Origin of the sequence: Streptomyces sp. CB02058 (genome assembly GCF_001905505.1) — a bacterium.
In the GTDB taxonomy this organism is placed as follows: Bacteria; Actinomycetota; Actinomycetes; order Streptomycetales; family Streptomycetaceae; genus Streptomyces.
Genome location: NZ_LIPG01000002.1, coordinates 1,256,866 through 1,314,181, shown reverse-complemented (window position 1 = coordinate 1,314,181; position 57,316 = coordinate 1,256,866). Strand labels below are relative to the sequence as shown.

The 57,316-nt window shown below is 70.8% G+C and carries 49 protein-coding genes and 1 pseudogene (2 of these 50 running past the window's edge); 13 read left to right on the top strand and 37 right to left on the bottom strand.

Annotated features, from left to right (window positions below):
• The 4 genes from AMK10_RS13115 to AMK10_RS13100 form a co-directional block, all read right to left on the bottom strand.
• Positions 1-1,485, bottom strand: the 5' portion of a protein-coding gene (locus AMK10_RS13115) for a TROVE domain-containing protein (RefSeq protein WP_073747850.1). The gene continues 96 nt to the left of window position 1, outside the view; the window shows 1,485 of its 1,581 coding nt (coding positions 1-1,485); the start codon lies at positions 1,483-1,485; its stop codon lies beyond the left edge, outside the window.
• Positions 1,486-1,817: 332 nt separating this feature from the next.
• Positions 1,818-3,281, bottom strand: coding sequence for an alkaline phosphatase PhoX (locus tag AMK10_RS13110; RefSeq protein WP_073747849.1), 1,464 nt, complete (start codon positions 3,279-3,281; stop codon positions 1,818-1,820).
• A 200-nt stretch (positions 3,282-3,481) separates the two neighbouring features.
• A complete protein-coding gene (locus tag AMK10_RS13105) occupies positions 3,482-4,963 on the bottom strand; it encodes a hypothetical protein (RefSeq protein ID WP_073747848.1) in 1,482 nt (493 codons plus the stop codon).
• A 174-nt stretch (positions 4,964-5,137) separates the two neighbouring features.
• On the bottom strand, positions 5,138-5,779 hold the full coding sequence (locus AMK10_RS13100) for a DUF4232 domain-containing protein (RefSeq protein WP_073747847.1): 642 nt from the start codon (positions 5,777-5,779) through the stop codon (positions 5,138-5,140).
• A gap of 142 nt (positions 5,780-5,921) precedes the next feature.
• Here AMK10_RS13100 and dapA point away from each other — a divergent pair, with 142 nt between their 5' ends.
• Positions 5,922-6,809: a 4-hydroxy-tetrahydrodipicolinate synthase gene (gene dapA / locus AMK10_RS13095; protein ID WP_073747846.1), complete on the top strand. Its 888-nt coding sequence runs from the start codon at positions 5,922-5,924 to the stop codon at positions 6,807-6,809.
• Here the strand turns inward: dapA and dapD are convergent.
• Together dapD and AMK10_RS13085 are read right to left on the bottom strand one after the other, a co-directional pair.
• On the bottom strand, positions 6,806-7,804 hold the full coding sequence (gene dapD / locus AMK10_RS13090) for a 2,3,4,5-tetrahydropyridine-2,6-dicarboxylate N-succinyltransferase (protein ID WP_073747845.1): 999 nt from the start codon (positions 7,802-7,804) through the stop codon (positions 6,806-6,808). The two genes, dapA and dapD, sit on opposite strands and share 4 nt — an antisense overlap.
• A 9-nt stretch (positions 7,805-7,813) precedes the next feature.
• Positions 7,814-9,021: pseudogene (locus AMK10_RS13085) on the bottom strand (MFS transporter).
• Between the two features lie 83 nt (positions 9,022-9,104).
• Between AMK10_RS13085 and AMK10_RS13080 the strand changes: the two are divergent.
• On the top strand, positions 9,105-9,983 hold the full coding sequence (locus AMK10_RS13080) for a winged helix-turn-helix transcriptional regulator (protein WP_073747844.1): 879 nt from the start codon (positions 9,105-9,107) through the stop codon (positions 9,981-9,983).
• Positions 9,984-10,087: 104 nt separating this feature from the next.
• On the opposite strand, the gene AMK10_RS13075 is transcribed toward AMK10_RS13080, so the two are convergent.
• Both AMK10_RS13075 and AMK10_RS13070 read right to left on the bottom strand, forming a co-directional pair.
• On the bottom strand, positions 10,088-10,633 hold the full coding sequence (locus AMK10_RS13075; RefSeq protein WP_073747843.1) for a TetR/AcrR family transcriptional regulator: 546 nt from the start codon (positions 10,631-10,633) through the stop codon (positions 10,088-10,090).
• A complete protein-coding gene (locus AMK10_RS13070) occupies positions 10,633-10,953 on the bottom strand; it encodes a DMT family transporter (RefSeq protein WP_073747842.1) in 321 nt (106 codons plus the stop codon). The genes AMK10_RS13075 and AMK10_RS13070 overlap by 1 nt, the downstream gene beginning before the upstream one ends.
• A 160-nt stretch (positions 10,954-11,113) precedes the next feature.
• Between AMK10_RS13070 and AMK10_RS13065 the strand changes: the two genes are divergently transcribed.
• On the top strand, positions 11,114-12,247 hold the full coding sequence (locus AMK10_RS13065; RefSeq protein WP_241839525.1) for a hypothetical protein: 1,134 nt from the start codon (positions 11,114-11,116) through the stop codon (positions 12,245-12,247).
• Between the two features lie 61 nt (positions 12,248-12,308).
• Here the strand turns inward: AMK10_RS13065 and AMK10_RS13060 are convergent, their stop codons facing one another.
• The 10 genes from AMK10_RS13060 to AMK10_RS13015 form a co-directional block, all read right to left on the bottom strand.
• A complete protein-coding gene (locus AMK10_RS13060; RefSeq protein WP_073747841.1) occupies positions 12,309-12,674 on the bottom strand; it encodes a VOC family protein in 366 nt (121 codons plus the stop codon).
• Between the two features lie 129 nt (positions 12,675-12,803).
• Complete coding sequence (locus AMK10_RS13055) at positions 12,804-13,142, bottom strand: metal-sulfur cluster assembly factor (protein ID WP_073747840.1); 339 nt, start codon at positions 13,140-13,142, stop codon at positions 12,804-12,806.
• Positions 13,139-13,594 (bottom strand): Fe-S cluster assembly sulfur transfer protein SufU, encoded by a 456-nt coding sequence (sufU, locus tag AMK10_RS13050; RefSeq protein WP_073747839.1) that lies wholly within the window; start codon positions 13,592-13,594, stop codon positions 13,139-13,141. The genes AMK10_RS13055 and sufU overlap by 4 nt, the downstream gene beginning before the upstream one ends.
• 26 nt (positions 13,595-13,620) lie before the next feature.
• The gene (locus AMK10_RS13045) at positions 13,621-14,889 is read right to left on the bottom strand and encodes a cysteine desulfurase (RefSeq protein ID WP_073747838.1); all 1,269 of its coding nucleotides are present in this window, start codon (positions 14,887-14,889) and stop codon (positions 13,621-13,623) included.
• Positions 14,886-15,650, bottom strand: a complete 765-nt coding sequence (gene sufC, locus AMK10_RS13040) for a Fe-S cluster assembly ATPase SufC (RefSeq protein WP_073747837.1) — start codon at positions 15,648-15,650, stop codon at positions 14,886-14,888. The genes AMK10_RS13045 and sufC overlap by 4 nt, the downstream gene beginning before the upstream one ends.
• 7 nt (positions 15,651-15,657) lie before the next feature.
• The gene (locus AMK10_RS13035; RefSeq protein WP_014156911.1) at positions 15,658-15,975 is read right to left on the bottom strand and encodes a bifunctional 3-phenylpropionate/cinnamic acid dioxygenase ferredoxin subunit; all 318 of its coding nucleotides are present in this window, start codon (positions 15,973-15,975) and stop codon (positions 15,658-15,660) included.
• Between the two features lies 1 nt (position 15,976).
• Positions 15,977-17,158 (bottom strand): Fe-S cluster assembly protein SufD, encoded by a 1,182-nt coding sequence (sufD, locus tag AMK10_RS13030; protein WP_073747836.1) that lies wholly within the window; start codon positions 17,156-17,158, stop codon positions 15,977-15,979.
• A 59-nt stretch (positions 17,159-17,217) separates the two neighbouring features.
• Entirely contained in the window at positions 17,218-18,639 is a 1,422-nt protein-coding gene (sufB, locus tag AMK10_RS13025; RefSeq protein ID WP_073747835.1) for a Fe-S cluster assembly protein SufB, read from the bottom strand.
• Positions 18,636-19,385, bottom strand: a complete 750-nt coding sequence (locus AMK10_RS13020) for a helix-turn-helix transcriptional regulator (protein WP_073747834.1) — start codon at positions 19,383-19,385, stop codon at positions 18,636-18,638. The genes sufB and AMK10_RS13020 overlap by 4 nt, the downstream gene beginning before the upstream one ends.
• A 220-nt stretch (positions 19,386-19,605) precedes the next feature.
• Positions 19,606-23,127, bottom strand: coding sequence for a S8 family serine peptidase (locus AMK10_RS13015; RefSeq protein WP_241839524.1), 3,522 nt, complete (start codon positions 23,125-23,127; stop codon positions 19,606-19,608).
• A 367-nt stretch (positions 23,128-23,494) separates the two neighbouring features.
• Between AMK10_RS13015 and AMK10_RS13010 the strand changes: the two genes are divergently transcribed.
• From AMK10_RS13010 to AMK10_RS13000, 3 genes are all read left to right on the top strand, one after another.
• Positions 23,495-24,421, top strand: a complete 927-nt coding sequence (locus AMK10_RS13010) for an ABC transporter ATP-binding protein (RefSeq protein WP_073747833.1) — start codon at positions 23,495-23,497, stop codon at positions 24,419-24,421.
• Positions 24,418-25,185 carry an ABC transporter permease gene (locus AMK10_RS13005; protein ID WP_073747832.1) on the top strand — a complete coding sequence of 256 codons (768 nt, stop codon included), beginning with the start codon at positions 24,418-24,420 and terminating at the stop codon, positions 25,183-25,185. Before AMK10_RS13010 ends, AMK10_RS13005 begins: the two co-directional genes overlap by 4 nt.
• 122 nt (positions 25,186-25,307) lie before the next feature.
• The gene (locus AMK10_RS13000) at positions 25,308-26,288 is read left to right on the top strand and encodes a COX15/CtaA family protein (protein WP_073747831.1); all 981 of its coding nucleotides are present in this window, start codon (positions 25,308-25,310) and stop codon (positions 26,286-26,288) included.
• Between the two features lie 81 nt (positions 26,289-26,369).
• Here AMK10_RS13000 and AMK10_RS12995 read toward each other — a convergent pair whose 3' ends face one another.
• Positions 26,370-26,738, bottom strand: coding sequence for a hypothetical protein (locus tag AMK10_RS12995; RefSeq protein ID WP_073747830.1), 369 nt, complete (start codon positions 26,736-26,738; stop codon positions 26,370-26,372).
• A 98-nt stretch (positions 26,739-26,836) separates the two neighbouring features.
• Positions 26,837-27,790: a heme o synthase gene (locus AMK10_RS12990; protein WP_073747829.1), complete on the bottom strand. Its 954-nt coding sequence runs from the start codon at positions 27,788-27,790 to the stop codon at positions 26,837-26,839.
• A gap of 286 nt (positions 27,791-28,076) precedes the next feature.
• On the opposite strand from AMK10_RS12990, the gene tkt reads away from it, so the two are divergent.
• The 5 genes from tkt to pgl are packed head-to-tail and all read left to right on the top strand — an operon-like array spanning position 28,077 to position 34,662.
• A complete protein-coding gene (gene tkt / locus AMK10_RS12985) occupies positions 28,077-30,164 on the top strand; it encodes a transketolase (protein WP_073747828.1) in 2,088 nt (695 codons plus the stop codon).
• A 34-nt stretch (positions 30,165-30,198) separates the two neighbouring features.
• Positions 30,199-31,317 carry a transaldolase gene (tal, locus tag AMK10_RS12980; protein ID WP_073747827.1) on the top strand — a complete coding sequence of 373 codons (1,119 nt, stop codon included), beginning with the start codon at positions 30,199-30,201 and terminating at the stop codon, positions 31,315-31,317.
• A 5-nt stretch (positions 31,318-31,322) separates the two neighbouring features.
• Positions 31,323-32,855, top strand: coding sequence for a glucose-6-phosphate dehydrogenase (gene zwf, locus AMK10_RS12975; protein WP_073747826.1), 1,533 nt, complete (start codon positions 31,323-31,325; stop codon positions 32,853-32,855).
• A complete protein-coding gene (opcA, locus tag AMK10_RS12970; protein ID WP_073747825.1) occupies positions 32,852-33,883 on the top strand; it encodes a glucose-6-phosphate dehydrogenase assembly protein OpcA in 1,032 nt (343 codons plus the stop codon). The genes zwf and opcA overlap by 4 nt, the downstream gene beginning before the upstream one ends.
• The gene (gene pgl / locus AMK10_RS12965) at positions 33,880-34,662 is read left to right on the top strand and encodes a 6-phosphogluconolactonase (RefSeq protein WP_073747824.1); all 783 of its coding nucleotides are present in this window, start codon (positions 33,880-33,882) and stop codon (positions 34,660-34,662) included. The genes opcA and pgl overlap by 4 nt, the downstream gene beginning before the upstream one ends.
• 130 nt (positions 34,663-34,792) lie before the next feature.
• Here pgl and AMK10_RS12960 read toward each other — a convergent pair whose 3' ends face one another.
• The 14 genes from AMK10_RS12960 to uvrA form a co-directional block, all read right to left on the bottom strand.
• Entirely contained in the window at positions 34,793-36,301 is a 1,509-nt protein-coding gene (locus tag AMK10_RS12960; protein ID WP_073747823.1) for a PH domain-containing protein, read from the bottom strand.
• Positions 36,298-36,801 carry a PH domain-containing protein gene (locus AMK10_RS12955; protein ID WP_073747822.1) on the bottom strand — a complete coding sequence of 168 codons (504 nt, stop codon included), beginning with the start codon at positions 36,799-36,801 and terminating at the stop codon, positions 36,298-36,300. Before AMK10_RS12955 ends, AMK10_RS12960 begins: the two co-directional genes overlap by 4 nt.
• A 3-nt stretch (positions 36,802-36,804) precedes the next feature.
• Complete coding sequence (gene pgi, locus AMK10_RS12950; RefSeq protein WP_073747821.1) at positions 36,805-38,457, bottom strand: glucose-6-phosphate isomerase; 1,653 nt, start codon at positions 38,455-38,457, stop codon at positions 36,805-36,807.
• A gap of 156 nt (positions 38,458-38,613) precedes the next feature.
• Positions 38,614-38,949 carry an RNA polymerase-binding protein RbpA gene (locus AMK10_RS12945; protein WP_073747820.1) on the bottom strand — a complete coding sequence of 112 codons (336 nt, stop codon included), beginning with the start codon at positions 38,947-38,949 and terminating at the stop codon, positions 38,614-38,616.
• Between the two features lie 109 nt (positions 38,950-39,058).
• Complete coding sequence (gene secG, locus AMK10_RS12940; RefSeq protein ID WP_014156893.1) at positions 39,059-39,295, bottom strand: preprotein translocase subunit SecG; 237 nt, start codon at positions 39,293-39,295, stop codon at positions 39,059-39,061.
• Positions 39,296-39,433: 138 nt separating this feature from the next.
• Positions 39,434-40,210, bottom strand: coding sequence for a triose-phosphate isomerase (tpiA, locus tag AMK10_RS12935; protein WP_073747819.1), 777 nt, complete (start codon positions 40,208-40,210; stop codon positions 39,434-39,436).
• A gap of 6 nt (positions 40,211-40,216) precedes the next feature.
• Positions 40,217-41,428, bottom strand: a complete 1,212-nt coding sequence (locus tag AMK10_RS12930; protein WP_073747818.1) for a phosphoglycerate kinase — start codon at positions 41,426-41,428, stop codon at positions 40,217-40,219.
• 113 nt (positions 41,429-41,541) lie between these two features.
• The gene (gene gap / locus AMK10_RS12925; RefSeq protein ID WP_073747817.1) at positions 41,542-42,552 is read right to left on the bottom strand and encodes a type I glyceraldehyde-3-phosphate dehydrogenase; all 1,011 of its coding nucleotides are present in this window, start codon (positions 42,550-42,552) and stop codon (positions 41,542-41,544) included.
• Between the two features lie 558 nt (positions 42,553-43,110).
• Positions 43,111-44,100, bottom strand: a complete 990-nt coding sequence (whiA, locus tag AMK10_RS12920) for a DNA-binding protein WhiA (RefSeq protein ID WP_073747816.1) — start codon at positions 44,098-44,100, stop codon at positions 43,111-43,113.
• Positions 44,091-45,122 (bottom strand): gluconeogenesis factor YvcK family protein, encoded by a 1,032-nt coding sequence (locus AMK10_RS12915; RefSeq protein ID WP_073747815.1) that lies wholly within the window; start codon positions 45,120-45,122, stop codon positions 44,091-44,093. The genes whiA and AMK10_RS12915 overlap by 10 nt, the downstream gene beginning before the upstream one ends.
• Complete coding sequence (gene rapZ / locus AMK10_RS12910; RefSeq protein ID WP_073747814.1) at positions 45,119-46,084, bottom strand: RNase adapter RapZ; 966 nt, start codon at positions 46,082-46,084, stop codon at positions 45,119-45,121. Before rapZ ends, AMK10_RS12915 begins: the two co-directional genes overlap by 4 nt.
• Positions 46,081-48,204 (bottom strand): excinuclease ABC subunit UvrC, encoded by a 2,124-nt coding sequence (gene uvrC, locus AMK10_RS12905; RefSeq protein WP_073747813.1) that lies wholly within the window; start codon positions 48,202-48,204, stop codon positions 46,081-46,083. Before uvrC ends, rapZ begins: the two co-directional genes overlap by 4 nt.
• Before the next feature lie 80 nt (positions 48,205-48,284).
• Entirely contained in the window at positions 48,285-48,713 is a 429-nt protein-coding gene (locus AMK10_RS12900) for a Rieske (2Fe-2S) protein (protein WP_073747812.1), read from the bottom strand.
• Positions 48,714-49,134: 421 nt separating this feature from the next.
• The gene (gene uvrA / locus AMK10_RS12895) at positions 49,135-52,155 is read right to left on the bottom strand and encodes an excinuclease ABC subunit UvrA (RefSeq protein WP_073747811.1); all 3,021 of its coding nucleotides are present in this window, start codon (positions 52,153-52,155) and stop codon (positions 49,135-49,137) included.
• Between the two features lie 175 nt (positions 52,156-52,330).
• Between uvrA and AMK10_RS12890 the strand changes: the two genes are divergently transcribed.
• Both AMK10_RS12890 and AMK10_RS12885 read left to right on the top strand, forming a co-directional pair.
• Positions 52,331-53,020, top strand: coding sequence for a maleylpyruvate isomerase family mycothiol-dependent enzyme (locus tag AMK10_RS12890; RefSeq protein WP_073747810.1), 690 nt, complete (start codon positions 52,331-52,333; stop codon positions 53,018-53,020).
• A gap of 10 nt (positions 53,021-53,030) precedes the next feature.
• Complete coding sequence (locus AMK10_RS12885; RefSeq protein ID WP_073747809.1) at positions 53,031-53,687, top strand: MBL fold metallo-hydrolase; 657 nt, start codon at positions 53,031-53,033, stop codon at positions 53,685-53,687.
• 68 nt (positions 53,688-53,755) lie between these two features.
• Here the strand turns inward: AMK10_RS12885 and AMK10_RS12880 are convergent, their stop codons facing one another.
• The 3 genes from AMK10_RS12880 to AMK10_RS12870 all read right to left on the bottom strand — a co-directional run.
• Positions 53,756-54,763, bottom strand: a complete 1,008-nt coding sequence (locus AMK10_RS12880; protein ID WP_073747808.1) for a TerC family protein — start codon at positions 54,761-54,763, stop codon at positions 53,756-53,758.
• A 267-nt stretch (positions 54,764-55,030) separates the two neighbouring features.
• Complete coding sequence (locus AMK10_RS12875; protein WP_073747807.1) at positions 55,031-56,977, bottom strand: TerD family protein; 1,947 nt, start codon at positions 56,975-56,977, stop codon at positions 55,031-55,033.
• 121 nt (positions 56,978-57,098) lie between these two features.
• Positions 57,099-57,316, bottom strand: partial view of a TerD family protein gene (locus AMK10_RS12870; RefSeq protein ID WP_073747806.1) — the 3' end only. Its footprint extends 361 nt past the window's final position; 218 of the gene's 579 nt are visible here — the last part of the coding sequence; its start codon lies off the right edge, out of view; the stop codon is at positions 57,099-57,101.

The window sequence follows — 57,316 nt, the reverse complement described above, 5'->3', positions numbered from 1 at the left end:
CTCGCTTCCCGACGGGGCGTGCCCGACCCGGTATCCGGCGAGGTTCCAGGTGTAGACGGGCACGGTGAGCGGGATGCCCTCGGTGGCGTCCCCGTAGTGGGTGAACGACGCCTGCTCGTCGGTGACGATGAGCACCCGGTCATGCGTGCGGTAGTGCTTGCGTACGGCCCGCACCGTGTCGGTGCCGCCCAGGTCGCCGAAGCGCTCCAGGATCTTCAGCACGGACTCGCCCCTGCGGAACGCCACGGCCGCGCTGGTCGTGCCGAACTCCACCAGGTCGGCGTCGGCCGCCCGCAACGCCAGGGCCGTACCGAAGACGGCCGCCGCGTCGGCCCGGTTCAGCAGGGAGCGGTCGGAGAGCGGCGACCACATGGAGCCGGAGCGGTCGACGAGGATCAGGGTGCGCCCCGGCAGCGCCGGAACGTTCCCCAGCGAGTGGCCGAGCGCCTGCTCCAGCGGGTAGGCCCACCGCAGCGACGGCGCGTGCCGGTACGCCGCGAGATAGCGGAAGGGGAACTGCCGCGAGGCCGCCACCGCCGCCGGGTCGCTGATCCGCGCAGCCACCTGCGCCGCGACCTCGTCCGAGACCCCCGCCTCGTCGAAGTTCCGCAGGTTGCGGACGAGCGCCATCGCGCCCATGGACGGGATCACGGCCTCCCAGGCCGCGGCGTCCATCGGCCCCTGGAGCCAGCCCGCCAGCGCCTCCCAGGTCATGCCCGCGGCGGCCAGCCGGTCCGCGCCGCCGGGCCCGGTGACCACGGCGCGCCGCTCGGCGACCGGCACCGCCATGAGCTCGCGGTGGGCGGTCAGGACGGGGTTCGACTCGGGCACCACCGCGTTCTCGGGGTGGTGCCCGCGGTCCAGGGCGTAGCGGAAGAGATCTCCCTGCCAGGGCTTGGCGGGGTCCGGCGCGGCGTGCACCAGGTTGAGGACGTCGCCGAAGCGGTAGCCCTTGGACGCGGTGTCGTACTTCAGCAGCGCCTTGCCGCTGTAGAGCCTGCGCACCGCGTCGGCGATGCCCCGCTTGACCGGCTTGGGCACGGCCCGGCCGTAGCGCGAGGTCCAGTAGCCGAGCATCTCACCGGGCTCGTCGGGGCGCAGCAGCACCGAGTCCACGACCTGGCGGTTGGACGGGCCGTCCACCACGCCGGCGTCGAGCCGTGCCTTCACGTACTCGGCGGCGCCGACGACCGACGCCGTGCGCATCCCCGCCTCGCGGCGCAGCCAGCCCAGCAGTCCCGCCGTCCACTCCGGGTCCTGGACGGCGAGGGTCCGCACGAGTACGGCGAACCGGGTGTCGCGCTCCTCGCCGCCCTCGTAAAAGGTCTCCTGCGACACGAAGTTCGCGACCGCGAGCAGAAAAAGTTCGGAGCGGGCGTCCCGGAGATGCCCGGCGGCGCCCTGGTGATTACGCGCGGTGTGCCCGGTCGACTTCACGGGCGAGGTCACGCGGGGACGCGTGGAACGGGTGTTGAAGCGTGCCATGTGAATTCCCCCGAATTCATGGGGGAGAGCACGGCAGAGGGGTGCCCGAGATCGGAATCGGAGACGGAATTGTCGATGCTCTACCTGACTGAGCTACCGGCCTGGGCCGGGCGGGACTCGAACCCGCGACCGTCGAATTACGAAGTATCCGTCGCCTGCGCACCGGGCACCCCGGCGCTCGTGCCTCCCGAGGTCAGGACGGCTGCGGCGTGATTTCGGGAAAGGAAGTAGCCGCTGCCTTCGCACCGGGAGGTGCATGGCCTGACTCTACGAGGACAACTGCGCGGCGTGCGAGGGAATTTCCCTCCCGAGCCGCGCGGCCACCCCGCTCGCTACTTGGCGGGCTGGCGCTTCCACGGGCCCGTGATGGCGAGCATGATGCCCGGCGTCTGGATGTTGGCGAACAGCGTCTTTCCGTCCGGCGAGAAGGTGACCCCGGTCATTTCGCTGTAGGAGGGGTCCTCCGCCGTTCCGTCGTTCAGCTCGTTGCGCGCGATCGGGTACGTACGGCCGCTGTCGGTCGCCCCGAAGAGGTGCTGGAGTCCGTTGCCGTCCTCGGAGATGACGATGCCGCCGTAGGGCGAGACGGTGATGTTGTCCGGGCCGTCGAGGGCGCCGTCGACGGACGGGTCGGGGTTGACGCCGAGGAGGACCTTCAGGGTGATCGTGCGGCGCTTGGGGTCGTAGAACCAGACCTGGCCGTCGTGCGCCACGGGGCTCTCGGAGCGAGCGAAGGAGGAGACGAAGTAGGCGCCGCCGTCGCCCCACCACATGCCTTCGAGCTTGCGGGCGCGGGTGATCTGGCCGTCCGTGAACTGCTTGCGCACGGAGACGGTCTTCGCGTCACGGTCGGGCACGTCCACCCAGTCCACGCCGTAGACGGTGCCGATCTCGGTGGCGCGGGACAGGTCGTCGACGAACGCGCCCTTCTTGTCGAAGCACTTGGTGGCCTGGAGGACACCGGCGTCGTCGGCGAGGGTGCGCAGCTTGCCGCGGCCGTGCCTGAAGCCCTTCGGCGGGACCCAGCGGTAGAGCAGGCCGTTGGGGCCGGACGCGTCCTCGGTCAGATAGGCGTGACCCTGCTTGGGGTCGATGACGACGGCCTCGTGGGCGTAGCGGCCGAAGGCCTTGATGGGCCGGGGGTCGCGGTTGGCCCGCTTGTCGTAGGGGTCGACCTCGAAGACGTAGCCGTGGTCCTTGAGGAGGCCGTTCTTGCCGGCCTTGTCCTCGGTCTCCTCGCAGGTGAGCCAGGTGCCCCAAGGGGTGCTGCCGCCCGCGCAGTTGGTGGAGGTGCCCGCGATGCCGACCCATTCGGCGGTGCGGCCGTCGCGACGGGTCTCCACGACGGTGCAGCCGCCGGCCGCGACCGGGTCGTAGACGAGGCCGTCGGTGAGCGGGACGGGGTACGCCCAGCCGGCCCGGGTGCCGCTCAGCTCGTGGTTGTTGACGAGCAGGGTGACACCGCGGGGGCCCTCGAAGGCGGCGGTGCCGTCGTGGTTGGAGGGGGTCGGCTCGCCGGTCTCCAGCTTGGTGACACCGCTGTGGGTGAGGACGCGGTACGAGAAGCCGGCGGGCAGCGCGAGGATGCCGTCGGGGTCGGGGATCAGCGGGCCGTAGCCCAGCTCCTTGCCGTGCCCCTTGCCGTCATGACCATCGTGGCCGTCGTGCCCGTGCCGGGCGTCCTCGGCGGCGAGGGCACCGGGGGCGGTGGCCAGAGCGCCGACGGCACCGGTGAGGGCGATGCCGGCCCCGGTGAGGGCGGACTGTCTGGTGAATTCCCTGCGCGTGACTGACATCGCGGACTCCTGGTGGTGCGTGGCCGGGTGGTTGGCGTGATCACGCTCCCTCCCCCGCACCAACACCAGTTGAACGACGTACGACGCCGAGCGGGCCCGCAGGTCAAGCCATCCGGCGTTCGGGGACAAATGCTGCCGCCGGACGCGGTTCCGGCCAGGCGCGGAAGGCCGCGCCTGGCCGGAAAGTCCCCCTGTCGCGCTCAGCCCTTCGTGCGCGAGCGGGCCTTGAAGGCGGCCTTGCGGGCCTCCTTGGCGATCTTCCGGTCGCGGTGCAGCCGGCCGACCGCCTCCAGGACGTCGGCGGTCGCGGGGTGGTCGACCCGCCAGGCCTCGTCGAAGAATCCGCTGTGCTGGCCGGAGAGCCCCTCGACCAGCTCCTGGAGTTCGTCCAGGTCGCCGTCGGCGTCCAGCTGCGCGGCGATCGTGTCGACGGCGAGCCAGAAGATCATCGACTCCGGCGGCGCGGGCACGTCCGCCGCGCCGCGCTCGGCCAGCCAGACCCGTGCCAGGCCGCCGAGTTCGGGGTCGCCGAGCACCGCGCGTACGGCGGGTTCGGCCTCGGGCCCGACCAGGGCGAGCGCCTGCTGGCAGTGGAGCCTGCGCAGCGGGGCTCGCTCGTCGGCGCCGCGTGCCGCGCCCAGGAGTTCGGCGGCGGCGGGCTCGGCCCCCGCGGCTCCGCGCTGTGCGAGCCACAGGCCGACCTCGGAGCGGGCCGCTTCCTCGGGGTAGTGCGCGATGCCGTCGAGGAGCGCGTCGGCGCCCTTGTCCGCGAGGTCGCCGACGGCGGGTGCGTCCACTCCCGCCTCCAGCATCCGCTCCCGGATGCCGTAGAGGCCCAGCGGCGTCAGCTTGACCATGCCGTAGCGGGTGACGTCCTCGTCGTCGGCGGGCGGCGTGGCCTCCTCGCCCTCCTCGGTCAGCAGCGCCTCGTCCACCGGCTGGTAGGCGACGATCCCGATGGGTTCGAGGACCCGGAACTGGTCGTCCAGCCGCATCATGGCCTCCGACACCTGCTCCAGTACGTCGTCGGTGGGCTCGCCCATGTCCTCGGGCACCACCATGGACGCGGCGAGGGCCGGCAGCGGCACCGGGGCGTCGGCGGGGCCCGCCTCCGAGACGGTCAGCAGATAAAGGTTGCCGAGCACCCCGTCGAGGAACTCGGCCTCGGCCTCCGGGTCCCAGTCCAGCGCCTCGAAGTCGACGCTGCCGTCCTCGCCGATGAGGTCGGCGAAGTCGTCGAAGGCCGGGGCGGTGGCGTCCGCGTGCACGGCGTCGAGGCCGTCGAGCCAGATCGCGAGGACGTCCTGAGGGGACCCGGAGGTCAGCAGGGCGAGGTTCTCACCGGCCGTGGCGGTGCCCTCGGCGTCGTCGCCCGCGGTCTCGTCGAGGCCGTCCTCGTCCTGCGGGTCCTCGACGTCCACGAGCCCCGTGTCGACCGCGAGGCGCCAGGCCTCACTCGCCAGCGCCGCGCCGTCCTCGTCGTCGGTGAGCCCCAGGTGCTCGGCCGCGGCCGGGAGTTGGGCCTCGACGAGCTCGCCGCCGGCGCCCACCCGCGTCGTGGGCCCCGCCCAGCGGGCGAGACGTACGGCGCGGACGAGCAGCGGAGCGGCCAGCGCGTCCCGTGCCAGCTCGGCCTCGGAGTGCAGCCGCACCGGCGGCAGGGAGGGGCGCTCTGCGGACATCAGGGGGTTCTCCTCGGGGCGTGCGCGGGCTGTTGTGCGGGGCCGGACCGGTGGCGTACAAGTCCTCGGCCGCGGCCCCAGCGTAGACGCATTTCGTCCCCTGCCGCCCGGTTCTCCCGCCGGCCGGCGGCGGGGCCGGGCCTGGCAGATCGCCGGTGCCACAGCCGCCGCCGGTCACCCGGTCGTGCTCGTGCTCCAGGCCGTCGTGTTGAGCTCGTCCATCAGCCGTACGTCGTGGCCCTCCAGGGGGAAGACCCGCGCCCCCGTGTCCGGGGCGGCGGCGATCTCCAGGGCGTCGCCCTCGATCAGGTCTCCGCCCTCCTTGGTGGAGACCCAGGCCAGCGTCGACCGGACCTGCGCGCCGGGCTCCAGCATGATCTCTTCCGGCCCCGGGTCGTTGCCGAACATCGATCCGCCCGCGTTCACGGGGACGGGAATGCGCTCACCGTCGTCGCCCAGCGCCCGGACGGACGGGTAGCCGTCGACGCGGTACGGCTTCTTCCCGCAGTTGGTGAGCGTGAGGGTGACGGCACGGTGGAACATCGCCGTCTCCACGGGCCCCATGTCGACGACCACTCCGGAGGCGGGGCAGCCCTCGGCCGACGGCGCGGGGGTGGGCGCGCCCTGGGCGGGCGCGTCGGCCGCGGACCCGGGGTCCGGGAGGGTCCCGACGTCGATCGACAGCGTGGGGACGGCCGGGCTCGGTGACGGGCCCGGCTCCCCCTCGCCCGCGGGGACGAGGAAGCCGGCGCAGCCGGACAGCGCCAGGGCGGCCGCCGCGAGCACGGCGGCCGAGATCGATGTCCGTACGCGCATGCCGTGTGCCCCACCCCTGGAACGGTCCGTCGCAATTCCGTTCGATCATGCCAGACCGTTCCGCCATCGTTCAGCTTCTCTTGCCCGTCACCCCAAGCAGAACTAAGTGGACCCGTGCCCACCGGGCGCCGAGACTGCGGAGATGACATCCCACACGGCCAGACCCTTCGGCCGCGCCCTCTGCGCCATGATCACGCCGTTCACCGCCTCGGGTGACCTGGACCTGGACGCGGCCCGCCGCCATGCCTCCGCTCTCGTCGCGGACGGCTGCGACGGCCTCGTGCTCAGCGGCACCACGGGCGAGTCGCCGACCACGACGGACGAGGAGAAGACGGCGCTGCTGCGGGCCGTGCGGGAGGCGGTCGGCGGGGCGGTGCCGCTCGTCGCGGGCGTCGGCAGTTCCGACACCCGGCACACGGTCCGGCTGGCGCGGGAGGCCGAGGCGGCGGGCGCCGACGGGCTGCTGGTGGTGACCCCGTACTACAGCCGCCCCCCGCAGGCCGCCGTGGAGGCGCACTTCCTCCGGGTCGCGGAGGCCACCGGAATTCCACTGATGCTCTACGACATCCCCGGCCGCACCGGCACGAGGATCGAACCGGCCACACTGCTGCGACTGGCGGAGCATCCGCGCGTCGTGGCGGTCAAGGACTGCTCGTACGACCTGCTCGCGGCGACGAAGGTGATGGCGCGGACCTCGCTGGCCTACTACTCGGGCTGCGAGGAGCTGAACCTCCCGCTGTACGCCCTGGGCGGGGCGGGCTATGTCAGTACGGTCGCCAATGTGGCCCCGGGCCCGATGCGGGCCGTCCTGGACGCGTTCGACTCCGGTGACACCGCGGAGGCCGCCCGCCTGAACGCGCTCACCATCGGCCTGGTCGAGGCGATGATGTCCTCCGGCCTGCCCGGCACGGTCACCGTGAAGGCGCTGCTCGACGCGGGCCCGGTCCGCGAACCGCTGCAGCCCGCCGGCCGCGAGGCGACCGACGGGCTGCGTGGGCTGTACGAGGAACTCCTCGCCGCTGCCTCTTAGTTGTGGCTGTGCAGGATGTCGTTGAGCCCGTCCCAGACCGCGTTGTTCGGGCGGGCCTCGACGGCGCCGGTGACCGAGTTGCGGCGGAAGAGGATGTTCGACGCGCCGGAGAGATCCCGCGCCTTGACGACCTGTCCGTCGGGCATGGTGACCCGGGTGCCCGCCGTGACGTAGAGCCCGGCCTCGACGACGCACTCGTCGCCGAGCGCGATGCCGATGCCGGCCTCGGCGCCGATGAGGCAGCGCTGCCCGATGACGATGCGCTCCTTGCCGCCGCCGGAGAGCGTGCCCATGGTGGACGCGCCGCCGCCGATGTCGGAGCCGTCGCCGACGACGACGCCCGCGGAGATGCGGCCCTCGACCATGGAGGTGCCGAGGGTGCCCGCGTTGAAGTTGACGAAGCCCTCGTGCATCACGGTGGTGCCGGAGGCCAGGTGCGCCCCGAGCCGGACGCGGTCGGCGTCGGCGATGCGCACACCCTTGGGGGCGACGTAGTCGGTCATCCGGGGGAACTTGTCCACCGAGGTGACCTGGAGGTGCAGGCCCTCGGCGCGGGCGTTGAGCCGGACCTTCTCCAGGTCGTCGACGGCCACCGGACCGAGCGAGGTCCAGGCGACGTTGGCGAGGAGGCCGAAGAGCCCGTCGAGGTTCTGTCCGTGCGGCTGGACGAGGCGGTGCGAGAGCAGGTGCAGCCGCAGGTAGGCGTCGTGCGCGTCGAGCGGCTTGTCGTCCAGCGAGGAGATGACCGTGGACACGGCGACGATCTCCACCCCGCGGCGGGCGTCCACACCGATGGCGCGGGCGGCGCCCTCGCCGAGACGGTTCACCGCGTCCTCGGAGCTGAGGCGCTGGGTACCGGCCGGGCCGGGCTCGGGGGCGAGCTCCGGGGCGGGGAACCAGGTGTCGAGAACGGTGCCGTCACCGGCGATGGTGGCGAGGCCGGCGGCGACGGCGCCGGTGGTACGGGCGGAACCCTGGGAAGTCGTGTCGGTCATGACCAAAACCTAACCGCCCGGGCCCCGCGCGGGCGAACCGGTCTCAGCGTCCGGGAGGGTTCACCCGGCCGCCTCACCGCGAGGACCGCCAGCCCGGCGCCGCACGCCAGGACCGCGCAGAGGGGCCAGAGCAGCGCGGGCGCCGCGGAGTACACCGCGCCGCCCAGCGGCGGGGCGAGGACCTGGCCGCTGATGGAGGCGCCCGCGTACAGGCTCTGGAACCTGCCCTGCGCGTGGGCGGGTGCCTCGTCGGCGACGTAGGCGGTGGCCGTGGTCTTGTAGAGGATCTCGCCCAGGGTCAGCGACACCATCATCGAGACGGCGAACACCGCGCCCGCCCCGGGTATCAGCACCGCGTAGCCGAGCCCCACCAGGAGCAGTCCGGTCCCGACGACGGTCAGGGGTGCCCTGCGGCGCAGCAGGTGAGCGGCCGGGAGTTCGAGCAGGAGGATGACGCCCCCGTTGACCGCGATCAGCCAGCCGTAGAACTGGGTGCCGTAGCCGTGGTCGGCGAGGAAGACGGGCAGGGTGGAGTACTGCTGGCGGTAGACGAGGTCGACGCAGACGATCGCGGCGAGCAGGACCAGCACGGCGGGCCTGGCCCGGAGTTCGCGCCGGAGGCCGGGTGCGCCCGGGTCGTGGGAGGGCACGGTGTGGGTGGTGCCGCGGGCCGGCAGGATCGCGGCGGCGTAGGCGGCGAAGAGCAGGGTGCCGAGGCCGTCGGCGAGGAAGAGCCAGTCGTACGAGAAGCGGGCGGCGACCAGTGCGCCGAGCGGTGGCCCGACGGTGAAGCCGCCGTTGGACGCGAAGCGGGTGAGGGCGAAGCTCTGGCGGCGCCCTCCCTCGGGGACCGAGACCGCGACGAGTGCGGCGTTGGCGGCACGCACGACCCCCGAGGCGTACTGGGCGAGCGGCAGCACGGCGTACAGGGCGGGCAGCGGGAGCAGGGGGAGCGTCACGAGGGCGGCCCCGCTGACACAGGCGCCGGTCAGCAGCATCCGCCGGTGGCCGTAGCGGTCGCCGAACCAGCCGCCGGTGAAGTTCCCCGCGACGAGTCCGATGCCGCCGATGCCGCTGATCACGCCCGCCTGGGCGACGGACAGGCCGCGCGGCCCGGTGAGATAGACGAAGAGGTAGACGAAGGTGAAGCTGACCACGGCGTTGAGGAAGGCGCCGAACGCCAGCAGCCGCACCGTCTTCGGCACGCCGCGCAGCATGTTCCCCCCAGGAGTGAGTTCCTTTTGGGAACGGACTATGGCAGCCTAAAATTCGCGGGTCAACAGAGAAGGAGGCGGACACCGTGCCGCAGCGCACCAGCCTGGCCGACGCCGACTGCGCGATCGCCCAGGCCCTCGACGTCGTGGGCGACTGGTGGACCCTGCTGATCGTGCGGGACACGGCACGCGGGGTGCACCGCTTCGACGCGCTCCAGCAGGAACTGGGTGTGTCCCGCAAGGTGCTCACCGAGCGCCTCCGCATGCTGACGGACTCGGGCGTGCTGTCACGGCACCCGTACCAGGAACGCCCCGTCCGCCACGAGTACCGACTCACGCCGCGCGGTCGCGCGCTGCTGCCGGTGCTGATCGCCCTCCAGGACTGGGGCGACGCCTGGGTACTGGGAGAAGGGGAGACGATGGCGACGACCGCGGAGGACTCCAGGGAGGCCGCACGGGTGCACGCCCTGGTGGGCACCAGGCTGCCGGAGCTGGAACTCCTCGACCACGAAGGCGGATCGCGCGACCCGGTCGCCGGCACCCCGCACACCGTCCTGTACTGCTTCCCCGGCGCATACGCCCGCCGCGACGCCTATCCGCCGGGGTGGGCCTCGATCCCGGGCGCGAGCGGCTGCACCCTCGAATCGTGCACCTACCGCGACCAGTTGGCGGAGTTCACGGCCGCGGGCGCGACCGTGCACGGGGTGTCCACCCAACGCCCCGACGAGCAGCGGGATTTCGCCGAGAAGGAAGGGCTGCGCTTCCCGCTGCTCTCCGACGCCGGGCTGGCACTGACGGCGGCTCTGCGGCTCCCGACGTTCCGCGCGGGCGGTGTCACCCGGCTGAAGCGGCTGACCCTGGTGGTGGACCGGGACCGGACCGTCGTCGAGGCGCTGTATCCGGTCACGGACATCGAGGCGAGCGTGCGGGCCGCGCTGGAGGCCGTACGCCGCGACGCCTCCTGACCCGGCAGGAACCGGCCCGGCCCGGGGACCTGCACGGGCCCGGCAGCGACCCCACAGCCCGGCCCTGACGCCGCGCGGCCCTCGCGCCGCCCCGGCCCCCGGACTCAGCGGCCGCCGTCCGCGACCCTGGCCAGCATCCGCCGGGCGTACTCCGCGTCGAAGTCGCTGCCGGTGAGCAGCGCCTGGAGGGTGATCCCGTCGATCAGAGCGGCGAGCGCCCGCGCGGTCCCCGGGTCGGAGCGCGGGGCGATCAGCTCGGCCAGAGCGTCGGCCCACTCGGCGGCGACCGGCCGCAGGGCGGGACGGCGCAGGGCCGCGAGGTACAGCTCGTACTCCAGCTCCATCGGCCCGCGCCCGCCCGCGAACCACTCCTCCAGCATCCGGGTCAGCGCATCGGCGAGCGGGACCGCGGGGTCGGAGAGATACGGGCTCTCCCTCACCACCTCGGCGAAGTTCTCGTTGCACCGGCGCAGCGCGGCGACCAGCAGTTCGTCGAGCGAGGCGAAGTGATACGTCGTCGAGCCGAGCGGCACATCGGCCTCGGCCGCCACCGTGCGGTGGCTGAGCCCGGCGATGCCCTTGGCGCCGACGACCCGGATCGCCGCCTCGATGATGCGCTCACGCCGCTCGGGGTCGTACCGCCGGACCATCAGTGGGCTCCCCCCAGGTTGAGGACCACGACGCCCGCGACGATCAGCGCGATGCCGGCCAGCTTCGCGAGCCCCGCGGACTCCCCCATCCACACGATCCCGATCGCGGCGACGGCCGCGGTGCCCACCCCGGCCCAGATCGCGTAGGCGGTGCCGATCGAGAGCGTCTTGAGGGTCTGGGCGAGCAGCGCGAAGGCCAGCACGTATCCCACGAGGGTGACGAGCGAGGGCCACAGCCGGGTGAAGCCCTCGCTGTACTTCATGGCCGTCGTCGCGGTCACCTCGGCCGCTATGGCGGCGGCCAGCAGTCCGTATCCCATACGTACAAGCGTACACAACGTTGTGTACGACCGTACACAAAAGCCTGGAACCGCATCCGGACCGGTCAGGGCAGGGTTCGGGGCCACCGGGGGACGCTACGGTGTCCGGACCGGCGCAGGACCGGTACGACCATCGGACGACATGAACAGCGGAGTGGCAGTGACGGACGCAGGGTGGGGCGGGGGCGCCTACGGGGGCGCACCGTACGGGGGCAGTCCTTACGGGGGGCCGCCGGGATGGGGCGGCTGGGTTCCGGCACCCAAGCCGGGGGTGATACCCCTCGCCCCGCTGAGGCTGGCCGACCTGCTGGGCGGGGCGTTCACGACGATGGGCAGGTACTGGAAGCAGCTGATCGGCATGGCCGCCGCGCTCTACGGGGGCGCCGCGCTTCTCATGGTGGCGGCGGTCGCCGTCGCGTACTCCGCCGTGGCCGACCATCTGGAGCGGGTGGCCTCGCTCAGCTACGAGGAGGAGGCCGCCTCCTCCGACGTCGTGCCGCTCGTGGTGTCGGGCGCCGCGCTGCTGCTGCTCGGCATCGTCACGATGGCGATCGTCTCCGGCCTGATGTACGCGGCGGTCCCCGCCGTGCTGCAGGAGGCGGTCCTCGGCAGGCCCGTCTCCTTCGGCACGGTGTGGCGCAGGGCGTGGTCCCGGGTGACCCCCGTGATCGGCACGCTGGTCCTGACGGCGCTGATCGCGGTCGTGCCCATCGTGCTCCTGATGGTGACCTTCTTCGCGGTGATCATCAGCGCCATCACCCTGGACGGCGGTGGCGGCACCGCCGTCGCCATGGGACTGGGCGTGCTCGGCGTGCTGCTGACCGCACCGCTGGCGGCCTGGCTCTGGATAAAGTTCTGCCTGGCTCCGACGGTCGTGGTCTTCGAGGGCCAGGGTCCCATCGCCGCGCTGCGCCGCTCCTCCCAGCTGGTGCGCGGCGACTGGTGGCGGATCTTCGGCATCACGCTGCTGGCCGGGGCGATGGCCGCGGCGGGCGGCTACATCATCCAGATGCCGTTCTCGATCCTCGGCATGTTCCCCGGCATGATCGGCACCTCGTCGATGGGCGACGACCCGAGCACCGCGGCGGTGGTGGTCGCGGTCAGCGGCTATCTGGTGGCCATCCTGCTCGGGCAGCTGGTGAGCCAGGTGATCTCGACGACGTTCCCGCAGCTGGTGATCGGCCTGCTCTACGTGGACCGGCGGATCCGCACGGAGAACCTGGGCCCGGTGCTGGCCGAGGCAGCCGCCGTACCCCCGGCGGACGCTCCTCCGTACGGCGGCGCGCACCAGTGACCTCTGCCGGCGCCCCGGGCGTCCGAGCGGCGCGCCCGCCGCTCGGGCACCGGCGGCCCCGTCAGCCCAGCAGGGACCTCTTCGGGCGCAGCACGCAGAACTCGTTGCCCTCGGGGTCCTCCAGCACCACCCAGGTGACGTCCTCGCCCTGACCGACGTCCGCCCGCCGCGCACCGAGCCCGACGATCCGTTCGACCTCGGTGTGCAGGTCGTCGGGGCTGAGGTCGATGTGCAGCCGGTTCTTGACCGCCTTCGTCTCCGGCACGGGGACGAAGCACAGGCCCGGCAGCCTGTCGGCGGCGGCCCCGATGGTCACCTCGTGCTCGTCCTCGTAGACGATCCTCCAGTCGAGCACCTGACACCAGAAGCGGGCGAGGGCAGACATGTCGTGGGCGTCCACGACCACGGTGTACAGACTGACGGCCATGGCCGTCAGTCTGCGAGGTGCCGGGACCGTCGTCCAGACACCACGACGTACGGGAAGGCCCCCGGCAGGATGCCGGGGGCCTTCCCGTACGTCGTGGACCGGAGCACCCCGGGGACCGGGGGCCGTGGATCAGACGTTGAAGCCGAGCGCGCGAAGCTGCTCGCGGCCGTCGTCGGTGATCTTGTCGGGGCCCCACGGGGGCATCCAGACCCAGTTGATCCGCAGCTCGTTCACGATGCCGTCGGTCGCGGACTTCGCCTGGTCCTCGATGACGTCGGTCAGCGGACAGGCCGCGGACGTCAGCGTCATGTCGAGCGTCGCGATGTTCGCGTCGTCGATGTGGATGCCGTAGATCAGGCCCAGGTTGACGACGTCGATGCCCAGCTCGGGGTCGACCACGTCGTACAGCGCCTCGCGGACCTCCTCCTCGGAGGCCGGCTTGACCGTCAGAGTCTCGTTCTCGCTCATGCCGTCTTCCCTTCGGACAGCGCCTTCGCCGTCGCGTCCTTCCACGCCATCCAGCTCAGCAGCGCGCACTTGACCCGGGCCGGATACTTGGAGACGCCGGCGAACGCGACCGCGTCCTCCAGCACCTCCTCCATCGCGTCGTCCGGCTCCAGCTGGCCCTTGGACTGCATCAGCTCCAGGAAGGTCTCCTGGATCTTCTGCGCGTCACCCAGCTCCTTGCCCACGAGCAGCTCGTTGAGTACGGAGGCGCTCGCCTGGCTGATGGAGCAGCCCTGGCCCTCATAACTGACGTCGGCGATGGTCTCGCCGTCGTATTTCACGCGGAGTGTGATCTCGTCGCCGCACGTCGGGTTGACGTGGTGCACCTCGGCGTCGCCGTCCCGCAGGCCACGCCCGTGGGGGTGCTTGTAGTGGTCCAGGATCACTTCCTGGTACATGGAATCAAGCTTCACCAGTCAACCCTCAGCCGCTCTGCCATCTAACCGAAAAAGTTCCGCACATGCTCGAGGCCGTCCACCAGGGCGTCGACCTCCGCGGGCGTGGAGTACAGATAGAACGACGCTCGCGTCGTCGCAGGAATTCCGTACCGCAGGCAGACGGGCCGTGCGCAGTGGTGTCCGACCCGGACGGCGATGCCCTGCTCGTCGAGCACCTGGCCCACGTCGTGGGGGTGGATGTCGCCGAGCGTGAAGGAGATCGTCGCCCCGCGGTCCTCGGCCGTCGCCGGGCCGATGATCCGCAGGTCGGGAACCTCCAGGAGCCGGCGCACCGCGTACTCGGTGATGGCCTGCTCATGGCGGTGGATGTTCTCCATGCCGATCGAGGAGAGGTAGTCCACGGCCGCGCCGAGGCCGACGGCCTGCGCGATCGGGGGCGTGCCCGCCTCGAACTTGTGCGGGGCGGGGGCGTAGGTCGAGGAGTGCATCGACACGGTCTCGATCATCTCGCCGCCGCCGAGGAACGGCGGCAGGTCCTCGAGGAGCTCCTGCCGTCCCCAGAGCACGCCGATGCCCGTCGGGCCGACCATCTTGTGGCCGGTGAAGGCCACGAAGTCGGCCTGCAGCGCCTGCACGTCGAGCACCATGTGCGGGGCCGCCTGCGAGGCGTCGATGCAGACCAGCGCGCCGACCTGCTGGGCGCGGCGGATGATCTTCTCGACCGGGTTGATCGTGCCCATGATGTTGGAGACCAGCGTGAAGGAGACGATCTTCGTCTTCTCCGTGATGATCTCGTCGATGTTGGACAGGTCGAGCCGGCCGTCGTCCGTGATGCCGAACCACTTCAGCTTCGCGCCGGTGCGCTGCGAGAGCAGCTGCCACGGCACGATGTTGGAGTGGTGCTCCATCTCGGTGGTGACGATCTCGGTGTCGCTGTCGACCCGGTAGGGCTCGTCCGCCCAGCCGAGCATGTTGGCGACGAGGTTGAGCGACTCCGAGGCGTTCTTGGTGAAGATCACCTCGTTGCGGCTGGGTGCGTTGATGAAGGCGGCGACCCTGTCGCGAGCGCCTTCGTACAGCGCGGTGGCCTCCTCCGCGATGGTGTACACACCGCGGTGGACGTTGGCGTTGTGCCGCTCGTAGTACTCACTGAGGGCGTCGAGCACCTGGCGCGGCTTCTGCGAGGTCGCAGCGCTGTCCAGGTACACGATCTTCTTGCCGTCGTGGACCGTGCGGTCCAGGATCGGGAAGTCCTTGCGGATCGCCTCGGTGTCGAGGAGGCCGGAGAGCCCCTGTCGGGCGTCAGTCACGCGGAAGCGCCACCCTTCACGTATGCCTCGTAGCCCTCGTTCTCCAGCTTGTCGGCGAGCTCGGCGCCACCGGACTCGGCGATGCGGCCGTTGGCGAAGACGTGGACGAAGTCGGGCTTGATGTAGCGGAGGATCCGCGTGTAGTGCGTGATCAGCAGGGTGCCGACCTCGCCGCCCTCGCGGACCCGGTTGACTCCCTCGGAGACGACGCGCAGGGCGTCGACGTCGAGACCGGAGTCGGTCTCGTCGAGGATGGCGACCTTCGGCTTGAGGAGCTCCAGCTGAAGGATCTCGTGGCGCTTCTTCTCACCGCCGGAGAAGCCCTCGTTGACGTTGCGCTCGGCGAAGGCGGGGTCCATCTGGAGGCCGGCCATCGACTCCTTGACCTCCTTCACCCACGTCCGCAGCTTGGGGGCCTCGCCGCGGATGGCGGTGGCGGAGGTGCGCAGGAAGTTGGAGACCGAGACACCGGGGATCTCGACCGGGTACTGCATGGCGAGGAACAGGCCGGCGCGGGCCCGCTCGTCGACTGACATCTCCAGGACGTCCTCGCCGTCCAGGGTCACCGTGCCACTCGTGATCGTGTACTTGGGGTGACCCGCGAGCGAGTAGGCGAGGGTGGACTTGCCGGACCCGTTCGGGCCCATGATGGCGTGGGTCTCGCCCTGCTTCACGGTCAGGTCGACGCCCTTGAGGATCTCCTTCGTGGCGTTGTCGGCCTCGACGGAGACGTGCAGGTCGCGGATTTCAAGCGTTGCCATGGGTGACTCAGGACTCCTGGGTGACGGAGACGAGCACATCGTCCCCTTCGATCTTTACGGGGTATACGGGGACGGGGCGCGTCGCGGGAAGACCGGACGGCTTGCCGGTGCGGAGGTCGAAGCTCGATCCGTGCAGCCAGCACTCGATCGCACAGTCCTCCACCTCGCCCTCCGAGAGCGAGACGTTCGCGTGCGAGCAGATGTCGTTGATCGCGAACACCTCCCCCTCGGTACGGACGACGGACACCGGCGTGCCGTCGAGCTCCACCCTCTTGGGGGTGTCGTCCTCCAGCTCGCTCAGCGCACAGGCTTTGACGAAGGCCATGTCAGACCGACGCCTTCAGCTCGGCCTCGATCTTGTCGAGGAGCCGGGCCTCCACGTCGGGCAGACCGATCTGCTGGACCAGCTCGGCGAAGAAGCCGCGCACGACGAGGCGGCGGGCCTCCTCGGCCGGGATACCGCGGGACTGCAGGTAGAACAGCTGCTCGTCGTCGAAGCGGCCGGTCGCCGAGGCGTGGCCGGCGCCGACGATCTCGCCGGTCTCGATCTCCAGGTTCGGCACGGAGTCGACACGGGCACCGTCGGTGAGAACCAGGTTGCGGTTCATCTCGTAGGTGTCGGTGCCCTCGGCGGCGGCCTGGATGAGCACGTCACCGATCCACACGGCGTGGGCCTCGTCGCCCTGGAGCGCGCCCTTGTACACCGCGTTGGACTTGCAGTGCGGCGTGTTGTGGTCGACCAGGAGACGGTGCTCCTGGTGCTGGCCCTTGTCGGTGAAGTAGAGGCCGAAGAGCTCGGCCTCGCCGCCGGTGCCGGCGTAGGCGACCCGCGGGTGGAGACGGACGAGGTCCCCGCCGAAGGTCACGACGATCGACTTGAACGAGGCGTCGCGGCCGACCAGCGCGTTGTGCTGGCCGACGTGGACGGCCGTGTCGTCCCAGTCCTGGACGGAGACGACGGTCAGCTTCGCGCCGTCGCCCAGGACGTAGTCGACGTTGGCCGCGAGCACGGCGTCACCGGTGTGGTCGATGACGACGACGGCCTCGGCGAAGGCGCCCAGCTCGATGACCTGGTGGCCGTAGGCCGTGCCGCCCTCGCCGTGCACGGTGATCCGGACCGGCTCGCTGAGCACGGCCTCCTTGTCCACCGTGACGACCGAGGCCTGCTGGAAGGACGAGTACGCCTGGGCGGCGACCCGGTCCACCGGCGTGCCGGCCTTGCCGAGCCGCTCGTCGTCGCGGCCGACGGTCTCGACCGTGACGCCCGCGGGCGCCTCGACGACGACCTTGACGCCGTCACCGGTGGCGACCGCGGTGCCGTCGTGCAGACCGCGCAGCCGCTCCAGCGGCGTGAACCGCCACTCCTCCTCACGGCCGTGCGGGACGGGGAAGTCCGCGACGTCGAAGGACGGGGGGGCGCTCATGCGCGTGGCGACGGTGGACTCGGCCGCCACCGCGATGGATCCGGCGGTGGTGGAGCCCACCGGGGAGTTCTGAGCCTCAGCCATGGCTGTCGTAGTGCTCGCTTTCTCAGTCAAATGTCAGGGGGACTCGGTCGGCGGGACTGCTAGCCGACCGAACCCTCCATCTGCAGCTCGATCAGCCGGTTGAGCTCCAGGGCGTACTCCATGGGCAGCTCCTTGGCGATCGGCTCGACGAAGCCGCGCACGATCATCGCCATGGCCTCGAACTCGGTGAGTCCACGGCTCATGAGGTAGAAGAGCTGGTCCTCGGAGACCTTGGAGACGGTCGCCTCGTGGCCCATCGACACGTCGTCCTCGCGGACGTCGACGTACGGGTAGGTGTCGGAGCGCGAGATCGTGTCCACGAGCAGCGCGTCGCACAGCACGTTGGACTTGGCGCCCGGCGCGCCCTCACCGATCTCGATCAGACCGCGGTAGGAGGTGCGGCCACCGCCTCGTGCCACCGACTTGGAGACGATGTTGGAGGAGGTGTTCGGCGCCATGTGGACCATCTTGGCGCCGGCGTCCTGGTGCTGGCCCTCGCCCGCGAAGGCGATGGACAGGGTCTCGCCCTTGGCGTGCTCGCCCATCAGGTAGACGGCCGGGTACTTCATGGTGACCTTGGAGCCGATGTTGCCGTCGACCCACTCCATGGTCGCGCCCTCGTACGCCACGGCGCGCTTGGTGACCAGGTTGTAGACGTTGTTCGACCAGTTCTGGATGGTCGTGTAGCGGCAGCGGCCGCCCTTCTTCACGATGATCTCGACGACCGCGGAGTGCAGCGAGTCCGAGGAGTAGATCGGGGCGGTGCAGCCCTCGACGTAGTGGACGTAGGCGTCCTCGTCGACGATGATCAGCGTCCGCTCGAACTGGCCCATGTTCTCCGTGTTGATACGGAAGTAGGCCTGGAGCGGGATGTCGACGTGGACACCCTTCGGCACGTAGATGAACGAGCCGCCGGACCACACGGCCGAGTTCAGCGACGCGAACTTGTTGTCGCCGACCGGGATGACGGTGCCGAAGTACTCCTTGAAGAGCTCCGGGTGCTCCTTCAGCGCGGTGTCGGTGTCCAGGAAGATGACGCCCTGCTCCTCCAGGTCCTCACGGATCTGGTGGTAGACGACCTCGGACTCGTACTGCGCGGCGACACCGGCGACCAGGCGCTGCTTCTCCGCCTCCGGGATGCCGAGCTTGTCGTACGTGTTCTTGATGTCCTCGGGCAGGTCCTCCCAGGACTCCGCCTGCTTCTCCGTGGACCGCACGAAGTACTTGATGTTGTCGAAGTCGATGCCCGACAGGTCGGAGCCCCAGTTCGGCATGGGCTTCTTGTCGAACAGCTTCAGGCCCTTGAGCCGGAGCTTCAGCATCCACTCCGGTTCGTTCTTCTTCTCCGAGATGTCGCGGACGACAGCTTCGGACAGGCCGCGCTTCGCCGCCGCGCCTGCCGCGTCGGAGTCGGCCCAGCCGAATTCGTACGTACCCAGACCCTCGAGCTCAGGGTGGGCAGTCTCCGTAGGGAGCGTCATGCGGGGTTCCTCCCGGCCGTACTTGCAGATACTGAATGGGTGTTCTGTGAAGCCTGTGGTGCTGTGGGGCTGCTGCGCGGAACGAATGTCGTGCACACGCCGTCGCCGTGGGCGAGGGTGGCGAGACGTTGCACATGGGTCCCGAGCAGGCTGGAGAAGAATTCCGTCTCCGCCTCGCACAGCTGCGGGAACTGCTCGGCGACGTGTGCCACCGGGCAGTGGTGCTGACACAGCTGCTCGCCCTGCTGGGGGCCCGGCGCGCTGCGCGCCGTAGCAGCGTACCCGTCGGCGGACAAGGCCCTGGCCAGCGCCTCGGTGCGGGCCTCGGGGGCCGCGGCCTCGACCACGGCCCGGTAGGCCTCGGCCTGGGCGGCCATCCTGGCGCGGGCGAAGGCGACGAGCGCCTCGTCCCCCGCCGTCTCGGCGATCCAGCGCAGCGCGTCGGCGGCGAGCTTGTCGTAGGACTGGTCGAACGCGTCCCGGCCGCAGTCGGTGAGGGCGAACACCTTGGCCGGGCGGCCGCGGGTCCGCGCCCCGTAGACCCGCTGCTCGCGGGCCTCGACCACGTCGTCGGAGACGAGGGCGTCCAGATGCCTGCGGACGGCGGCCTGGGTGAGGCCGACCCGCTTCGCCAGATCGGCGGCGGTGGACGGGCCGTGGTCCAGGATGGAGCGCGCGACCCTGTTGCGCGTGGAGCGCTCACCGGTCGCGAGTTCCTCCTGAGGAGCCTCGCCAACGTATTTCACAACGCCATTGTTGCGTAATTCCTTCGGGCGTGACAACCCGCCTCCGGGGCCGGGCACGGTGCGGTGCATCACTTAGGTGAACCTAAGTTGACCTGCGGAAATGTCGATCAACGACCGTCTCCCGCAGGTGGGGCCCTGATCGCCGGAGCCCGCCCGCGACGGGGCGGGCCCCCCGGCGGACGATCCGCCGGGGGGCCCGCCGTGCGCCGCGCCGGGCGTGTCAGCCCGCCGCGAGGTCGGGCCGCTCGGTGACCCTGATCGAGTTCACGAGCGTCTTTCCCTCGTTGGCCACGAACCGGAGGTTCAGCTGGCCGTCGGTGACCGTGACGGTCACCGTCCTGTCGTGCGCGGTGTAGCTGCCCGCCTCCAGGGCCAGGTCGAGGTTGGGCACCACCTGGACCCCCTCGGCCATCACGTCGAAGACCCGGTCGGTCGGATCGGCGGACTTGAGCTCGGCGAAGCCCAGCTCGATCCGGTAGGTGCCGGAGGGCAGCCCGTCGAACCGGTACTCGTACATGCCCTGGCGGGCCGTCGCGTAGCGCCCCTGGTCGGCGGTGCCCGCGATGACCTTGGACGTGCTGACCCTGCTCGCGCTGCCGAGGTAGCCGTAGGCACCCGCCGTGTAGGCCGGGTCGGACGTCCAGGTGTCGCCGAGTGCGTCGACGGAACTCTTCGTGCCGCCGGTGTCCAGCGCCGTCCGGTACGCCGGCACGACCACGCTCACCGGGATCTCCACCACCGGCGCGCGTCCGCTCTCGCTGGTGAGCAGCAGGGTCGCCGTGAGCACCGTGCCGGGTGTGGCGCCCGTGGTGTCGAAGGCCAACGGGACCGAAGCCCCGTCGCCCCCGTCGAGCGTGCCCTCGGCGGAGGACAGCTCCAGCCAGGCGGCGTCCGTCTTCTCGGTGACCGTGTACGGAGAGGCCGTGCCGGTGTTGGTGAGGTCCAGGGTCCGTTCGCGGGACTGCCCGGCCGGGGCGATCACCTCGACGCGGTCCTGGACGGGCGCGACCAGCGGGGTGCTGAGCGCCGTCTCGGTGTAGGCCACGGCGTCCGTCCTCGCGTCGACCTTGGCCGTGGCCGTGGCGTAGCGGCCCGCGGAGACCTCCAGCGGGTGCTCCCCCGCCGCCGGCTGGAAGGCGTACGTGCCGTTGTCCGCCGTGGTCGCGGTCTCGGAACCGACCGTGACGGTGGCGCCGGCCAGCGGCTTCCCGTCGTTGCGGTCGACCACCCTGCCCGACACGACACCCCTGGACCGGGTGCCGAAGGACAGGACGGTTCCGTCGGTGATCTGCGCGCGGTTGTACGAGTACAGCAGCGCGTCGGTGCCCGTGGCGTTCTCCAGGCCCACGGTCGCGGACACCCCGCTGCCGGGCACCGTCCTGTAGTGGTACGAGACGGAGCCGTCCTCACCGATCACGGCGGAGAAGGTGGCGCGCTCCCCCTCCGCGACGACCAGCGCGTCCCGCCATTCGACGACGGCCCTGCGGTTCGGCGCGGTGCCGGTGACCGCGTGGTAGACACCCGCGGAGGCGTCGACGGTCATGTTGTCCCACAGCGGGTAGAGCGCTCCGTTGGGTGTGCCCGTGGTGGGCAGCGTGGCGTTGGCGCTGCTGGTGGAGGCGGTACCGAAGGCCAGGACGCCCTCCAGCGTGGCGGACGCCTTGGTGTAGCTCTTCCCGTACAGCGGGAAGGCGAACGGCAGGTCGAAGGAGGCCGTGCCGGATGTGGTGGACGTGTAGGTCAGCTTCTCCGTGCCGGCCGGGAAGTCGGCCGGGGCCTCGACGGCGCAGGAGTAGCCGAAGGTGTCGGTGCGATCGGCGAGCGTGATGTCCTGGGTGAGGTCGGCGGTGATCTCGACCGTCACCGAGCGCGCGGACGCGCAGGCGCCCGCCGGGGTCACGGACAGGTCGTACGTCCCCTGCGGAAGGGTCAGGCTGTAGGACCCGCCGTCCCCCGTCGTCGTGGTGACGGGGGTGCCCCGGGCCACGACGGTGGCGCCCGCCTCGCCCCCCGCCGAGCTGGTGACCTTGCCGGACAGGGTCGCGCTCGGGGCCGCGTCCAGCGGGAAGTCCCGGACGGCGGAGCCGCCCTCGACGACGGTGACCGCGCCCTTGGCGGTGACGTAGCCGAATTTGGCGACGGAGACGGTGTAGTCCCCGGTCATCACCTTGGGCAGGGCGTAGGTGCCGTCCGCTCCGGTGGACGCGGTGGCGCGCATCGGTCCGTCGAAGGTGACGACGGCGTCGGGCACCGCGGCGCCCTGCGAGGTGACCGTGCCGCTGACGGAGCCGAGCGGTCCGCGCGGGGTGGCGGAGACGGCCGCGAAGGCGTCGAGCCGGCCCTCGCCGAAGACGTTGTTGCGGGCGGGGGTGCCTCCGCACTGGTCGGCGGCGGTGTCGATGGCGGTGGAGTCGAGCAGCGCCTCGGTGGCGGCGACGTCACCGGCGACGGCGGGCGCGGCGGACCACATCAGGGCGACGGTCGCCGCGGTGTGCGGCGAGGCCATCGACGTACCGGAGATCGTGTTGTAGCCACCGCCCGCCCAGGCGGAGCGCACGTTGACGCCCGGCGCGGCGAGGTCGGGCTTGATCTCGGCGTTCTCCCCAGTCCCTCTGGCGGAGAAGGAGGCGATGGCGTTGTCGCTGTCGAACGCGCCGGAGGAGTAGGAGTTCGTGTACGAGCCGGGGCTGCCCGAGGTGCTGCAGCTGGGGCCGTTGTTGCCGTTGGAGAAGGCCGGGAAGATGCCGGCGTCCCGCCACGACTGGACGGTCTCCCGGTACCAGGCGTCGTAGACGTTGGCGCCCCAGGAGTTGTTCACCACGTCGGGTGCCAGGTCGGGGCGCGGGTTCGCTCCGGCGGAGTCGGTGGGGGCGACGACCCACTGGCCCGAGGCGAGCAGGGTGTCCCGCGCGCAGGAGCTGGTCGCGCAGCCCTTGGCGGCGATCCACTTCACTCCGGGGGCCACGCCGATGCCGTCGGCTCCGGCCATGGTGCCCATGGTGTGGGTCCCGTGGCCGTTGTTGTCGCAGGGGGTGCCTCCGGCGCAGATGGAGGCGGGGTCGAACCAGTTGTAGTCGTGGGTGTACGTCCCGTCCGCGTTGGTTCCGCGGTAGGCGGCCCTGAGCGCCGGGTGGTCGTACTGCACGCCGGAGTCGATGTTGGCGACGACGACGCCCTCGCCCCTGACCCCCAGGTCGCTCCAGACCTCGGGCGCGTTGATCCGGTCGATGTTCCACTCGACGGCGTCGGTGCCCGGCTCGTCCTCGCCGGGCAGGGGATCGGGGAGCTCGATCGGCTCGTCGGCCTCGATCGACTCGACCTCGGAGCGGGCGGCGATCGCCTCGGCGAGGTCCTGGGTGACTCCGGTGGCCTTGATCGTGTTGCTGATCCAGAACGTCTCGTAGGAGACGTCGGCCCTGGCGAGGAGCTCACGGAGGCCCTTCTGCGACTTCTCGGCGTACGCGGTCTTGGCCGCGTACAGCTTCCGTGCCTTGTCGTCCTTCCCCGGCGCCTCGCGTGCCGCGGTGGTGTCGGCCTGGGAACCGAGGTTGATCCAGACCGTCGCCTCGCCCTTCTCCTCCAGCGCGTCGACGACGGCGGGCCGCGTCTTCTGCTGGAAGAGGGTGGGGCCGCCGGGGTCGGGCTGCGCGGAGGCGGGGGTCGCTGACAGGGCCAGCGGGAGGGCGGTCAGCGCCGCCATGAGCAGGGCCAGGGGTCTGACCCGGGTGAGACGTCCAGCCACGAGCTGTTCTCCTTCTCTCGGTTGGAGCGGAGGAAGCGCGGGTGCGTGACACGGTGCGCGCCGCGTGGTGTGGCGGCGGACCGGGCCGCGAGAGATGGTGGAGCGCCGATCGGTGCGGCGGAAGAGGGCCCCGGGGCTGGAGGGGCACGGGTGGCCGGATATATGCATGGGGCACACGCCCTGTCGGACGACGGTTCGCGCACGTGGCGTGAACTCGACAAAGCGCCGTGATGCCGGGGAAACCCTGCCGTCACCCTCGTCACGTAAGAGGAATGGCCGGAACCGGCCCGCCCCCACCCGGGGCCGGCCGCCGGGGAGGGTGCCCTCCTGCGGGACGCCCGCGCTCCCCCGCCTAGAATTGCCCGCCATGAGCAGCGAGCCCGTCGTACAGGCCAGGGGCCTTGTCAAGCGGTACGGCAACAAGACGGCGGTGAACGGCCTCGATCTGAAGGTCGCGGCAGGCGCCGTGACCGCGGTCCTCGGCCCCAACGGTGCGGGCAAGACCACCACGATCGAGACCTGCGAGGGCTACCGCCGCCCGGACGCCGGGACCGTACGCGTCCTCGGCCTCGACCCCGTCGCCGACGCCGCCGAGCTCCGCCCCCGTATCGGCGTGATGCTCCAGTCCGGCGGCGTCTACTCCGGCGCCCGCGCCGACGAGATGCTCCGCCACATGGCCAGGCTGCACGCCCATCCGCTGGACGTCGGAGGGCTCGTCGAACGCCTCGGCCTCGGCAGCTGCGGCCGTACCACCTACCGCCGGCTCTCCGGCGGCCAGCAGCAGCGCCTCGCCCTGGCCATGGCAGTCGTCGGCCGGCCCGAGCTCGTCTTCCTGGACGAGCCGACGGCGGGACTCGACCCGCAGGCCCGCCGCTCCACCTGGGACCTGATCAGGGAGCTGCGCGGCGACGGCGTGTCCGTCGTGCTCACCACCCACTTCATGGACGAGGCCGAGGAGCTCGCCGACGACGTCGCCGTCATCGACGCGGGCCGGGTCATCGCCCAGGGGAGCCCGGAGCAGCTCTGCCGCGGTGGCGCCGAGAACACCCTGCGCTTCACCGGACGCCCCGGGCTGGACCTGGGCTCGCTGCTGAAGGCGCTGCCCGACGGCAGCGAGGCGGCCGAACTCACCAGCGGGGCGTACCGGATCACCGGGCAGATCGACCCGGAACTGCTGGCGACCGTCACCTCCTGGTGCGCCCAGCACGGCGTGATGCCCGACGGCATCGCGGTGGAGCGGCACACCCTCGAGGACGTCTTCCTCGAACTGACCGGCAAGGAGCTGCGCGCATGAGCGCCGGTACGTACACCCCCCGGCCGGGCGCCGCCCCGCTGCCCCGCATGATCGCCGCGCAGGCCGCGCTGGAGACGCGGATGCTCCTGCGCAACGGCGAGCAGCTGCTGCTGACGGTGGTCATCCCGACGCTGCTGCTCGTGCTGTTCAGCGCGGTCGACATCGTCGACACGGGCGCGGGCGAGCCGGTCGACTTCCTGGCTCCCGGGATCCTCGCGCTCGCGGTGATGTCCACCGCCTTCACCGGCCAGGCCATCGCGACGGGCTTCGAACGGCGTTACGGGGTCCTGAAGCGGCTGGGTGCGTCGCCGCTGCCGCGCTGGGGCCTGATGGCGGCGAAGACCCTCTCGGTGCTGGTCACCGAGGTGCTCCAGATCGTCCTGCTGACGGTGATCGCCTTCGCGCTGGGCTGGTCGCCCGAGGGCAATCCGTTCGCCGTGCTGCTGCTCCTGGTGCTGGGCACCGTGGCCTTCTCCGGGCTCGGGCTGCTGATGGCGGGGACGCTGAAGGCCGAGGCGACCCTAGCGGCGGCCAATCTGGTCTTCCTGCTGCTGCTGGTCGGCGGCGGGGTGATCGTGCCGCTGGACAAGTTCCCGGACGCGGCGCAGTCGGTCCTCGGCCTGCTCCCGATCTCGGCGCTCTCCGACGGCCTCAGGGACGTCCTCCAGCACGGCTCCGCGATGCCCTGGGGCGACGCGGCGATCCTCGCGGTCTGGGCGGTGCTGGGGCTCGGAGCGGCCGCGCGCTTCTTCCGCTGGGAGTGAGCGTCCCCGTGAGCGGCGCAGCGGGCGCGGGAGCGGCCGGGAGACGGCGGAACACCGCCGATGTCCCGGCTCATCCGTAATCGCACACCCCTCGTGAAAACTTGCACAAGCCGTTGCCTACGATGGTGCGCGTGGAAACCCCCCTCTCCTACATCGCCAAGCGCTGGACACCGTCGATGAGGACGGCCAAGCGTGCCGCGCTCTCCGCGGTCGTGATGAGCGTTTTCATCATCGTCACCGGCGGTGCGGTCCGGCTGACCGGTTCGGGCCTGGGCTGCGACACCTGGCCCAAGTGCACCGACGACAGCCTCTTCGCCACGCCGGAACAGGGCCTGCACGGGGCCATCGAGTTCGGCAACCGGATGCTCACGTACGTCCTGTCGGCCGCGGTCGGCTGGGCTATCATCGCGTCGCGCTCGCTGAAGCCCCGCAGGCGCGGCCTGACCCGGATCGCCTGGGCGCAGTTCTGGATCGTGATGGGGAACGCCGTCATCGGCGGGATCACGGTCTGGGCCGGCCTGAACCCCTGGTCGGTGGCCGGGCACTTCCTGCTCGCCAACGGTCTGCTGACCGTGGCCGTCCTCACCTGGGTGCGGATCGGCGAGGGCGACGGCACGCCGCGCCCGCGCGCCCCTCTCCCGGTGCGCAGGCTGGCCTGGGCGATCGTGGGCACCACGGTCGTCCTGATCGCCCTCGGCACCACCGTGACCGGCTCCGGCAAGCACGCGGGCGACAGCAGCGACGTACCGCGCATGCCGTGGGACTGGAGCGCCGCCGCCCATGTCCACGCGATCGCCGCCTGGGTCGTCTGCGCCCTGGCCGTCGCGATGTGGTTCGCCCTGCGCGTCGTGGACGCCCCGCTCGACACCCGGGCCCGCGCCAGGGACCTGCTGATCGTGCTCCTGGCTCAGGGCGGCATCGGATACGTCCAGTACTTCAACGACGTACCGGAGATCCTGGTCGGCCTCCACATGCTCGGCTCGTCCCTGATGTGGATCGCAGTGCTCCGCCTCCTGCTGTCCCTGCGCGAGCGTCCGGCCGGCGAGGTCGCCGTCCCCGCCCCGGCGACGGACCGGCGGTCGGCGCCCTCGCCCGTGGCCTGACCCGTACGCACGAGAACGGCCTCCGCCATCATCACCCGGAAGGGTGTGACGGCGGAGGCCGTTCTCGTGCGGGAGCGGTGCTCAGCCCTTGTCGTTGGACGGGCCGCCGACCTGGATGCCCGCCATCCGGGACCACTCGTACGGGCCGGTGCGGACCTTGGAGGCGAACTCGCCGTCGAAGTCCTCGTGCATCGTGATGCCCGCCTTGCGCGCGGCGCTCTCGGCGACGGCGTAGGAGGGGGCCACCAGGTCGCCCCAGCCGCCGTCCTCGCCGACCAGCACGATGCGGGTGCCCGTCCGGCCGATGTAGGCGAGCTGCCCCTCGGCACCGCCGTGCGCCTGGGCGAAGGCGCCGATCTGCTTGGCGAGCTTCGCCGCCCTGCGCTCCGCGCGGGCCGCGTGCCTGCTGTCGTCCGTCTGCTGGGTCTGAGCCTCTGCCGTCTCTGCCATGAACAGGATGCTACCGACGGGTAGAGCAACCGGCGACGGGCGGGGGCGTGGCATGGGCCACGTCCCCGCCCGTCGGCGGATCTCCGGTGCGTGCGGGACTACCTCAGGAAGGGGTCCACCGCGACGGCGACGAAGAGGAGCGAGACATAGGTGATGGACCAGTGGAACAGCCGCATCTCCTTGAGCTTGGCGCCGGTGACGCCGGCCTTCGCCCTGTTCTGCAGGCCGTGCGCCTCCCAGAGCCAGAAGCCGCCGGTCAGCAGGGCCACGGCCGTGTAGAACCAGCCGGTGTAGCCCAGCGGGGTCAGGAGCAGCGAGACGCCGACCATCACCCAGCTGTAGACGACGATCTGGCGGGCCACCACCCGGTTGGAGGCGACGACCGGGAGCATCGGGACGCCGACCCGGGCGTAGTCGTCCTTGACCTTCATCGACAGCGGCCAGTAGTGCGGCGGCGTCCAGAAGAAGATCACGGCGAAAAGAATGACCGCGGCCCAGCTCATCGAATTGGTCACGGCGGACCAGCCGATGAGCACGGGCATGCAGCCGGCGATTCCGCCCCAGACGATGTTCTGCGAGGTGCGGCGCTTCAGAAGCATCGTGTAGACCACGACGTAGAACAGAAGTGCGCCGAGTGAGAGCGCGGCGGAGAGCCAGTTGACGAGCAGTCCGAAGAACACCGTGGAAATCACCGCGAGGGCGATTCCGAAGGCGAGGCACTCTCTGGGGCTCACCATGCCGGTGACCAGCGGGCGCTGCGACGTACGGTCCATCAGCGCGTCGATGTCGCGGTCGATATACATGTTGAGCGCATTGGCACCGCCCGCGGAGAGATATCCGCCGATGGTGGTAGTGACCACGAGCCAAAGATCGGGCACGCCCTGAGCCGCCAGGAACATCACCGGAACGGTGGTGATGAGCAGCAGCTCGATGATGCGCGGCTTGGTAAGAGCCACGAATGCCTTGATGCGGGCCCCGAACGGGCGATGGCCCACTGGGCTCGGAGTCAAGGCGACCCCTGCGGGTCGGGACTCGACGGCCGTCACGCACACCCCTGACAGAGAAATCCCAGCAAGCTCCGGGCCTGAAGGCCCGGTAAAGACTTGCGCGAACCAGACCACTGTAGACGTTGGGCATACGCCGCCCTTCGCGGGGGTGGGGTCGTGTTGGGGTGGCGCAGAAGTGAACGGGAGCGCTCATACGGGAGGCGAACTCCGCAGGTCGCCCGCACTGTGGAAAGGGCAGAAGTAGGGCCTTCCGTCGGGGGTAGGCTCGACAATGCCCGGTGCGGTAACCAGTCACCGGTTTACGAACAGTGGAGAGGAGCCCTGACTCAGGGTGAGCACCAAGCCGACCACCACAGACCTCCAGTGGACCGAATTGGACCAGCGGGCCGTGGACACCGTCCGCGTCCTCGCCGCGGACGCCGTACAGAAGGTCGGAAACGGCCACCCGGGTACGGCGATGAGCCTGGCTCCTGCCGCGTACACCATCTTCCAGAAGGTGATGCGCCACGACCCGGCGGACGCGGACTGGACCGGCCGCGACCGGTTCGTACTCTCGGCGGGCCACTCCAGCCTGACGCTGTACATCCAGCTCTACCTCGCCGGATACGGCCTGGAGCTGGACGACCTCAAGGCGTTCCGCACCTGGGGCTCCAAGACCCCGGGCCACCCGGAGTACGGCCACACCACGGGCGTCGAGACGACGACCGGCCCGCTGGGCCAGGGTGTCGCCAACGCCGTGGGCATGGCGATGGCGTCCCGCTACGAGCGCGGTCTCTTCGACCCGCAGGCGGCCCCCGGCACCTCGCCCTTCGACCACACCATCTGGGTCATCGCCGGTGACGGCTGCCTCCAGGAGGGCATCTCCGCGGAGGCGTCCTCGCTGGCCGGCCACCAGAAGCTCGGCAACCTGGTGCTGCTGTGGGACGACAACCACATCTCGATCGAGGGCGACACGGAGACCGCGGTCTCCGAGGACACCCTGAAGCGTTACGAGTCCTACGGCTGGCACGTCCAGCGCGTGGACCAGCTGCCCAGCGGCGACCTGGACCCCGAGGGTCTCTACCGCGCGCTGCAGGCCGCCAAGGCCGAGACGGAGCGCCCGTCGTTCATCGCGGCCCGCTCGATCATCGCCTGGCCCGCCCCGAACGCCCAGAACACCGAGGCCGCGCACGGCTCGGCGCTCGGCGACGACGAGATCGCGGCCACCAAGCGGGTGCTCGGCTTCGACCCGGAGAAGACCTTCGAGGTCTCCGACGAGGTCATCGCGCACACCCGCGAGGCGCTGGACCGCGGCCGCGAGGCCAAGGCCGAGTGGGAGAAGTCCTTCGCCGCGTGGCGCACCGCCAACCCGGAGCGCGCCGCCGACTTCGACCGCATCGCCGCCGGCGAGCTCCCCGCGGGCTGGGAGGACCACCTCCCCGTCTTCGAGGCCGGTCACGGTGTCGCGACCCGCGCCGCCTCCGGCAAGGTGCTCCAGGCGCTCGGCGGCATCATCCCCGAGCTGTGGGGCGGCTCCGCCGACCTGGCGGGCTCGAACAACACCACGATCGACAAGACGTCGTCGTTCCTCCCGGCCGGGAACCCGCTGCCGGAGGCCGACCCGTACGGCCGGACGATCCACTTCGGCATCCGCGAGCACTCCATGGCCGCGGCCATGAACGGCATCGCCCTGCACGGCAACACCCGCATCTACGGCGGCACCTTCCTGGTGTTCTCCGACTACATGCGCAACGCCGTCCGGCTGTCGGCCCTGATGCACCTGCCGGTGACGTACGTCTGGACGCACGACTCGATCGGCCTCGGCGAGGACGGCCCGACGCACCAGCCGGTCGAGCACCTGGCCTCGCTGCGCGCCATCCCGGGCCTCAACGTCGTGCGCCCGGCCGACGCCAACGAGACGGCCATCGCCTGGCGCGAGATCCTCAAGCGCGGCAAGAAGGACTACGGCAGGAGCGCCCCGCACGGTCTGGCGCTGTCCCGCCAGGGCCTGCCCACCTACGCGGCCAACGAGGACGCGGCCAAGGGCGGTTACGTGCTCTTCGACGCCGAGGGCGGCGAGGCGCAGGCCGTTCTGATCGCCACCGGTTCCGAGGTCCAGCTGGCCGTCGAGGCCCGTGACGAGCTCCAGGCGGCCGGTGTGCCGACCCGTGTGGTCTCCATGCCGTGTGTCGAGTGGTTCGAGGAGCAGGACCAGGCGTACAAGGACAGCGTGCTGCCGCCGTCCGTGAAGGCCAGGGTCGCCGTCGAGGCGGGCATCGGCCTGACCTGGTACCGGTACGTGGGCGACGCGGGCCGGATCGTCTCGCTGGAGCACTTCGGTGCGTCCGCCGACGCCAAGGTCCTCTTCCGCGAGTTCGGCTTCACCGCCGCGCACGTGGCGGAAGCCGCCCGGGAATCTCTCGCCTCCGCCGCGCGCTGACGCGGATATACGACTAGTAGGAGATGCATTTCTCATGACAGACGCACTCAAGCGCCTCTCCGACGAGGGCGTGGCGATCTGGCTCGACGACCTGTCCCGCTCGCGGATCACCTCCGGCAACCTCGCCGAACTGATCGACCAGAGCCACGTGGTGGGTGTCACGACCAACCCGTCGATCTTCCAGAAGGCGATCTCCCAGGGCCACGGTTACGACCAGCAGCTCACGGACCTCGCCACCCGCAAGGTCACGGTCGACGAGGCCATCCGCATGATCACGACGGCGGACGTCCGTGACGCCGCCGACATCCTGCGTCCGGTCTTCGACGCGACCGACGGCCAGGACGGCCGGGTCTCCATCGAGGTCGACCCGCGCCTGGCGCACCACACCGAGGCCACGATCGCCGAGGCCAAGCAGCTGGCCTGGCTGGTGGACCGGCCGAACACGCTCATCAAGATCCCGGCGACCAAGGCCGGCCTCCCGGCGATCACCGAGGTCATCGGCAAGGGCATCAGCGTCAACGTCACGCTGATCTTCTCGCTGGAGCGCTACCGCGAGGTCATGGACGCCTACCTGGCGGGCCTGGAGAAGGCGAAGGCCGCGGGCCTGGACCTCTCCAAGATCCACTCGGTGGCCTCCTTCTTCGTGTCCCGCGTGGACACCGAGATCGACAAGCGCCTGGACGCGATCGGCAGCGACGAGGCCAAGGCCGCCAAGGGCAAGTCCGCCCTGGCCAACGCCCGTCTGGCGTACGAGGCGTACGAGGAGGTCTTCGCGGGTGACCGCTGGGCCGCCCTGGACAAGGCGCAGGCCAACAAGCAGCGTCCGCTGTGGGCCTCCACCGGCGTGAAGGACCCGTCCCTCAAGGACACCCTCTACGTCGACGAGCTCGTCGCGCCGAACACGGTCAACACCATGCCGGAGGCGACGCTGGACGCCGTGGCCGACCATGGTGAGATCACCGGCAACACCGTTGCCGGCCGTTACGACCAGGCTCGTGCCGACCTCGACGCGATCAAGCAGCTCGGGGTCAGCTACGACGACGTCGTCCAGCTGCTGGAGGACGAGGGCGTCGAGAAGTTCGAGGCCGCCTGGATCGACCTGCTCAACTCCACCGAGGCGGAGCTCAAGCGCCTCGCTCCTTCGGAGGGCTGACCACCTTGTCTGGTGTTCCCGGAGCCAACCCGCTCCGTGACGCTCAGGACCGACGGCTCCCGCGTATCGCGGGGCCGTCGGGCCTGGTGATCTTTGGCGTCACGGGCGATTTGTCCCGTAAAAAGCTGATGCCCGCCGTCTACGACCTGGCCAATCGCGGCCTGCTGCCGCCGGGCTTCTCGCTCATCGGTTTCGCGCGCCGCGACTGGGAGGACGAGGACTTCGCCCAGGTCGTGCACGACGCCGTCAAGGAGCATGCCCGCACCCCCTTCCGCGAGGAGGTCTGGCAGCAGCTCAGCCAGGGCATGCGTTTCGTCCAGGGCAACTTCGACGACGACGACGCCTTCGAGACCCTCAAGGCCACGATCGAGGAGCTCGACAAGGCACAGGGGACCGGCGGCAACTTCGCCTTCTACCTGTCGGTGCCGCCGAAGTTCTTCCCCAAGGTCGTCCAGCAGCTCAAGAAGCACGGGCTGGCCGACCAGAAGGAAGGCACCTGGCGCCGGGCCGTCATCGAGAAGCCGTTCGGCCACGACCTGGAGAGCGCGCAGGAGCTGAACCAGCTCGTGCACGACGTCTTCCCGCCGAACGAGGTCTTCCGTATCGACCACTACCTCGGCAAGGAAACCGTCCAGAACATCCTGGCGCTGCGGTTCGCCAACACGATGTGGGAGCCGATCTGGAACAGGTCGTACGTCGACCACGTCCAGATCACGATGGCCGAGGACATCGGCATCGGCGGCCGGGCCGGTTACTACGACGGCATCGGCGCGGCCCGTGACGTCATCCAGAACCACCTGCTCCAGCTGCTGGCGCTGACGGCGATGGAGGAGCCCGGCTCCTTCCACCCGAAGGCCCTGGTGGCCGAGAAGCTCAAGGTGCTGACGGCGGTGGAGCTGCCCGAGGACCTGGGCAAGCACACGGTGCGCGGGCAGTACGCCCACGCCTGGCAGGGCGGCGAGGAAGCGCTCGGCTATCTGGAGGAGGACGGTATCGACCCCAAGTCGAAGACCGACACCTTCGCCGCGATCAAGCTGACGATCAACAACCGCCGCTGGGCGGGCGTGCCGTTCTACCTCCGTACCGGCAAGCGCCTCGGCCGCCGTGTCACCGAGATCGCGGTCGTCTTCAAGCGCGCCCCGTACCTGCCCTTCGAGTCCGGCGCGACGGAGGAGCTCGGCGGCAACGCCCTGGTCATCCGGGTGCAGCCCGACGAGGGCGTCACGGTCCGGTTCGGCTCGAAGGTGCCCGGTACCTCCATGGAGGTACGGGACGTCACGATGGACTTCGCCTACGGCGAGTCCTTCACCGAGTCCAGCCCCGAGGCGTACGAGCGGCTCATCCTCGACGTCCTGCTCGGCGACGCCAACCTCTTCCCGCGCCACCAGGAGGTCGAGCTCTCCTGGAACATCCTCGACCCGATCGAGGAGTACTGGGACAAGCACGGCAAGCCCGCCCAGTACGCGGCAGGCACCTGGGGTCCCGCCGAGGCCGACGAGATGCTCGCACGCGACGGACGGAGCTGGCGCCGGCCATGAAGATCGATCTCACGGAAACCACGTCCAGCAAGATCAACCAGGCCCTGATCTCGGCGCGCCGCTCCATCGGCACGCCGGCGATCGGCATGGTGCTCACCCTCGTCATCGTCACCGACGAGGAGAACGCCTACGACGCGCTCCGCGCGGCGAGCGACTCGTCCCGCGAGCACCCGTCGCGGATCATCGCGGTGATCAAGCGGGTCAGCAAGTCGCCGCGCGCCAAGCGCGACGCACGGCTCGACGCCGAGATCCGGGTCGGTTCCGACGCGGGCTCGGGCGAGACGGTCGTGCTGCGTCTGCACGGCGAGCTGGCCAACCACGCCCAGTCGGTCGTCCTGCCGCTGCTGCTGCCGGACGCCCCGGTCGTGGTGTGGTGGCCCGAGGACGCCCCCGCGGACCCGGCCAAGGACCCGCTGGGCGCACTGGCGCAGCGCCGCATCACCGACACCTACTCCGCCGAGCACCCGCTCGACGAGCTGGCGGTGCGCGCGGCGACGTACCGGCCGGGCGACACCGACCTGGCCTGGACGCGCATCACGCCGTGGCGCTCGATGCTGGCGGCGGCGCTCGACCAGCAGCCCGCGCAGGTCGTCTCGGCGACGGTCGAGGGCGAGTCCGACAACCCGAGCTGTGAACTGCTGGCCATGTGGCTGGCGGACCGGCTCGGGGTGCCGGTGGAGCGCATCCTGTCCAACGGCCCCGGTCTGACGGCCGTCCGGATGGAGAGCAAGAGCGGCACGATCGTCCTCGACCGTCCCGACGGCTCGCTGGCCACGCTCTGCATGGCCGGTCAGCCCGACCGCGCGGTCGCGCTGAAGCGGCGGGAGACCGCCGAGCTCCTCGCGGAGGAGCTGCGCCGTCTGGACCCGGACAACATCTACGAGGCCACGGTGAAGTTCGGCGTGGAGCGCCTCGGCGGTCCGACGGAGCCCTCGTCCGTGGGTTCCGGGCAGAAGCGCCCGGAACCGGCGGGAGCCGCGGCACCCGCCGCGAAGAAGGCGGCGGCCAAGAAGGCGGCGTCGAAGTGAGTGCTCCGCAGCTCGTCGTGCACCGCGACAAGGAGCTGATGGCACAGGCCGCGGCGGCCCGGCTGATCACGAAGATCGTGGACGCCCAGGCCGCCCGCGGTTCCGCCTCGGTGGTGCTGACCGGCGGGCGCAACGGCAACGGCCTGCTGGCCGCGCTCGCCGAGTCGCCCGCGCGGGACGCGATCGACTGGTCGCGGCTCGACCTGTGGTGGGGCGACGAGCGGTTCCTGCCCGAGGGCGATCCGGAGCGCAATGTCACGCAGGCCCGCGAGGCCCTGCTGGACAAGGTGGAGCTGGACCCGTCCCGGGTCCACGCGATGCCGGCCTCGGACGGGCCGTACGGCGGGGACGCGGATGCCGCGGCGGCGGGGTACGCCGCCGAACTGGCGGCCGCCGCGGGCCCGGAGGACCACGGGCCCGTGCCGACGTTCGACGTGCTGATGCTGGGCGTGGGCCCGGACACGCATGTCGCGTCGCTCTTCCCGGAGCTGCCCGCGGTGCGGGAGACCGAGCGCACCGTCGTCGGTGTGCACGGCGCCCCCAAGCCGCCTCCCACCCGGGTCACGCTCACGCTGCCCGCCATCCGTGCGGCGCGCGAGGTGTGGCTGCTGGCCGCGGGTGAGGACAAGGCGGAGGCGGCGGAGATCTCCCTCTCCGGTGCCGGGGAGATCCAGGCACCGGCGGCCGGGGCCTACGGCCGCAGCCGCACGCTGTGGCTGCTGGACGCCGCTGCGGCGTCCGGGCTGCCGCGCGCGCTGTATCCGCCTGCTTCGGCGTAGCCCGTACGGCGAGAACGAAGGGCCCGGTGCCGCTCCTCCCAGGAGCGGCACCGGGCCCTTGCCGTACGGTTCGCGGGCTCGGGGGCGGGACACGGGCTCGCGCGCGGCGGGCGTACGCGCGCCCCTCCGCTCAGTCCCGCTCCAGGAACGGCTCCAGCAGCCCTGGGACCGCTTCGGCGGCGAAGGCGAGGCCCTCGGAGGCGTCGGTGTCGTGCGCCGTGTAGGCACCGCCTCCGGCGGCCGTGGTGGCGGTGACACTCAGCAGCCCCGCCCGCCGCTGGAAGAAGGACTGGCGCACCGTCCAGCCGATCACGCCCGCCCGCTGGAGGGCCGCGGTGGACCGCCGGAGGGTCCCGGAGCGGGTGACCAGGTAGCCGCCGCTGAGCGTGTGCCCCAGATTCCGGTACGCGTCGAGGCCGAGCAGCACCGCGAGGGGCACGGACACCACCGCGCAGCCGAGCGCGGTCCACAGGAGTACGGGGGTCAGCAGCACGCCCAGCACGGCCTGCACCAGGACGGGCGCGAGGGCCGTGACCAGGGCCCTGCGCAGCCGTCGGCCGCGGGCGGCGCGGGGGTGGGGCGTGAGCGGGGCGCCGGTCGGGCTCACGGGCTCACGCAGGACCTCGGCGGCGATCGTGCCGGCCAGGGCGCGGGGCACGGCGGGCAGCAGCGTCTCCTGGTCGGCGCTCCGCGACTCCTCGTCCTGGGACAGGCCGGTGGCGATGGCGTCCACCCGGGCCGCGCCCACGAGGCGTACGCCCAGCGGCTCCACCAGGTCCACCCCGCGCAGCCGCCGTTCCTCGACGGACAGGGATCGCGCGGTGAACAGCCCGCGCCGCACCCGCAGGGTGCCGCCCTGTTCGCGCTCCAGGCGGTAGTTCCACCACATCTCGACCCAGAGCCCGAGCGCGCCGACGACACCGGCCGCCAGGGCTGCCGCGGCGAGGATGACGACCGTCCAGAGCGGCGGGGTGTCCCGGAACCGGTCGGCGAACCAGTCGATGACCTCGCCCTGGGCGCCGACCCAGTCGCTGACCTGCATCACACCGCCGGCCGCCGCTCCCCCGAGCATGGGCGCGACGAAGGAGACGGGTGCGTAGCGGATCCAGCGGGGGTCGAGCGTGGCGAGCTCGCCCTCCCGGTGCGTCCCGGGGGCGTCCTGGGCACCGCGGTCCAGGAGTTCACGGCGCAGCCGCTCGCCCTCCTCGCGGGTGACGGGGTCGAGCTCCAGGGTGGAGTCCCCGCCCGTGTGCTCCCCGGTGCCGATGCGGACGGAGACGAGCCCCAGGAGCCGCAGCAGGAGGTGGGCGGTGAGATCGACGCTGCGGATGCGCTCCCGGGCCAGCGAGCGGCGCTTCACGAGGAGGAGCCCCGTGTGCAGGTCCACGCGCTCGGCGCCGACCCGGTAGCGGGTGCGCCGCCACCGTATGTAGTCCCCGGCGGCGGCGCAGCCGGTCAGGAGGACCGTCCCGGCCAGCACCAGGCCGATGGCCCGCGCGTAGCCGACGGGTCCCGCCAGCGCGACCGTGACCGGTACGGCGGCACCCACCGCGACCCCCGCCGTGACCACCGCGGTGACCAGGACCGTGCGCGGGTGGAGCCGCCGCCAGTCGGGGCCGCTGTCGGCGGCGGTGCTCACGTGGCGTCCCCGGGGGTGCCCTGCGTGATGCGGGTCAGCCGCTCGGCGAGCCCGGCGGCCGTGTCGTGGGTCAGCCCCTCGATCCGTACGGCGCCCTTGGCGGACGCGGTGGTGACGGTGACCGTGGCCAGCCCGAAGAGCTGCTCCAGCGGGCCCCGCACCGTGTCCACGGTCTGGATGCGGGACATCGGAGCGATCCGCCACTCCCGCAGGAAGACCCCGGTGCTGACGTAGACCGCCTCGTCGGTGACCTCCCAGCGGTGGGTGCGCAGCCACCAGAGGGGGAAGAGGACGGCGCACAGCAGGCCGACGGCCGCGACCGCGGCGGCCGAGGCCAGCAGCCAGAACCTGGCGGGCGCGATCAGCGCCCCGAGGAGCCCCAGCACCGCCACCGGCGCCGCCGTCAGCAGCAGCCACTGGGCCCGCCACCAGCCGGCCGCCCGGCTCGCGGGCGCGTTGCGCGGCGGCCTCAGCCGCACGGTCCCCTCCCCCTCGGTCATCGCTCAGCGGCCGCGCAGCGAGCGGTACGCCGATACGAGCGCGGCGGTGGAGCTGTCGAGCTGCTCGCCGCCCGTGCCCTGGGTGAGAACCGGCTCGATCTTCTTGGCGAGGACCTTGCCGAGCTCGACACCCCACTGGTCGAAGGAGTCGATGTTCCACACGGCGCCCTGGACGAAGACCTTGTGCTCGTACAGCGCGATCAGCTGGCCGAGCACCGACGGAGTGAGCCGCTCCGCGAGGATCGTGGTCGTCGGGTGGTTGCCGCGGAACGTCTTGTGCGGCACCAGCTCCTCGGGCACGCCCTCCGCGCGGACCTCGTCGGGCGTCTTGCCGAAGGCGAGCGCCTGGGTCTGGGCGAAGAAGTTGGCCATCAGCAGGTCGTGCTGGGCGATCAGCCCGGGCAGCAGGTCCTGGACCGGCGCGGCGAAGCCGATGAAGTCGGCCGGGATGACCTTCGTGCCCTGGTGGATCAGCTGGTAGTAGGCGTGCTGTCCGTTGGTGCCGGGGGTGCCCCAGACGACCGGTCCGGTCTGCCACTCGACCGGATTGCCGTCCCGGTCCACGGACTTGCCGTTGGACTCCATGTCCAGCTGCTGCAAGTACGCCGTGAACTTGGACAGATAGTGGCTGTAGGGCAGCACGGCGTGCGACTGGGCGTCGAAGAAGTGGCCGTACCAGACGCCCAGGAGGCCCAGCAACAGCGGGGCGTTCTCCTCGGCGGGCGCGGTGCGGAAGTGCTCGTCGACGAGGTGGAAGCCGTCGAGCATCTCGCGGAAGCGCTCGGGCCCGATGGCGATCATCAGCGAGAGGCCGATCGCCGAGTCGTAGGAGTAACGGCCGCCGACCCAGTCCCAGAACTCGAACATGTTGGCCGTGTCGATGCCGAAGTCCGTGACCTTCCCGGCGTTGGTCGAGAGCGCCACGAAGTGCTTGGCGACGGCCTCCTGACCGGCCCTCAGCCCGGTGAGGAGCCAGTCGCGCGCGGAGGTGGCGTTGGTGATGGTCTCGATCGTCGTGAAGGTCTTGGACGCGACGATGAACAGCGTCTCGGCCGGGTCGAGGTCGCGAACGGCCTCGTGGAGGTCGGCGCCGTCGACGTTGGACACGAAGCGGACCGTGAGCGAGCGGTCCGTGAAGGAGCGCAGCACCTCGTAGGCCATGGCGGGCCCGAGGTCGGAGCCGCCGATGCCGATGTTCACGATGTTCTTGACCGGCTTGCCCGTGTGGCCGGTCCACTCCCCGGCCCTGACGCGGTCCGCGAAGGCGGCCATCCTGTCGAGGACGGCGTGCACGGCCGGCACCACGTTCTCGCCGTCGACCTCGATCACCGCGTCGCGCGGGGCGCGGAGCGCGGTGTGCAGGACGGCACGGTCCTCGGTGGTGTTGATCTTCTCGCCCCGGAACATGGCGTCCCGCAGCTCGGCCACGCCCGTGGCGCCGGCGAGGTCCCGCAGCAGACGCAGCGTCTCGTCGGTGACGAGGTGCTTGGAGTAGTCGATGTGGAGGTCACCGACCCTCAGGGTGTACGCCGTCCCTCGGTCCGGCGCGTCCGCGAACAGCCCGCGCAGATGGGTGTCGCCGAACTCCTCACGGTGCTTGCCGAGAGCCGCCCACTCCGGAGTCTGATTGAGCTTGGTTCGGCTTTGTGCGTTCATCCCGGAAATCGCCCACTTCTTCTCGTACCTGCAACCTTCCCCGCTGCCCCTCCAACCTAATTGATCTGGAGGGTGCGGCGGAGCAATGGCAGGGGCCGGAGGCGACAAACGCATTCCGGCCGGGCACCCGAGAGGTGACCGGCCGGTGAACTGCTGTCAGATTTCGCCGCGGAGTTTCGCGAGGGCTTCGGCGAGGATGGCTTCGCCGTCCGCGTCGCTGCGCCGCTCGCGCACGTACGCGAGGTGCGTCTTGTACGGCTCGGTGCGCGGTGGGTCGGGCGGATTGTCCTGATCCTGGCCGGCCGGGAAACCGCAGCGCGGGCAGTCCCAGGTCTCCGGTACCTGCGCGTCATGGGCGAAGCTCGGCTGCGTCTCGTGCCCGTTCGAGCACCAGAAGGAGATGCGGAGGCGCGGCGCGGACTCGCCCCGCTCGGCCTCCCCCATCGGCCCCGCTCCGACCCGGCTTCCCCGGATCGCGTTGCCACTTGCCACGGTCGTAACTCCCTGCGTGATGGTGCTCGAAGATGCCCCAGTCTACGTAAGGCCCAACGCGCGTCCAGTGAAAGGAGTTACACCCTCACCGGGATTCGCGGACGACGGGTCAGCTGTCCAGCTTGATGAGCAGAGCGAGGACGACAATGCACGCGAACCAGGCCAGACCGACCACGACGGTGATGCGGTCGAGGTTGCGCTCGGCGACCGAGGAGCCGCCCACGGAGGACTGCATTCCGCCACCGAACATGTCGGAGAGGCCGCCGCCCTTTCCCTTGTGCATCAGCACCAGCAGCATCAGCAGCAGGCTGAAGACGATCAGGGCGATCTCGAACGCCAAAACCACGGCTGGTCCCTACTTTCCGGAATTCCTAGGACTGCATGTACGAACAGCGGGGGCCTGAGGGTATACCCCCCTCGGCCCCCGCAAGGGTACGACGGATCGGCGCAACCGCATACTCACCGGTCGCCGAAGCGGACGATCCTACTGGTCGCGGAAGCGGACGATCTTGACGAACTCGTCGGCGTCGAGCGCGGCTCCACCGATCAGGGCACCGTCCACGTCGGGCTGCGCCATGATGGCCCCGACATTGCCGGACTTCACGGAGCCGCCGTACTGGATGCGGACGGCGTCGGCCAGCTCCTGGGAGTACAGCTCGGCGAGCCGGCGGCGGATCGCGCCGCAGACCTCCTGGGCGTCCTCGGGGGTGGCGACCTCGCCGGTCCCGATGGCCCAGACCGGCTCGTAGGCGATCACGATGGACTCGGCCTGCTCGGCCGGGATGTCCTTCAGGGCGCCGTCGAGCTGGGCCAGCGTGTAGGAGACCTGGTCACCGGCCTTGCGGATGTCCAGGCCCTCGCCGACGCAGAGGATCGGGGTCAGGCCGTGCTTGTAGGCGGCCTTCACCTTGGCGTTGCAGATCTCGTCGTTCTCGCCGTGGTACTGGCGTCGCTCGCTGTGACCGACGGCGACGAAGGTGCACTTCAGCTTGGCGAGCATCGAGCCGGAGATCTCACCGGTGTACGCGCCGGAGTCCTGCGCCGAGAGGTCCTGGGCGCCGTACTTGATCTTCAGCTTGTCGCCGTCGACCAGCGTCTGCACGGAGCGCAGGTCGGTGAAGGGCGGCAGGACGGCGACCTCGACGGCCTCGTAGTCCTTGTCGGCCAGGGCGAAGGCGAGCTTCTGGACGTGGGCGATGGCCTCGAGGTGGTTGAGGTTCATCTTCCAGTTGCCCGCCATGAGCGGGGTGCGGGTGGTCATTGAGGGTCAGTCCTCCAGTGCGGCGAGTCCGGGAAGCGTCTTGCCTTCGAGGTATTCGAGGCTGGCGCCGCCACCGGTCGAGATGTGGCCGAAAGCATTCTCGTCGAAGCCGAGGATGCGGACGGCGGCTGCGGAGTCCCCGCCGCCCACGACGCTGAAGGCCGGGGAGTCGACGAGGGCCTGGGCGACCGCCTTGGTGCCCTCGGCGTAGTCGGGGTGCTCGAAGACACCCATGGGGCCGTTCCAGAAGACGGTGGCCGCGTCGGCGAGCTTCGACGCGTACAGCTCGCGGGTCGCGGGGCCGATGTCCAGGCCCTCCTGGTCGGCCGGGATGGCGTCGGCGGCGACCGTGGAGGGGTTGGCCGGGGCCTTGGTCTTCAGGTCGGGGAACTCGCCCGCGACCAGGACGTCGACGGGGAGCACGAACTCCACACCGAGCTCCTCGGCGCGCTTGAGGTAGCCCTGGACCGCGGGGACCTGGTCCTCCTGGAGGAGCGAGGTGCCGACCTCGTGGCCCTGGGCCTTGAGGAAGGTGTAGGCCATGCCGCCGCCGATCAGGATGCGGTCGGCCTTCTCCAGCAGGTGGTCGATGACCCCGAGCTTGTCGGAGACCTTGGCGCCGCCGAGGACCACGGCGTACGGCCGCGCGACGTCCTCGGTGAGCTTCTTCAGGACGCCGACCTCGGTGGCGATCAGACCGCCCGCCGCGTGCGGCAGCCGGGCCGGGAGGTCGAAGACCGAGGCGTGCTTGCGGTGGACGGCGCCGAAGCCGTCGCCCACGTACACGTCGGCGAGCTCGGCGAGCCGGTCGGCGAAGGCGCCGCGCTCGGCGTCGTCCTTCGACGTCTCGCCGGCGTTGAAGCGGAGGTTCTCGATGACGGCGACCTGGCCGTCGGTGAGAGCGGCGACCGTGGCCCGGGCGGACTCGCCGACCGTGTCGGTCGCGAAGGCGACCTCGGTGCCGAGCAGCTCGCCGAGGCGGGCGGCGGCGGGGGCCAGCGAGAACGCCGGGTCCGGGGCGCCCTTGGGGCGGCCGAGGTGCGAGGCGACGATGACCCGCGCACCGGCAGCGGCGAGTTCGGCGACCGTCGGGCGGACGGCGCGGATGCGGCCGTCGTCGGTGATCGTGGTGCCGTCCAGCGGCACGTTGAGGTCGGCGCGGACGAATACCCGCTTGCCCGCGACCCCTTCGGCGAGAAGTTCGTCGATCGTCTTCATCTGTTCCCAATACTCCTTGGAAGGACGGATGAGCATGCAAGGGGGCTCGAACGGCGCCGCGTCGCGCCGTCCGAGCCCCTCACATCACACCTTGCTGCCTGCCGATCCTAGGATCAGAGCTGCCCGCCGACGAAGACGGTCAGGTCGACGAGGCGGTTGGAGTAACCCCACTCGTTGTCGTACCAGCCGAGGATCTTCACCGAGTTGCCCTCCTGGACCATGGTCAGGGAGGAGTCGAAGGTGCAGGACGCCGGGTCGCTGACGATGTCGGAGGAGACGATCGGGTCCTCGGTGTAGGACAGGAAGCCCTTGAGGTCGCCGTCCTCGGAGGCCTTCTTGAACGCGGCGTTGACCTCGTCCTTGGTGACCTCGCGCTGCAGCGTCACGACGAGGTCGGTGGCGGAACCGGTCGGGACCGGGACGCGCATCGCGATGCCGTCGAGCTTGCCCTTGAGCTGCGGGAGGACCAGGGCGGTCGCCTTGGCGGCGCCCGTCGTGGTCGGGATGATGTTCTCGGCGGCGGCGCGGGCGCGACGCAGGTCCGAGTGCGGGAAGTCCAGGATGCGCTGGTCGTTCGTGTACGCGTGGACCGTCGTCATCAGGCCCTTGACGATGCCGAAGTTCTCGTCGAGAACCTTGGCCATCGGCGCCACACAGTTGGTGGTGCAGGAGGCGTTGGAGATGACGTGGTGGTTCGCCGCATCGTACTTGTCCTGGTTGACGCCCATCACGATGGTGATGTCCTCGTCCTTGGCCGGAGCCGAGATGAGGACCTTCTTCGCGCCACCCGCGATGTGCTTCTCGGCGTCGGCCTTCTTGGTGAAGATGCCGGTCGACTCGATGACGATGTCGACGCCCAGCTGACCCCAGGGGATGTCGGCCGGGTTGCGCTCCGAGAGCACCTTGATGGTGTGGCCGTCGACGGTGATGGTGTCGGCGGTGTGGCTCACCTCTGCTTTGAGACGACCCAGAATGGTGTCGTACTTCAGCAGGTGGGCCGTGGTCGCAGTGTCACCCAGGTCGTTGACAGCCACGATCTCGATGTCCGCACCCTGCTCCAGCAGCGCGCGGAAGTAGTTACGACCGATGCGGCCAAAGCCGTTGATGCCTACGCGGATCGTCACGAACCGATCTCCTCGTTAGGAACGCCGGTTTCGATGCCGGCGAGTTTTATAGGGATGTCCCCGACCGCCTCCGACCCTACCTCTCCGAAGGCTCAGGGGTGACATCGAGAGCGACGGTGTGGAGCGAGATCTCCTTACTCCTGAGTAGGAGCAATCGATTCCGGCCTATTGACCCGGCGGGCACGACAGGCCCGCCCGATGGTCACCAAGCGTCAACTCCCGCCCGAGCCGTCTCCCTTGCGGCGCGAGGGGCCCACCGGCACCCGCCCGCGCGGGGTCACCGGGAGTCACTGACCCGGATTCAGCCACCGGGCCTCCGCCCGCGATCCGTGATCGAATGTCCGGCCCGGGCGAGGCGCACGCTCAATTGCGCGCCACGGTACTCAATCGATAAAAGCACCGGGACTGCGCGTTTTCCGGGGACACGGACCACGGAACGCCACGACCCCGCACGCTCAATCGTGCGGGGTCGCGCTCAGTCAATGCCTGCGGGGCGGCACTCGGCCCATTCCGAAAATCGCTCCGCCGAATTTCGGAATGGCCCCGCCCTGTGGGCTCTCAGCCGACGAGGCCGTCGGCCATTTCCTCGCTGAGGGTGGATTCCGTGCCCGGGATGCCGAGGTCCTGGGCCCGCTTGTCGGCCATGGCCAGCAGGCGCCGGATACGGCCCGCGACGGCATCCTTGGTCAGCGGCGGGTCGGCGAGCGCGCCCAGCTCCTCCAGGGAGGCCTGCTTGTGCTCCATGCGCAGCCGTCCGGCCGCCGCGAGGTGCTCCGGGACCTCCTCGCCCAGGATCTCCAGCGCGCGTCCCACCCGGGCGCCCGCGGCCACGGCGGCGCGGGCGGACCGGCGGAGGTTGGCGTCGTCGAAGTTGGCGAGCCGGTTGGCCGTGGCACGGACCTCGCGCCGCATCCGGCGTTCCTCCCAGGCCAGCACCGCCTCATGGGCGCCGAGCCGGGTCAGCAGCGCGCCGATGGCGTCGCCGTCCCTGACGACCACCCGGTCGACACCCCGCACCTCGCGCGCCTTGGCGGCGATGGAGAGCCTGCGGGCGGCACCGACCAGGGCGAGGGCGGCCTCGGGGCCGGGGCAGGTGACCTCCAGCGAGGAGGAACGGCCGGGCTCGGTGAGCGAGCCGTGGGCCAGGAAGGCGCCACGCCAGGCGGCCTCGGCGTCGCAGGTGGCCCCCGAGACCACTTGCGGCGGCAACCCGCGGATCGGACGGCCGCGGCCGTCCACCAGACCGGTCTGGCGGGCCAGCTGGTCGCCGCCGGCCACCACACGGACGACGAACCGCGAGCCGCGGCGCAGCCCGCCGGGGGCCATCACGATCAGCTCCGAGCTGTGCCCGAAGATCTCCAGGACGTCCCGCTTGAGCCGTCGTGCCGCGCTCCCCGTGTCCAGCTCGGCCTCGATCACAATCCGGCCGCTCACCAGGTGCAGCCCGCCCGCGAACCGAAGAATCGCCGAGACCTCTGCTTTCCTGCAGCAGGTCCGGGTCACGGGAAGCCGAGAGATTTCGTCCTTCACCGCTGGCGTCATCGCCATGGGCCGATCCTTCCATGCATCCGAAAAATACGGTCGTACGCGGCGGCCAACAGCTCCGGATCATGTGTCGGAGCGCCGTCGGGTGAGGCCACGGGGGCCAGCTCGACCGCGGCTCCGAGCCGCTGGGCGGCATCGGCGAGGGACTCGCGGTCGGGTACGGCGGCCTCGTCGGCCAGCACCACGTCCATGGCGAGTTTAGGGGCGTGTCGTCCCAAAACCTCCAAATGACGCTGCGGTGAGAAGCCATCTGTTTCACCGGGCTGTGGTGCGAGGTTCAGCGAGAGGACCTTACGGGCCTTCGTGGTCACCAGTGCGTCGAGCAGTTCGGGGACCAGTAGATGCGGAATCACCGAGGAGAACCAGGACCCCGGACCCAGAACCACCCAATCGGCGTCGAGGACGGCGGCGACCGCCTCGGGGACGGCCGGAGGATCGGCGGGTACGACGTGGACGGACTGCACCTCGCCGGGGGTCAGCGCCACCGTGGCCTGCCCGCGCACCGTGACGGTCTCGTCCGGCCGGTCGGGGTGGTGTCCCCGTACGAGCGCCTGGAGCTCCAGGGGCACCGCGGACATCGGCAGCACCCGGCCGTGCGCCCCGAGGAGCTTGCCGACCAGGTCCAGGGCCTGGACGTGGTCGCCCAGCTGCTCCCAGAGGGCGACGATGAGCAGGTTGCCCACCGCGTGCTCGTGCAGATCGCCCTTGGACTCGAAGCGGTGCTGGATGACCTGGGCCCAGGTCCTGCCCCATTCGTCGTCCCCGCAGAGCGCGGCGAGCGCCTTGCGCAGGTCGCCCGGCGGCAGGACACCGAGCTCCTCCCGGAGCCGCCCGCTGGAGCCTCCGTCGTCGGCGACGGTGACCACGGCGGTGAGGTCGCCGGTGATCCGGCGCAGGGCCGTGAGCGACGCCGACAGGCCCATGCCGCCGCCGAGGGCGACGACCTTGGGCGCGCCGCGGCTGCGGCCGGAGAGCGCGGCCGTGGCTCTGCTCAGCCGCCGCAGACGCAGATTGCGACTGGTCACTCTCGCCCCATGTCCCGGTGGACGAGGACGGTCTCGATACCTTCGGTGGCGAGCCGTGCCGCCAGCTTCTCCGACATCGCGACGGAGCGGTGCTTGCCGCCCGTGCAGCCGACGGCGATGGTCACGTAACGCTTGCCCTCGCGGCGGTAGCCGGAGGCGATGAGCTGGAGGAGCTCCGTGTACTGGTTGAGGAATTCCTTGGCACCCGGCTGGTCGAAGACGTAGTCGGACACCTCCTCGTTGAGCCCGGTGAAGGGGCGGAGCTCGGGGACCCAGTGCGGGTTGGGCAGGAAGCGGCAGTCGACGACGAGATCGGCGTCGACCGGCAGGCCGTACTTGAAGCCGAACGACATCACCGTGGCCCGCAGCTCGGGCTCCTCGTCCCCGGCGAACTGGGCGTCCATCTTGGCCCGCAGCTCGTGCACGTTGAGGCTGGAGGTGTCGATGACCAGGTCGGCGTCGCCCCGCAGCTCACGCAGCAGGTCGCGCTCGGCCGCGATGCCGTCGACGATGCGGCCGTCGCCCTGGAGCGGGTGCGGGCGGCGGACCGATTCGAAACGGCGTACGAGGGCGTCGTCGGAGGACTCCAGGAAGACGATCCGCCGGGTGACGTGCTTGGCCTCCAGGTCCGCGAGGGACTCCCGGAGATTGTCGAAGAAGCGGCGCCCCCGCACGTCGACGACGACGGCGATGCGGGCGACATTGCCCTGGGACCGGGCGCCGAGCTCCACCATCGTGGGGATCAGCGCGGGCGGCAGGTTGTCGACGACGAACCAGCCGAGGTCCTCCAGACACTTGGCGGCGGTGCTGCGCCCGGCGCCCGACATTCCGGAGATGATCACCAGCTCGGGGATGGCGGGCGCGGTGGCCTCGGCCTTCTCCGTGGTGCTTCCCGTACTCACGTGTGCTGCTCCGTCTGCTCGGCCGCGGTCGTCATGGTGTTCATGCGCGTGCTCGGTCATGTCCTGCTGCCCCCGTCGTCCTCTTCAATGATCTCTCCTGTGGCGGTGTTCACGGCGGGTGCGGCCGGGGCCGCCGACGCCAGGGACGCGGCCACCGACTCCGCGGTCCTGCGCCCTATCCCCGGCACCTCGCAGATCTCTTCGATTGTCGCCTGCCGCAGCTTCTTGACGGAGCCGAAATGCTTGATCAGCGCCTGCTTGCGGGTCTCGCCCAGGCCGGCGACCTCGTCCAGGGGGCTGCTGCGGATGCGCTTGGCGCGCTTGGCCCGCTGGTAGGTGATGGCGAAGCGGTGGGCCTCGTCCCGGATGCGCTGAAGGAGGTAGAGGCCCTCGCTGGAGCGGGGAAGGACCACCGGATCGTCGTCGTCGGGCAGCCAGACCTCTTCGAGGCGCTTGGCGAGACCGCAGACGGCGATGTCGTCGATGCCCAGCTCGTCCAGGGCCCGCTTGGCGGCGGCGACCTGGGGCTGCCCTCCGTCGACGACGACGAGCTGCGGCGGGTAGGCGAACCGCTTGGGGCGGCCGTCGTCCTCGCGGGGCTCCTCCCGCGCGGCGGCGGGCTGCTGTGCGGAGGCCGCCTCGTCCGGGGCGGGCGCGGAGCCGAGGACCGGAACAGGGCCCGCCGTGGCCGGTGCGGAGCCCGCGGGGGTGGAGGCAGGGTCTGTCGGAGCCGGTACGGGGCCCGTGGGGGCCGGGGTCTCCTCCCACTCCCCCGTGCGTTCCTTCTCCTGGAGGTAGCGCTTGAAGCGGCGGCCGATGACCTCGTGCATCGACCGGACGTCGTCCTGGCCCTCGAAGCCCTTGATCTGGAAGCGGCGGTATTCGCTCTTGCGAGCGAGACCGTCCTCGAAGACCACCATCGAGGCGACCACGTCGTCGCCCTGGAGGTGCGAGATGTCGAAGCACTCGACGCGCAGCGGCGCGGTGTCGAGGCCGAGCGCCTCGGCGATCTCCTCCAGGGCGCGGGAGCGGGTCGTGAGGTCGGAGGCGCGCTTGGTCTTGTGCAGTCCGAGCGCCTGCTGGGCATTGCGCTGGACCGTGATCATCAGGTCCTTCTTGTCGCCCCGCTGCGGGATGCGCAGGCTGACCTGGGAGCCCCTGCGGTCCGCGAGCCACTGGGACACGGCTTCGGGGTCCTCGGGGAGCGCCGGGACCAGCACCTCCTTGGGCACGGCGTCGCCGGACTCCTCCCCGTACAGCTGCTGGAGCGCGTGTTCGACCAGGCCGGACGTGTCGACGGCCTCGACCTTGTCGGTGACCCAGCCGCGCTGGCCCCGCACCCGCCCGCCCCGGACGTGGAAGATCTGGACCGCCGCTTCGAGCTCGTCCTCCGCCACGGCGATCAGGTCGGCGTCGGTGGCGTCGGCGAGGACGACGGCGCTCTTCTCCATGGCGCGCTTCAGCGCCTCCGCGTCGTCGCGCAGGCGGGCCGCCCGCTCGTACTCCATCTCCTCGGCCGCCTGCATCATGTCCTTCTCCAGGCGGCGGATGTACGTCCCGGTGCGGCCCGCCATGAAGTCGCAGAAGTCATCGGCCAGATCCCGGTGTTCCTCGGGGCTGACCCGGCCGACGCAGGGGGCGGAGCACTTGCCGATGTAGCCGAGGAGGCAGGGGCGGCCGGTCCGCTCGGCGTTCTTGAAGACACCGGCGGAGCATGTCCGCACCGGGAAGACCCGGAGCATGAGGTCGACGGTCTCGCGGATGGCCCAGGCGTGCCCGTACGGACCGAAGTAGCGCACGCCCTTCTTCTTGGCGCCGCGCATGACCTGGACCCGCGGGAACTCCTCGTTGAGCGTGACGGCGAGGTAGGGATAGCTCTTGTCGTCGCGGTACTTGACGTTGAACCGGGGGTCGAACTCCTTGATCCAGGAGTACTCCAGCTGGAGCGCCTCGACCTCGGTGGAGACCACGGTCCACTCGACGGAGGCGGCCGTGGCGACCATCGTGCGTGTACGCGGGTGGAGACCGGCCAGGTCCTGGAAGTAGTTGGCCAGGCGCTGGCGCAGGTTCTTGGCCTTCCCGACGTAGATCACCCGGCGGTGCTCGTCGCGGAACTTGTAGACCCCCGGGGAGTCGGGGATCTGTCCCGGCTTGGGGCGGTAGCTGGAGGGGTCTGCCATGTCTCACACCCTACTTGCGGGCAATGACAGAGCGGCATGTCCGCGGATGCGGAGGCCGGCGAACGGCCTCGGCGCGCGGCTCAGGCCTCCGGGCCCGCGACGAGCCTTCCGCCCTCGACCCGCACATCGACGGCGGGCAGCGGCACCGTGGCCGGCCCCTGGAGCGCCTTGCCCGTGGTCATGTCGAAGCGGCTGCCGTGGCACGGGCAGTTGCCCTCGTTGCCCTCGACCTTGTCCAGGAGGCAGCCCGCGTGGGTGCACTGCGCGCTGAAGGCCTTGTACTGGCCTGCCGCGGGGCAGCTCACGACGACCCGCTGCTCCCTGTAGAGCTTCGCCCCGCCCACCGGCACCTCGTCCGGGGCCCCGAGCTCCACGGGCGCCGTGGGGGTGGGCGTCTGCGCGTGGCCGAGCTTCGAATCGGTCGAGCAGGCCGCCGCTCCGAGCCCGGCGGCACCGGCGAGAGCGGCGCCCTTCAGTACGGTGCGGCGGGCGGCGGGCAGGCCGGACATGCGGTCTCCACTGGTCGGGGGGACAGAGAGCCGCCGTCACCGTCCGGGGCACCGGGTGCCACGGACGGGGGGCACGGGCCGCGCCTGACGGCATGGGCGACAGACCCGACGATACCGACGGAGAACGCCCGCCCGTCGACCGGGCCCCGGAGGGAGGACCCGAGAGGTGTCCTCCGCGGCCGGGCCCGGAGGAAGCGGGCACGGGTGAGCGCCCCGCGACCGCGGCCGGGCCCGGAGGCGCAGAGCACGGTGAGCGTCCGCGACGCCTTCCGGACCCCGTCGGCGGGCGCTTCCCGGACGCCGCGGCCCGTCCCGCAGGCGTCTGCTGGACGGGCTCCGGACCACTGGTCGGACCGGGAAGGCCCGCGCGGACGGGACGGCCCCTGGTCGTGCCACAGGGAGCCGTCCCGTCCGGACGGTGTCAGGCCTTCCGCGCGCGGGTGGCCTTCTTCTTCGGTGCTGGCCCGTCGCCCGTCTTGCCGGCCGTCCTGGCCGTGGCCGTCCTGCGCGCCGTGGCCGTCTTCGCGGCGACGGCGGCCTTCTTCGCGGGAGCCTTGCGGGCCTTACGGGCCGCGGGCACCGACGCCTCGCCGATCCGGTCGGCGCCGAGGATCTCCTGGAGGAACTTCCCGGTGTGGCTGGCCGGCACCGAGGCGACGTGCTCCGGGGTGCCCTCGGCGACGACGAGACCTCCGCCGCTGCCGCCCTCGGGGCCCATGTCGACGACCCAGTCGGCGGTCTTGATGACATCGAGGTTGTGCTCGATGACGATCACCGTGTTGCCCTTGTCGACCAGGCCCGACAGCACCGTGATGAGCTTGCTGATGTCCTCGAAGTGCAGACCGGTGGTCGGCTCGTCCAGGACGTAGACCGTGCGGCCGGTGGAGCGCTTCTGCAGCTCGCTCGCCAGCTTCACGCGCTGCGCCTCACCTCCGGAGAGCGTCGGCGCGGACTGGCCGAGCCTGACATATCCGAGGCCCACCTCGTTGAGCGTGCGCAGGTGCCGCGCGATCGTCGGGACGGCCTCGAAGAACTCCAGGCCCTCCTCGATCGGCATGTCCAGCACCTCGGCGATGGACTTGCCCTTGTAGTGGACCTCCAGCGTCTCCCGGTTGTAGCGCGCACCGTGGCAGACCTCGCACGGGACGTACACATCGGGCAGGAAGTTCATCTCGATCTTGATCGTGCCGTCGCCCGAGCAGTTCTCGCAGCGGCCGCCCTTGACGTTGAAGGAGAAGCGGCCCGGCAGATAGCCGCGCACCTTCGCCTCCATCGTCTCGGCGAACAGCTTGCGGACATGGTCGAAGACTCCGGTGTACGTCGCCGGGTTGGACCGCGGTGTACGGCCGATCGGCGACTGGTCGACGTGCACGACCTTGTCGACGAGGTCGTCGCCGTCGACCCGGGTGTGCCGCCCGGGGACCGACTTGGCGCCGTTGAGCTCGCGCGCCAGGTGGGTGTAGAGGATGTCGTTGACCAGGGTCGACTTGCCCGAGCCCGAAACACCGGTGACGGCCGTGAGCACGCCGAGCGGGAAGGAGACGTCGATGTCCTGGAGGTTGTTCTCCCGGGCGCCGTGCACCGTGAGCAGGCGCTTGGGGTCGACCGGACGCCGGATCTCCGGCATCGCGATGGCCCTGGTGCCCGCGAGGTACTGACCGGTGACCGACTCCTTGTTGGCCAGCAGTTCCTTGAGCGAGCCGGAGTGGACGACCTTGCCGCCGTGCTCACCGGCCCCGGGGCCGATGTCGACGACCCAGTCGGCGACCTTGATGGTGTCCTCGTCGTGCTCGACGACGATGAGCGTGTTGCCCATGTCCCGGAGCCTGACCAGGGTCTCGATCAGCCGGTGGTTGTCGCGCTGGTGCAGTCCGATGGACGGCTCGTCCAGCACGTACAGCACGCCGACGAGCCCGGAGCCGATCTGGGTGGCGAGCCGGATGCGCTGGGCCTCGCCGCCGGACAGGGTGCCCGCGGCGCGGTTCAGCGAGAGGTAGTCGAGACCGACGTCGACGAGGAAGCGGAGCCGCTCGTTGACCTCCTTGAGGACCCGCTCGGCGATCTTCTTGTCGCGGGCGTTCAGCTTGAGGCGGCCGAGGAACTCGGCACACTCGCTGATCGACATCGCGGCGACGTCGGCGATGGACCGCTCCATCACCGTCACCGCGAGCACCAGCGGCTTGAGGCGGGTGCCCTCACAGGTCGGGCAGGCCACCTCGCGCATGTACCCCTCGAAGCGCTCCCGGCTGGAGTCGCTCTCGGCATCGGCGTGACGCCGCTTGATGTACTCGGCGGCACCCTCGAAGCGGGGGGTGGTGTAGGCGCGCTCGCGCCCGTACCTGTTGCGGTAGCGCACCTCGGTCTGGATCTTGTGGCCGTGGAGCAGCGCCTTCTTGGCGCGCTGCGGCAGTCCGGCCCAGGGGATGTCCGTACGGAATCCGAGGGCGTCGGAGAGCGCAGTGATCTGGCGGCCGAAGTACTCCTTGGTGTGGCCGTGCGACCAGGGGTGGATCGCGCCCTCGTCGAGGGACTTGTCCTCGTCCGGGACGATCAGCTCCGGGTCGACCTCCATCCGCGTGCCGATGCCCGTGCAGTCGGGGCAGGCGCCGAAGGGCGAGTTGAAGGAGAAGGAGCGGGGCTCCAGCTCCTCGAAGGAGAGGTCGTCGTACGGGCAGTAGAGGTGTTCGGAGTACATCCGCTCACGCTCGGGGTCGTCCGCCTCGAGGTCGACGAAGTCGAGCACGACCATGCCACCGGAGAGGCCGAGCGCGGTCTCCACGGAGTCGGTCAGCCGGCGCTTGGCACTGTCCTTCACCGTGAGGCGGTCGATGACCACCTCGATGGTGTGCTTCTCCTGCTTCTTCAGCTTCGGCGGCTCGGACAGCTGGACCGTCTCGCCGTCGACCCGGGCCCTGCTGTAGCCCTTGGTCTGGAGGTCGGCGAAGAGGTCGACGAACTCGCCCTTGCGCTCGCGCACCAGCGGCGAGAGCACCTGGAAGCGGCTGCCCTCGGGGAGGTTCAGCACCTTGTCGACGATCGCCTGGGGCGACTGGCGCGAGATCGGCCTGGCGCACTCGGGACAGTGCGGCTTGCCGATCCGGGCGAAGAGCAGCCGGAGGTAGTCGTAGACCTCGGTGATGGTGCCGACCGTCGAGCGCGGGTTGCGCGAGGTCGACTTCTGGTCGATGGAGACGGCGGGCGAGAGGCCTTCGATGAAGTCCACGTCCGGCTTGTCCATCTGGCCGAGGAACTGCCGGGCGTACGAGGAGAGGGACTCCACGTAGCGCCGCTGGCCCTCGGCGAAGATCGTGTCGAACGCGAGCGAGGACTTGCCCGATCCGGAGAGCCCGGTGAAGACGATGAGGGAGTCACGGGGGAGATCGAGCGAGACGTTCTTCAGGTTGTGCTCGCGCGCGCCACGGACGATGAGACGGTCGGCCACGCCGGTCCGCACCTTTCTGGAGAGAAATGGGGGAACTGAGCCCCTGTCCCAGGGTATGGGGGGCGCCACAGCGATGTAGGAAGCTTTCGACTCCGAGCGTATAGCACGCGCATTCGATTTACGGACGACCGCAGACCGCATCACCCGAACGAGTGGTGAGGGCTACGCTCGGCCCATGACTGATCATGCGCGCGACCTGGAAGCTGTACGTGAAGCGACCGATCGGCTGCTCAGCGCCATGGGCGAAATCGACGACGCGAGCGTCGTCGGGCCGTCGCTCCTGCCGGGCTGGAGCCGCGGCCATGTTCTCGCCCACCTGTCACGTAACGCCGACGCGCTCGTAAATGTTCTCCAAGGGCGCCCGATGTACGCGAACAGCGAAACCCGCGACGCCGACATCGAGCGCGACGCATCGAGGCCCCTGGCCGCGCAGCTCGCCGACCTGCGCGAGAGCGGGGCCGCCTTCCTCGCGGCGGCGGCGGAGCCCGCCGACTGGTCCCGCACGGTGACGATGCGCAACGGTGTGACGGACTCGGCCTCCCGGATCCCCTTCCGCCGCTGGGTCGAGGTCGAGCTGCACCACGTCGACCTGGGGACGGGATACGGGCTGGAGGACCTGCCGGAGGAGTTCGTGACCCGGGAGAACGACTTCCTGGCCGAACGCTTCGCCGGGCATCTTGATGTCGTGCCCACGACGGCGGTCACCGAGGACGGCCGGATCTGGACCACGGGCGGCGGCGCCGACGGCACGCCGGTCACCGTCCGGGGCACGGCCACCGACATCCTCGGCTGGCTCTGCGGCCGCCGTGACGGCTCCGGGCTCACCGCTGAAGGCGGCAGCCTCCCCGCGCTGCCCCCGCTATAGGCTGCGCGGCATGACGTACAGCGGAACGGTCAAGGTCGGCGGCCCTGCGGATGTGCACGAGCTGACGGATCTGATGATCTCCAAGGTCGCCGTCGGCCGGATGAACAACAACGCGTATCTGTTGCGCTGCCGGGCGACCGGCGAGCAGCTCCTGATCGACGCGGCCGCCGAGGCCGGGGTCCTGCTGCGGCTGATCGGCGAGGACGGCATCGCGTCCGTCGTCACGACGCACCGGCACGGCGACCACTGGCAGGCACTCGGCGAGGTGGTGGCGGCCACCGGGGCACGGACGTACGCCGGGAGGTACGACGCCGAGGGCATCCCGGTCCCCACCGACGAGCTCGTCGAGGACAACGGCACGATCCGGGTCGGACGGGTCTCGCTGACCGCCCGGCATCTGACCGGCCACACCCCGGGGTCGATCGCCCTGGTCTACGACGACCCGCACGGAGCGCCGCACCTGTTCACCGGGGACTGCCTCTTCCCCGGCGGCGTAGGCAATACGCACAAGGACCCGGAGGCTTTCGCGAGCCTGATCCACGACGTGGAGACCAAGCTCTTCGACGAGCTGCCGGACGAGACGTGGGTCTACCCGGGCCACGGTCACGACACCACGCTCGGCGCCGAGCGCCCCCATCTGCCCCAGTGGCGCGAGCGCGGCTGGTGAAGCGGTGAGACGGCCGACGGCCGGGTGCCCCCTCCTGGGGCCCCGGCCGTCGGTGTGTCGGTCCTGCGCTACTTCTCCGCGCCGACGTTCTCGCTGTCGTCGTTCTGCTCGCCCTTCGCCGCGGCTTCCGCCTCCGCTGTCTTCTTGTTGGCGATGAGGCTCGTGATCGTGGTGACCACCAGGACGGCGCAGATGAAGGAGAGGGAGAACGCGATGGTGATCTCCGGGACGTGCACCCCGGACTCGTGCAGCGCGTGCAGCACCAGCTTGACGCCGATGAACCCGAGGATCACCGAGAGCCCGTAGCTGAGGTGGACCAGCTTCTTCAGCAGACCGCCGATGAGGAAGTACAGCTGACGCAGACCCATCAGGGCGAAGGCGTTGGCGGTGAAGACGATGTACGGGTCCTGGGTCAGGCCGAAGATCGCCGGGATCGAGTCCAGCGCGAACAGGATGTCGGTGGTGCCGATGGCGAGCATGACCACCATCAGGGGGGTCATGACGCGCTTGCCGTTGTTCTGGATGAAGAGCTTGGTTCCGTGGTAACGGTCGGCGACACCGAAGCGGTGCTCGATCGACTTGAGGAGGCGGTTCTCCTCCCAGTCGTCCTCGTCCTCGTCGGCCCGCGCCTCCTGGATGAGCTTCCAGGCGGTGAAGATCAGGAACGCGCCGAAGATGTAGAAGATCCACGAGAAGTTGGCGATGACCGCGGCACCGGCGGCGATGAAGATCGCACGCAGCACCAGGGCGATCAGCACACCGACGAGCAGAACCCTCTGCTGCAGGTGCGAGGGCACCGAGAACTTCGCCATGATCAGGATGAAGACGAAGAGGTTGTCGACACTGAGCGACTTCTCGGTGATGAATCCGGCGAAGAACTCGCCCGATGCCTGGCTCTCGCCGAACAGCAGCAGGCCGAGCCCGAAGAGGCCGGCCAGTGCGATCCAGACGATGGTCCAGATTCCGGCTTCCTTGGTCGAGACGTCATGGGGCTTGCGCCCGATGAAGAAGTCGACGGCGATAAGGGCGATGAGACCGAGAATGGTCAGCACCCAGACAGTCCATGAAACGTCCACTGCGCCTCCGGCAGTTCGCTACGGCTATAGATCAGCGTCGTCGCTGCCGGAGGTCTCTTCCACCCGGGAGCGCGGGATGCGCGCCGGGCCGACGCCCCGGGACCGGTCACAGTCCGTACTGACGGGAACGCCGCGATCGGGAGTACTCCCCTCCGCACCAAGAACAGTACCCGAAGCACCAAGAAACAGTAAAGTCATCACCAAGGCGTGATCAAAATGCCTGTTCGGAGGCTATGCGGCAGGCATCTGACCCGTCGTCGCGCTCGCTCAGCGGTAGCCGGCCCGCCGGGCCGCGGCCACCAGGGCGAGGACCTGCTCCAGGACCCGGCTGCCCTGCGGTGCCCTCAGGGGCTCGTACGTCCAGGCCTGACCCACCCAGGGGTCGGCGAGGTGGTCGTCGGCGACGGGGGTGATCCGCAGGAGGGACCGCCACAGCGGGTCGAGGACCGGGCCGTAGGCGCTCGCGTCCTCGCGGTCGGCCACCATCAGCAGGTGTACGCCCACGGAGGGACCCTCGTCGGCCAGATACCGCAACTGGGTGACGGCCCGGTCGTCGAAGCCGTGCGGGAAGTCGTTGACGATCAGCAGCTGCTCGCCCGTGTCGAGGTCCGGCGGCAGCGAGTCCGCGGCGCCGGCCCGGATCGCCATCTGCACCAGGTCGACGCGGCGGGTCAGCCGGGCCAGGACCGTGGACACGCCTGCGGCCCCCGCGGCGGGCGGGGCGGCGAGGGCCCCGGAGCTCACCAGGGGGGAGAGCGCTGCGGCGGCCGAGCCGGCCGGGTCGATGACGTGCACCGAGAACTCGTTCGCGGGATAGACCGCCAGCAGCCTCGCGGCCAGCGCGACCGCCGTCTCCATGGCCAGCCTGCGCAGCTGGTCCCCGTGCGTCGCGGCGGCCGCCTCGGAGGCCGTACGGCCGCTGTCGACCCAGATCCCCCGCTCCAGGGGCAGCCGCACGAGCAGCGGGATGCGCAGGTCGGTGCGCTCGGGCAGATGGAGGTCTCCGATGCGCAGGGCCATCGGGATCTCCATCGGGACGCGGTAGGCGTGCCAGACGGGGTTGTCCCATCCCGCGTAGGAGGCGGGGAGGGCCGGCTCGACGACGGCGGACTCGGCGGCCAGCTGGGCGAGGTCGCGGTCGAGCGCCTCGCGCGCCCGGCCTGTCAGCTCGTCGCGCTTGGCCCTGGCCTCCTCACGGACCCGGTCGCCCGCGCCTCCGATGCGGCTGCGCGGGTCGGAGAGGGCCCGGTCGAGCTCCTGGTCCATCCGGGAGTCGGCGAAGTCGACGGCGCTGCGGTAGGCGGCGACGGCGCGCGCGAGGTCCTCGAACATGCCCCAGATCTGGTTGTACAGCCGCTCGTCCATGGACCAGCCCGTGGCGTCACCGGCGACGGGCCGCGCGGGCTGCCCCGGCTCGGCGGGCGGGGCCGTGGGAGGCGGAGGGGGCGGCGCCGAGGTCTGGCGCCTGGGGTGCGCGTAGTCGATGGGTCCGCCGGGCGCGGTGGCCGGGGGCGGGGGCGGCGGTGTGCCGTCGCCCAGCGGTTGGGGGGCGGACGCCGGGGCGGGCGGCTGTCCTCCGCCTGTGGACGTCGTGGGGCCCGCTGAGTGCCGGACCCGCTCCCCTTCGGTGCGGGGCGGCGGCGGGGGCGCCACGGAGCGGGCGAGCCCCGAGGCCACGGCCTCCTGTATAGAGGCGGCCAGCTCGGCCGCCTGTGCCACGCCCTGGTCGGCGAGCATCTCGGCGAGCCCCGCGGAGTACCCCTGGCCGACGGCGCGGACCTTCCAGACGCCCTGGCGGCGGTAGAGCTCCAGGGCGGACACGGCGGACTCGGTGTCCAGGCCGGTGAGCGTGAACGTGGCGATCTCGGTGCCGTCGAGTCCGGTGACCGCGACGAACGGCGCGGCGACCGCGCCGAACCTGCCAGGCCGTCCGGGCCCGGTGGGCAGGGCGAGGAGCACCGTGACGCGGTGCACCGCGTCGGGCAGGGCGTCCAGGTCCACGGCCAGCCGGTGGTCGGCCGCCGCCTGCCGGGAGACCTCCAGCCCGGGCAGCCGGGGCGAGCCGGGATGGGCGATCCACTCGGCTCCGCGGACCGTGCCCCGCTCGTCCCCGAGCGTGGCCCCGGCCACGACGGGAGAGCCCGCCGACACCCTGATCTCCAGACGTGTCTGGGGCAAGGTGTGGTTCTGCCCCCGGACCAGCTCGGCCGTCATGCCCTGTCCCCTCGACGTTCGGTGTGGTGCCCTGCCATGGGCGCAGCTCCCGGCGGCGGGTGCCTCCGGGAGCTGCTCGTACGGATCTGCGGGCCGGGTCGGGCCCGTGGCGCCGCCTTGTCTACAGGTGCGGCAGGATCGCCGGCATCAGGTCCTGGAAGGTGCGGCCGTTGGCCGGGTTGCCCAGGGCGGTCATCTGCCATCCGTTGCCCGAGCGGTGCACCTTCGCCATGATCTGCGCCGTGTACTGGCCGCCGCCGTCCAGCGTGTAGCGGGCGAGCTCCTGGCCGTTGGTCTCGTCGACGATGCGGCAGAAGGCGTTCTGCACCTCCTGGAACG

What these genes read in the sequence shown, in the direction of transcription:
- AMK10_RS13110 (WP_073747849.1), bottom strand. Translation starts at nt 3,281, where the DNA reads ATGTCAGTCACGCGCAGGGAATTCACCAGACAGTCCGCCCTCACCGGG.
- AMK10_RS13105 (WP_073747848.1), bottom strand. Translation starts at nt 4,963, where the DNA reads ATGTCCGCAGAGCGCCCCTCCCTGCCGCCGGTGCGGCTGCACTCCGAG.
- AMK10_RS13100 (WP_073747847.1), bottom strand. Translation starts at nt 5,779, where the DNA reads ATGCGCGTACGGACATCGATCTCGGCCGCCGTGCTCGCGGCGGCCGCC.
- dapA (WP_073747846.1), top strand. Translation starts at nt 5,922, where the DNA reads ATGACATCCCACACGGCCAGACCCTTCGGCCGCGCCCTCTGCGCCATG.
- dapD (WP_073747845.1), bottom strand. Translation starts at nt 7,804, where the DNA reads ATGACCGACACGACTTCCCAGGGTTCCGCCCGTACCACCGGCGCCGTC.
- AMK10_RS13075 (WP_073747843.1), bottom strand. Translation starts at nt 10,633, where the DNA reads ATGGTCCGGCGGTACGACCCCGAGCGGCGTGAGCGCATCATCGAGGCG.
- AMK10_RS13070 (WP_073747842.1), bottom strand. Translation starts at nt 10,953, where the DNA reads ATGGGATACGGACTGCTGGCCGCCGCCATAGCGGCCGAGGTGACCGCG.
- AMK10_RS13060 (WP_073747841.1), bottom strand. Translation starts at nt 12,674, where the DNA reads ATGGCCGTCAGTCTGTACACCGTGGTCGTGGACGCCCACGACATGTCT.
- AMK10_RS13055 (WP_073747840.1), bottom strand. Translation starts at nt 13,142, where the DNA reads ATGAGCGAGAACGAGACTCTGACGGTCAAGCCGGCCTCCGAGGAGGAG.
- sufC (WP_073747837.1), bottom strand. Translation starts at nt 15,650, where the DNA reads ATGGCAACGCTTGAAATCCGCGACCTGCACGTCTCCGTCGAGGCCGAC.
- AMK10_RS13035 (WP_014156911.1), bottom strand. Translation starts at nt 15,975, where the DNA reads ATGGCCTTCGTCAAAGCCTGTGCGCTGAGCGAGCTGGAGGACGACACC.
- sufD (WP_073747836.1), bottom strand. Translation starts at nt 17,158, where the DNA reads ATGGCTGAGGCTCAGAACTCCCCGGTGGGCTCCACCACCGCCGGATCC.
- sufB (WP_073747835.1), bottom strand. Translation starts at nt 18,639, where the DNA reads ATGACGCTCCCTACGGAGACTGCCCACCCTGAGCTCGAGGGTCTGGGT.
- AMK10_RS13010 (WP_073747833.1), top strand. Translation starts at nt 23,495, where the DNA reads ATGAGCAGCGAGCCCGTCGTACAGGCCAGGGGCCTTGTCAAGCGGTAC.
- AMK10_RS13005 (WP_073747832.1), top strand. Translation starts at nt 24,418, where the DNA reads ATGAGCGCCGGTACGTACACCCCCCGGCCGGGCGCCGCCCCGCTGCCC.
- AMK10_RS13000 (WP_073747831.1), top strand. Translation starts at nt 25,308, where the DNA reads ATGGTGCGCGTGGAAACCCCCCTCTCCTACATCGCCAAGCGCTGGACA.
- AMK10_RS12995 (WP_073747830.1), bottom strand. Translation starts at nt 26,738, where the DNA reads ATGGCAGAGACGGCAGAGGCTCAGACCCAGCAGACGGACGACAGCAGG.
- tal (WP_073747827.1), top strand. Translation starts at nt 30,199, where the DNA reads ATGACAGACGCACTCAAGCGCCTCTCCGACGAGGGCGTGGCGATCTGG.
- opcA (WP_073747825.1), top strand. Translation starts at nt 32,852, where the DNA reads ATGAAGATCGATCTCACGGAAACCACGTCCAGCAAGATCAACCAGGCC.
- AMK10_RS12955 (WP_073747822.1), bottom strand. Translation starts at nt 36,801, where the DNA reads ATGACCGAGGGGGAGGGGACCGTGCGGCTGAGGCCGCCGCGCAACGCG.
- pgi (WP_073747821.1), bottom strand. Translation starts at nt 38,457, where the DNA reads ATGAACGCACAAAGCCGAACCAAGCTCAATCAGACTCCGGAGTGGGCG.
- tpiA (WP_073747819.1), bottom strand. Translation starts at nt 40,210, where the DNA reads ATGACCACCCGCACCCCGCTCATGGCGGGCAACTGGAAGATGAACCTC.
- AMK10_RS12930 (WP_073747818.1), bottom strand. Translation starts at nt 41,428, where the DNA reads ATGAAGACGATCGACGAACTTCTCGCCGAAGGGGTCGCGGGCAAGCGG.
- whiA (WP_073747816.1), bottom strand. Translation starts at nt 44,100, where the DNA reads ATGGCGATGACGCCAGCGGTGAAGGACGAAATCTCTCGGCTTCCCGTG.
- rapZ (WP_073747814.1), bottom strand. Translation starts at nt 46,084, where the DNA reads ATGACCGAGCACGCGCATGAACACCATGACGACCGCGGCCGAGCAGAC.
- uvrC (WP_073747813.1), bottom strand. Translation starts at nt 48,204, where the DNA reads ATGGCAGACCCCTCCAGCTACCGCCCCAAGCCGGGACAGATCCCCGAC.
- AMK10_RS12900 (WP_073747812.1), bottom strand. Translation starts at nt 48,713, where the DNA reads ATGTCCGGCCTGCCCGCCGCCCGCCGCACCGTACTGAAGGGCGCCGCT.
- AMK10_RS12890 (WP_073747810.1), top strand. Translation starts at nt 52,331, where the DNA reads ATGACTGATCATGCGCGCGACCTGGAAGCTGTACGTGAAGCGACCGAT.
- AMK10_RS12885 (WP_073747809.1), top strand. Translation starts at nt 53,031, where the DNA reads ATGACGTACAGCGGAACGGTCAAGGTCGGCGGCCCTGCGGATGTGCAC.
- AMK10_RS12875 (WP_073747807.1), bottom strand. Translation starts at nt 56,977, where the DNA reads ATGACGGCCGAGCTGGTCCGGGGGCAGAACCACACCTTGCCCCAGACA.